General features: G+C 37.8%; 53 protein-coding genes, 1 tRNA gene, 3 pseudogenes and 4 riboswitches (1 of these 61 running past the window's edge). Of the genes and pseudogenes, 25 read left to right on the forward strand and 32 right to left on the reverse strand.

Going from position 1 to position 57,671, the window contains the following annotated elements:
- Nucleotides 1-218 precede the first annotated feature (218 nt).
- Nucleotides 219-894 (forward strand): annotated as a pseudogene (locus H625_RS13445) (IS6 family transposase).
- Between the two features lie 206 nt (nt 895-1,100).
- A pseudogene (locus tag H625_RS13895) lies at nt 1,101-1,396 on the forward strand (poly(glycerol-phosphate) alpha-glucosyltransferase); the annotation flags it as partial.
- Nucleotides 1,397-1,525: 129 nt separating this feature from the next.
- Here the strand turns inward: H625_RS13895 and H625_RS0106970 are convergent.
- The gene (locus H625_RS0106970; RefSeq protein WP_026859287.1) at nt 1,526-1,873 is read right to left on the reverse strand and encodes a MerR family transcriptional regulator; all 348 of its coding nucleotides are present in this window, start codon (nt 1,871-1,873) and stop codon (nt 1,526-1,528) included.
- Nucleotides 1,874-1,950: 77 nt separating this feature from the next.
- On the opposite strand from H625_RS0106970, the gene H625_RS0106975 reads away from it, so the two are divergent.
- From H625_RS0106975 to H625_RS13455, 5 genes and pseudogenes are all read left to right on the forward strand, one after another.
- Nucleotides 1,951-2,634 (forward strand): type 1 glutamine amidotransferase domain-containing protein, encoded by a 684-nt coding sequence (locus H625_RS0106975; RefSeq protein ID WP_026859288.1) that lies wholly within the window; start codon nt 1,951-1,953, stop codon nt 2,632-2,634.
- Nucleotides 2,635-2,655: 21 nt separating this feature from the next.
- Entirely contained in the window at nt 2,656-3,321 is a 666-nt protein-coding gene (locus tag H625_RS0106980; protein WP_026859289.1) for an SDR family oxidoreductase, read from the forward strand.
- Between the two features lie 3 nt (nt 3,322-3,324).
- Nucleotides 3,325-4,329 (forward strand): NADP-dependent oxidoreductase, encoded by a 1,005-nt coding sequence (locus H625_RS0106985; protein WP_002483586.1) that lies wholly within the window; start codon nt 3,325-3,327, stop codon nt 4,327-4,329.
- Nucleotides 4,330-4,338: 9 nt separating this feature from the next.
- Nucleotides 4,339-4,704, forward strand: a complete 366-nt coding sequence (locus H625_RS0106990; RefSeq protein ID WP_026859290.1) for a DoxX family protein — start codon at nt 4,339-4,341, stop codon at nt 4,702-4,704.
- 333 nt (nt 4,705-5,037) lie between these two features.
- Nucleotides 5,038-5,348, forward strand: a pseudogene (locus H625_RS13455) (hypothetical protein).
- Between the two features lie 379 nt (nt 5,349-5,727).
- On the opposite strand, the gene H625_RS0106995 reads toward H625_RS13455, so the two are convergent.
- A complete protein-coding gene (locus H625_RS0106995; protein ID WP_026859291.1) occupies nt 5,728-7,533 on the reverse strand; it encodes a M3 family oligoendopeptidase in 1,806 nt (601 codons plus the stop codon).
- 174 nt (nt 7,534-7,707) lie between these two features.
- Between H625_RS0106995 and H625_RS14025 the strand changes: the two genes are divergently transcribed.
- Complete coding sequence (locus H625_RS14025) at nt 7,708-7,950, forward strand: NAD(P)-dependent oxidoreductase (RefSeq protein ID WP_371814672.1); 243 nt, start codon at nt 7,708-7,710, stop codon at nt 7,948-7,950.
- A gap of 291 nt (nt 7,951-8,241) precedes the next feature.
- Here H625_RS14025 and H625_RS0107005 read toward each other — a convergent pair whose 3' ends face one another.
- From H625_RS0107005 to H625_RS0107015, 3 genes are all read right to left on the reverse strand, one after another.
- Nucleotides 8,242-8,514, reverse strand: coding sequence for a hypothetical protein (locus tag H625_RS0107005; protein ID WP_026859293.1), 273 nt, complete (start codon nt 8,512-8,514; stop codon nt 8,242-8,244).
- Nucleotides 8,515-8,653: 139 nt separating this feature from the next.
- The gene (locus H625_RS0107010) at nt 8,654-9,961 is read right to left on the reverse strand and encodes an NtaA/DmoA family FMN-dependent monooxygenase (RefSeq protein ID WP_026859294.1); all 1,308 of its coding nucleotides are present in this window, start codon (nt 9,959-9,961) and stop codon (nt 8,654-8,656) included.
- Between the two features lie 12 nt (nt 9,962-9,973).
- The gene (locus H625_RS0107015; protein WP_026859295.1) at nt 9,974-10,723 is read right to left on the reverse strand and encodes a 3-oxoacyl-ACP reductase; all 750 of its coding nucleotides are present in this window, start codon (nt 10,721-10,723) and stop codon (nt 9,974-9,976) included.
- A 105-nt stretch (nt 10,724-10,828) separates the two neighbouring features.
- Nucleotides 10,829-10,931: riboswitch (TPP riboswitch) on the reverse strand.
- A 234-nt stretch (nt 10,932-11,165) separates the two neighbouring features.
- A riboswitch (TPP riboswitch) is annotated at nt 11,166-11,275 on the forward strand.
- 174 nt (nt 11,276-11,449) lie between these two features.
- Between H625_RS0107015 and H625_RS0107020 the strand changes: the two genes are divergently transcribed.
- From H625_RS0107020 to H625_RS0107040, 5 genes are all read left to right on the forward strand, one after another.
- Nucleotides 11,450-11,938, forward strand: coding sequence for a thiamine phosphate synthase (locus tag H625_RS0107020; protein WP_281170644.1), 489 nt, complete (start codon nt 11,450-11,452; stop codon nt 11,936-11,938).
- A gap of 95 nt (nt 11,939-12,033) precedes the next feature.
- Nucleotides 12,034-12,234 carry a sulfur carrier protein ThiS gene (gene thiS, locus H625_RS0107025; RefSeq protein WP_026859297.1) on the forward strand — a complete coding sequence of 67 codons (201 nt, stop codon included), beginning with the start codon at nt 12,034-12,036 and terminating at the stop codon, nt 12,232-12,234.
- A 1-nt stretch (nt 12,235) separates the two neighbouring features.
- The gene (locus H625_RS0107030; RefSeq protein WP_026859298.1) at nt 12,236-13,003 is read left to right on the forward strand and encodes a thiazole synthase; all 768 of its coding nucleotides are present in this window, start codon (nt 12,236-12,238) and stop codon (nt 13,001-13,003) included.
- Nucleotides 13,003-14,007, forward strand: coding sequence for a HesA/MoeB/ThiF family protein (locus H625_RS0107035; RefSeq protein ID WP_026859299.1), 1,005 nt, complete (start codon nt 13,003-13,005; stop codon nt 14,005-14,007). The genes H625_RS0107030 and H625_RS0107035 overlap by 1 nt, the downstream gene beginning before the upstream one ends.
- A gap of 941 nt (nt 14,008-14,948) precedes the next feature.
- Entirely contained in the window at nt 14,949-16,823 is a 1,875-nt protein-coding gene (locus H625_RS0107040; RefSeq protein ID WP_026859300.1) for a heavy metal translocating P-type ATPase, read from the forward strand.
- A gap of 87 nt (nt 16,824-16,910) precedes the next feature.
- Here H625_RS0107040 and H625_RS0107045 read toward each other — a convergent pair whose 3' ends face one another.
- A complete protein-coding gene (locus H625_RS0107045) occupies nt 16,911-17,591 on the reverse strand; it encodes a TVP38/TMEM64 family protein (protein WP_026859301.1) in 681 nt (226 codons plus the stop codon).
- 297 nt (nt 17,592-17,888) lie between these two features.
- On the opposite strand from H625_RS0107045, the gene H625_RS0107050 reads away from it, so the two are divergent.
- Entirely contained in the window at nt 17,889-18,113 is a 225-nt protein-coding gene (locus H625_RS0107050; RefSeq protein WP_026859302.1) for a hypothetical protein, read from the forward strand.
- Between the two features lie 215 nt (nt 18,114-18,328).
- The gene (locus H625_RS0107055) at nt 18,329-19,330 is read left to right on the forward strand and encodes an LLM class flavin-dependent oxidoreductase (RefSeq protein ID WP_026859303.1); all 1,002 of its coding nucleotides are present in this window, start codon (nt 18,329-18,331) and stop codon (nt 19,328-19,330) included.
- 294 nt (nt 19,331-19,624) lie between these two features.
- Here H625_RS0107055 and H625_RS0107060 read toward each other — a convergent pair whose 3' ends face one another.
- Together H625_RS0107060 and H625_RS0107065 are read right to left on the reverse strand one after the other, a co-directional pair.
- Nucleotides 19,625-20,836 (reverse strand): NADH:flavin oxidoreductase/NADH oxidase family protein, encoded by a 1,212-nt coding sequence (locus H625_RS0107060; RefSeq protein WP_026859304.1) that lies wholly within the window; start codon nt 20,834-20,836, stop codon nt 19,625-19,627.
- A 112-nt stretch (nt 20,837-20,948) separates the two neighbouring features.
- Nucleotides 20,949-21,032, reverse strand: a tRNA-Leu gene (locus H625_RS0107065).
- A 132-nt stretch (nt 21,033-21,164) separates the two neighbouring features.
- Between H625_RS0107065 and H625_RS0107070 the strand changes: the two genes are divergently transcribed.
- Nucleotides 21,165-21,812, forward strand: a complete 648-nt coding sequence (locus H625_RS0107070; RefSeq protein ID WP_026859305.1) for an HD domain-containing protein — start codon at nt 21,165-21,167, stop codon at nt 21,810-21,812.
- Entirely contained in the window at nt 21,809-22,429 is a 621-nt protein-coding gene (locus H625_RS0107075; protein WP_245573117.1) for an NAD(P)-dependent oxidoreductase, read from the forward strand. Before H625_RS0107070 ends, H625_RS0107075 begins: the two co-directional genes overlap by 4 nt.
- A 37-nt stretch (nt 22,430-22,466) precedes the next feature.
- Here H625_RS0107075 and H625_RS0107080 read toward each other — a convergent pair whose 3' ends face one another.
- From H625_RS0107080 to H625_RS0107155, 16 genes are all read right to left on the reverse strand, one after another.
- Nucleotides 22,467-23,957: a phytoene desaturase family protein gene (locus tag H625_RS0107080; protein ID WP_026859307.1), complete on the reverse strand. Its 1,491-nt coding sequence runs from the start codon at nt 23,955-23,957 to the stop codon at nt 22,467-22,469.
- Nucleotides 23,950-24,858: a phytoene/squalene synthase family protein gene (locus H625_RS0107085; protein ID WP_084135778.1), complete on the reverse strand. Its 909-nt coding sequence runs from the start codon at nt 24,856-24,858 to the stop codon at nt 23,950-23,952. Before H625_RS0107085 ends, H625_RS0107080 begins: the two co-directional genes overlap by 8 nt.
- The gene (locus H625_RS0107090) at nt 24,839-26,344 is read right to left on the reverse strand and encodes a phytoene desaturase family protein (RefSeq protein WP_026859309.1); all 1,506 of its coding nucleotides are present in this window, start codon (nt 26,342-26,344) and stop codon (nt 24,839-24,841) included. The genes H625_RS0107085 and H625_RS0107090 overlap by 20 nt, the downstream gene beginning before the upstream one ends.
- A complete protein-coding gene (fni, locus tag H625_RS0107095; protein WP_026859310.1) occupies nt 26,337-27,386 on the reverse strand; it encodes a type 2 isopentenyl-diphosphate Delta-isomerase in 1,050 nt (349 codons plus the stop codon). The genes H625_RS0107090 and fni overlap by 8 nt, the downstream gene beginning before the upstream one ends.
- 67 nt (nt 27,387-27,453) lie before the next feature.
- Nucleotides 27,454-28,068 (reverse strand): TetR/AcrR family transcriptional regulator, encoded by a 615-nt coding sequence (locus H625_RS0107100; protein ID WP_026859311.1) that lies wholly within the window; start codon nt 28,066-28,068, stop codon nt 27,454-27,456.
- Between the two features lie 117 nt (nt 28,069-28,185).
- The gene (locus tag H625_RS12755) at nt 28,186-29,307 is read right to left on the reverse strand and encodes a glycosyltransferase family 2 protein (RefSeq protein ID WP_035785408.1); all 1,122 of its coding nucleotides are present in this window, start codon (nt 29,305-29,307) and stop codon (nt 28,186-28,188) included.
- Nucleotides 29,308-29,317: 10 nt separating this feature from the next.
- A complete protein-coding gene (locus H625_RS12760; protein ID WP_051239013.1) occupies nt 29,318-29,818 on the reverse strand; it encodes a glycosyl-4,4'-diaponeurosporenoate acyltransferase CrtO family protein in 501 nt (166 codons plus the stop codon).
- A gap of 97 nt (nt 29,819-29,915) precedes the next feature.
- A complete protein-coding gene (locus tag H625_RS13750) occupies nt 29,916-30,092 on the reverse strand; it encodes a hypothetical protein (protein ID WP_169516119.1) in 177 nt (58 codons plus the stop codon).
- A 71-nt stretch (nt 30,093-30,163) separates the two neighbouring features.
- Nucleotides 30,164-30,267: riboswitch (SAM riboswitch) on the reverse strand.
- 50 nt (nt 30,268-30,317) lie between these two features.
- Nucleotides 30,318-31,274, reverse strand: coding sequence for a 2-hydroxyacid dehydrogenase (locus H625_RS0107120; RefSeq protein ID WP_026859312.1), 957 nt, complete (start codon nt 31,272-31,274; stop codon nt 30,318-30,320).
- Between the two features lie 182 nt (nt 31,275-31,456).
- Nucleotides 31,457-32,164: a transglycosylase family protein gene (locus H625_RS0107125; RefSeq protein WP_026859313.1), complete on the reverse strand. Its 708-nt coding sequence runs from the start codon at nt 32,162-32,164 to the stop codon at nt 31,457-31,459.
- Between the two features lie 339 nt (nt 32,165-32,503).
- Nucleotides 32,504-33,385: a hypothetical protein gene (locus H625_RS0107130; protein WP_026859314.1), complete on the reverse strand. Its 882-nt coding sequence runs from the start codon at nt 33,383-33,385 to the stop codon at nt 32,504-32,506.
- 112 nt (nt 33,386-33,497) lie between these two features.
- A complete protein-coding gene (locus tag H625_RS0107135) occupies nt 33,498-34,964 on the reverse strand; it encodes a carbon starvation CstA family protein (RefSeq protein ID WP_026859315.1) in 1,467 nt (488 codons plus the stop codon).
- A gap of 132 nt (nt 34,965-35,096) precedes the next feature.
- Nucleotides 35,097-35,816, reverse strand: coding sequence for a LytR/AlgR family response regulator transcription factor (locus H625_RS0107140; RefSeq protein ID WP_026859316.1), 720 nt, complete (start codon nt 35,814-35,816; stop codon nt 35,097-35,099).
- Between the two features lie 24 nt (nt 35,817-35,840).
- Nucleotides 35,841-37,451, reverse strand: a complete 1,611-nt coding sequence (locus H625_RS0107145) for a LytS/YhcK type 5TM receptor domain-containing protein (RefSeq protein WP_026859317.1) — start codon at nt 37,449-37,451, stop codon at nt 35,841-35,843.
- Between the two features lie 155 nt (nt 37,452-37,606).
- Entirely contained in the window at nt 37,607-39,220 is a 1,614-nt protein-coding gene (locus H625_RS0107150) for a BCCT family transporter (protein WP_026859318.1), read from the reverse strand.
- Between the two features lie 230 nt (nt 39,221-39,450).
- Nucleotides 39,451-41,103, reverse strand: coding sequence for a YhgE/Pip domain-containing protein (locus tag H625_RS0107155; protein ID WP_026859319.1), 1,653 nt, complete (start codon nt 41,101-41,103; stop codon nt 39,451-39,453).
- Between the two features lie 146 nt (nt 41,104-41,249).
- On the opposite strand from H625_RS0107155, the gene H625_RS0107160 reads away from it, so the two are divergent.
- The gene (locus H625_RS0107160; protein ID WP_026859320.1) at nt 41,250-41,840 is read left to right on the forward strand and encodes a TetR/AcrR family transcriptional regulator; all 591 of its coding nucleotides are present in this window, start codon (nt 41,250-41,252) and stop codon (nt 41,838-41,840) included.
- A 118-nt stretch (nt 41,841-41,958) separates the two neighbouring features.
- Nucleotides 41,959-42,381 carry a universal stress protein gene (locus tag H625_RS0107165; RefSeq protein ID WP_026859321.1) on the forward strand — a complete coding sequence of 141 codons (423 nt, stop codon included), beginning with the start codon at nt 41,959-41,961 and terminating at the stop codon, nt 42,379-42,381.
- Between the two features lie 39 nt (nt 42,382-42,420).
- Here the strand turns inward: H625_RS0107165 and H625_RS0107170 are convergent, their stop codons facing one another.
- Nucleotides 42,421-43,527: an ABC transporter ATP-binding protein gene (locus H625_RS0107170; RefSeq protein ID WP_026859322.1), complete on the reverse strand. Its 1,107-nt coding sequence runs from the start codon at nt 43,525-43,527 to the stop codon at nt 42,421-42,423.
- Nucleotides 43,528-43,713: 186 nt separating this feature from the next.
- Between H625_RS0107170 and H625_RS0107175 the strand changes: the two genes are divergently transcribed.
- The 3 genes from H625_RS0107175 to H625_RS0107185 all read left to right on the forward strand — a co-directional run bounded on the left by H625_RS0107175 (nt 43,714) and on the right by H625_RS0107185 (nt 47,509).
- Nucleotides 43,714-44,136, forward strand: coding sequence for a universal stress protein (locus H625_RS0107175; RefSeq protein ID WP_026859323.1), 423 nt, complete (start codon nt 43,714-43,716; stop codon nt 44,134-44,136).
- 32 nt (nt 44,137-44,168) lie between these two features.
- Nucleotides 44,169-45,650: a malate dehydrogenase (quinone) gene (gene mqo / locus H625_RS0107180; RefSeq protein WP_026859324.1), complete on the forward strand. Its 1,482-nt coding sequence runs from the start codon at nt 44,169-44,171 to the stop codon at nt 45,648-45,650.
- Between the two features lie 191 nt (nt 45,651-45,841).
- A complete protein-coding gene (locus tag H625_RS0107185) occupies nt 45,842-47,509 on the forward strand; it encodes an ABC transporter substrate-binding protein (RefSeq protein WP_026859325.1) in 1,668 nt (555 codons plus the stop codon).
- 45 nt (nt 47,510-47,554) lie between these two features.
- On the opposite strand, the gene H625_RS0107190 is transcribed toward H625_RS0107185, so the two are convergent.
- Both H625_RS0107190 and H625_RS0107195 read right to left on the reverse strand, forming a co-directional pair.
- The gene (locus H625_RS0107190) at nt 47,555-48,739 is read right to left on the reverse strand and encodes an NAD(P)/FAD-dependent oxidoreductase (protein ID WP_026859326.1); all 1,185 of its coding nucleotides are present in this window, start codon (nt 48,737-48,739) and stop codon (nt 47,555-47,557) included.
- 74 nt (nt 48,740-48,813) lie between these two features.
- The gene (locus H625_RS0107195; protein WP_026859327.1) at nt 48,814-49,947 is read right to left on the reverse strand and encodes a trans-sulfuration enzyme family protein; all 1,134 of its coding nucleotides are present in this window, start codon (nt 49,945-49,947) and stop codon (nt 48,814-48,816) included.
- Between the two features lie 148 nt (nt 49,948-50,095).
- Between H625_RS0107195 and H625_RS0107200 the strand changes: the two genes are divergently transcribed.
- Complete coding sequence (locus tag H625_RS0107200; protein WP_026859328.1) at nt 50,096-50,386, forward strand: hypothetical protein; 291 nt, start codon at nt 50,096-50,098, stop codon at nt 50,384-50,386.
- Between the two features lie 33 nt (nt 50,387-50,419).
- On the opposite strand, the gene H625_RS0107205 is transcribed toward H625_RS0107200, so the two are convergent.
- From H625_RS0107205 to H625_RS0107220, 4 genes are all read right to left on the reverse strand, one after another.
- Nucleotides 50,420-51,238 carry a MetQ/NlpA family ABC transporter substrate-binding protein gene (locus H625_RS0107205; protein WP_026859329.1) on the reverse strand — a complete coding sequence of 273 codons (819 nt, stop codon included), beginning with the start codon at nt 51,236-51,238 and terminating at the stop codon, nt 50,420-50,422.
- Nucleotides 51,239-51,258: 20 nt separating this feature from the next.
- Complete coding sequence (locus H625_RS0107210) at nt 51,259-51,909, reverse strand: methionine ABC transporter permease (protein WP_026859330.1); 651 nt, start codon at nt 51,907-51,909, stop codon at nt 51,259-51,261.
- A complete protein-coding gene (locus H625_RS0107215) occupies nt 51,899-52,930 on the reverse strand; it encodes a methionine ABC transporter ATP-binding protein (protein ID WP_026859331.1) in 1,032 nt (343 codons plus the stop codon). The genes H625_RS0107210 and H625_RS0107215 overlap by 11 nt, the downstream gene beginning before the upstream one ends.
- 163 nt (nt 52,931-53,093) lie before the next feature.
- A riboswitch (SAM riboswitch) is annotated at nt 53,094-53,192 on the reverse strand.
- Nucleotides 53,193-53,338: 146 nt separating this feature from the next.
- Nucleotides 53,339-54,073, reverse strand: a complete 735-nt coding sequence (locus tag H625_RS0107220; RefSeq protein WP_026859332.1) for a DUF554 domain-containing protein — start codon at nt 54,071-54,073, stop codon at nt 53,339-53,341.
- A gap of 205 nt (nt 54,074-54,278) precedes the next feature.
- Between H625_RS0107220 and H625_RS0107225 the strand changes: the two genes are divergently transcribed.
- Nucleotides 54,279-55,901 carry a MutS-related protein gene (locus tag H625_RS0107225; protein WP_026859333.1) on the forward strand — a complete coding sequence of 541 codons (1,623 nt, stop codon included), beginning with the start codon at nt 54,279-54,281 and terminating at the stop codon, nt 55,899-55,901.
- Between the two features lie 40 nt (nt 55,902-55,941).
- Nucleotides 55,942-56,862: a DMT family transporter gene (locus H625_RS0107230; protein WP_026859334.1), complete on the forward strand. Its 921-nt coding sequence runs from the start codon at nt 55,942-55,944 to the stop codon at nt 56,860-56,862.
- 39 nt (nt 56,863-56,901) lie between these two features.
- Here H625_RS0107230 and H625_RS0107235 read toward each other — a convergent pair whose 3' ends face one another.
- Nucleotides 56,902-57,671 carry the 3' portion of an NADH-dependent flavin oxidoreductase gene (locus tag H625_RS0107235; RefSeq protein WP_026859335.1) on the reverse strand. It continues 361 nt past the right edge of the window, so 770 of the gene's 1,131 nt are visible here — the last part of the coding sequence; its start codon lies beyond the right edge, outside the window; its stop codon occupies nt 56,902-56,904.

Consider the following 57,671-nt stretch of genomic DNA (forward strand, 5'->3'; position numbering starts at 1 on the left):
GAAGCTTATCACAAGTAGTGCGTGTTAAGACACAATACGCACATGTGGTAACCAGAGAGTTATCATAAGTGATGAGGTTTTTTCTTGAAAAAGTTAATCAGACATTAGAGTCCTTTAATTTATTTGGAAATCAGAAGTGATTAACAATGACAAGTGAAATAGGGTTCTGTTGCAAAGTTGAATTTATAGTAAAATTTTACTAAAAAGGAGTCTTCTGTATGAACTATTTCAGATATAAACAATTCAGTAAAGATGTTATCACTGTAGCCGTTGGCTACTATCTAAGATATGCATTTGAGTTATCGTGATATATCTGAATTATTAAGGGAACGTGATGTAAACGTTCATCATTCAACGGTCTACCGTTGGGTTCAAGAATATGCCCCAATTTTGTATCAGATTTGGAAGAAAAAGCATAAAAAAGCCTATTATAAGTGGCGTATTGATGAGACATACATCAAACTAAAAGGAAAATGGAGCTATTTATATCGTGCCATTGATGCAGAGTGACATACATTCGATATTTGATTGCGTAAGCAACGAGATAATCATGCAGCATATGCATTTATCAAACGTCTCATTAAACAGTTTAGTAAACCTCAAAAGGTGATTACAGATCAGGCACCTTCAACGAAGGTAGCAATGGTTAAAGTAATTAAAGCGTTTAAACTGAATCCAGACTGTCATTGTACACCGAAATATCTGAATAACCTCATTGAGCAAGATCACCGTCATATTAAAGTAAGAAAGACAAGATATCAAAGTATCAATACGGCAAAGAATACTTTAAAAGGTATTGAATATATTTACGGTCTATATAAAAAGAACCGCAGGTCTCTTCAGATCTACGGATTTTCGCCATGCCATGAAATTAGCATCATGCTAACAAGTTAACACAAAGTATTATTTTAAAATTGAGATTAGACATTTATTTTTCAACTTTGCAACAGAACCCTTTACGGTACGAATAGGACTGTTTTTATTAAGTATATTCCCTAATTTGTTAAAAGTTTCATTGTCAGAAGACTTTAATAGGGAAAAACAAAAATTTTATATATAAAAAAATGTTTGTGAGATAGCTAAGAATATAATTGTTTAATACTGTCAAAATGTTATTTGAAATGTTTATAGAGAAAAAATACTGGAAATATCATGATCACTGGTTAGGATATTGTACAAATGAATTGATACAAATTGCCCCACAAGAGAAATATTATAAATTTGGCATTCAGACCGTATCCAGTTATTTAGATTATATGCAACAAAGGGAAACGTCATTACCAACATTTTTAGAAATGTTAATGGCGACTTATTATTAGTAGAAAAAGCAAAAAAGACAGGCTATACTGAACTTATTGAAACTTATGTAGATGAAGAAAAATTCATTCCAGCTTTGCCTATCCACCTATCGCCCTTTATCTACGCACTCCACCTTTAAAATCTACAATTTCCTTATGCTTATTCATTCACTATCCCTCCGTATTCTTCTCATCGTTCTTTTAATGCACACATCCCTTTTCCTTCGTCACTCGGTCATAGCAGTTTGTAATTCTTGTTCAATTAAGTCGATATGTTTACTAATCAAATTCCGTTGTTCATTCAAGAATTCTAGGTGTGCGCGTAACACGCTTGGGACATCTATTTGGTTTTGATAAAGCATGTCTGTGTTTTTTCGGATTTCTTTTAATGGCATATTCAAATTGCTTAGGCACTGGATAAATTTAATCATTTCGATATCGTCGTCTGTGTATAAGCGCTTGTTATTGCTATCTCTGTCGATGTGTTTCAAGATACTCTTTTTCTCGTAATAACGCAGTTTGCTTTTAGGTATATTGCAATAATCAGAGACATATTCAATGTAATATTGTTTCATGTAAGCATATCCTTTCTCTTAAACCAAGGTTTAACTGATATTGTACTCTATATAAACATGAATGAGGAGGAAATACAATGAAAAAAGCTTTAATTGTTGTAACAAACATTGCGAAATACGATAATTTAGACAGACCTACAGGTGCGTGGTTCTCAGAGGTTACGCATTTTGCGAAAGACTTCTATGATGCAGGTTATGATGTTGATTTCGTAAGTCCGAACGGTGGATATGTACCTATTGATCCTGTCAGTCTTAGCCCTGAAATGATGAGTGTTGAGGACTGGAAATATTATACGGATCACGATTATATGAATCAATTTGGACAAACGTTATCTCCAAAAGAGGTTAATCCTAGCGACTATCAAGCCATTTACTTTGCAGGTGGACATGGTGCGATTTGGGATTTAAGAAATAACAAAGATCTTAACGACATTGCGTTAAGTATTTACAATAACCAAGGCGTTCTCTCTTCTGTATGTCATGGTGCGGCTGGTCTACTCGACATTAAAGAAAATGGCGATTACCTCGTTCGTCATAAAGACGTGACTGGTTTTACAAATAGTGAAGAACAAGCAAATGGTACAACTGAATACATGCCATATTTATTAGAAGACGAATTTATTAGTAACGGTGCACATTTTAGAAAAGAGGATGACTGGAGTAATTTCGCAGTCGTAGATGGTCGCATTGTCACTGGTCAAAATCCTCAATCAGGACATGCAGTTGCTGAACATGTTTTAAAAATCTTAGCTAATCAATAATTTTAAAGAGGAGCGATACACATGAAATCATTAATAATTGGCGCTCATGGTGGCGTTGGTCAACATCTCGTACGCAAACTCAAAGCACGAAACGTTGACTTCACTGCCGGTGTTAGAAAAGAAGAACAAGTTGAAGTTTTAAAAGCAGATGGTATTGATGCAACTTACATTGATGTTGCAAAACAATCTATTGATGAATTAATAGAATTATTTAAACCGTATGATCAAATCCTTTTTTCCGTCGGTTCTGGTGGAAGTACAGGTCACGATCAAACAATCATAGTAGATTTAGACGGTGCAGTGAAAGCAATTAAAGCAAGTGAACACGTCGGTCGTCAACATTTTGTTATGGTATCAACGTACGACTCACGTCGAGAAGCGTTTGATGCGTCAGGCGACTTGAAACCATATAACATTGCTAAGCATTATGCGGATGACTACTTAAGACATGCAAATTTAAAATATACCATTGTGCATCCAGGCGCTTTAACAAACGAACATGAAACGCAACAATTCAATATAAGTGCGCAATTTGAAAATATACAAAATCCGTCTATTACAAGAGAAGATGTAGCAGAAGTGCTTGTTTCTGTATTAACTGAGGAAGCATTACAAGGTCACGAATTCCAAATCATCAATGGTGATTTGTCATTATCAGACGCTACGACTAAATATCTGGAGGAATAATAAATGAATAATCAACAAGTTGTACTTGCAAAACGACCACAAAGTATCCCTCAAGACGATGTATTTAGATTTGAAACAATAGAAACTCGAGAACCACATGCAGGTGAGGTTCAAGTAGAATCCATTTATGTATCTGTAGATCCTTACATGAGAGGCAGAATGAATGATACAAAAAGTTATGTTCAACCTTTCCAAGTGAATGAGCCATTACAAGGTCATATTGTTGGAAAAGTCACACAATCGAACGATGAACGTCTATCTGTCGGCGATTATGTCACAGGCATATTACCATGGAAAAAGATAAATACAGTGAATGGAGACGATGTGACCCCTGTGCCATCAAAAGATGTACCATTACATTTATATTTGAGTGTTTTAGGCATGCCGGGAATGACGGCCTATACAGGATTGCTTCAAATTGGTCAACCACAATCTGGCGAGACGGTTGTCGTGTCAGCTGCATCAGGTGCAGTAGGCTCTGTCGTAGGACAAATTGCTAAGATTAAAGGTGCAAAAGTTGTCGGTATTGCTGGTGGTAAGCAGAAAACAACATATTTAACAGATGAATTAGGATTTGATGCGGCCATTGACTATAAACAAGATGATTTCGCACAACAACTTGAAGCGGCTGTACCAGATGGTATTGATGTGTATTTTGAAAATGTAGGCGGCGCAATTTCTGATGAAGTGTTTAAACACTTAAATCGATTTGCACGCGTTCCGGTATGTGGTGCAATTTCAGCATATAATAATGAAAAAGACGATATTGGACCACGTATCCAAGGAACGTTGATTAAAAATCAAGCATTGATGCAAGGTTTTGTAGTAGCACAATTCGCTGATCATTTTAAAGAAGCAAGCGAACAACTCGCACAATGGGTGTCTGAAGGTAAAATTAAATTTGAAGTGACGATAGATGAAGGTTTTGACAATTTACCTTCTGCATTTAGAAAGTTATTCACAGGAGAGAATTTTGGTAAACAAGTTGTCAAAGTCGCTGAAGAATAGGTGAAGACTATGAAACATATCATCGTAAAATTCATATTTAGTTTACTGTTTTATAAAAGTGGTGTTGCACACTTTAAAAATAAAGATATGTTTTTAAAAATCGTACCGTCCTATTTGCCTTTCAAACACGCAATAGTTAAGTATTCGGGCAAATTAGAATTTATAATTGCTTTTTATGTACTCGTTGCTAAAAATAGATCACGCGTAAGAAAAGTAGTACAAGGATTCCTTTGGCTCGTATTTCCTGCAAATATTTACGCTGCACGTAAGAACATCTCTTACAAAGATGAAAGAGATGAAACAGATAGTGTTAAGCAGCATGTCATTCGTTTACCATTACAATTTGTCATGGTCGCACTTGCGAAACTATTATAAGACTTATCATAGCCACGCCTGGAACATTACTTTTGTTCCAGGCGATTTTTTAATATTTATACTTAAAATCGACGTATATCAAATGATTCCCTTGACAACGCTTATGTGCTCTTTGTTTAAATATACTCATATCAGACATTTACTTTTAAATTTTTCTATAGTGATAAGCTTCTAAATTAAGAAAAGCATAAGTTAATTTGCGTGTATGATTGTAAGAAAACATAAAAAATGTATTTTATCATGTGATGCTATCGCAACATTGTGACATTAATGTAATAACGGGACCTATAAGACAAATATGAAGAGGGTTTTTATAAAAAAGTTTCTAACTTTATTTTAGCTAGTAGTTTAGTTTTGGGCTTTTTCGTAACGCCCGAATTATTTAATATCACTCAAGCACATGCGCAAGAATCTGTGAAACCTTATTATAGTTACAGTGGTTATACAGAAAATCAAAGTAATTTTCTTCTTATTAGATGGTAAGTCAGTGAGCAAAAAAATTATTGAATCATTAAGGTGAACCAAAGTATACATCTACATCAGCCTGAGTCAAAGAATATATGTATAAAATTGGAAATAAAGAGGTGAGATTTTATGTTAACCAAAAGGATTATGTCATCAAAGGACAAATCATTAGTGAATAAAATGGGATACTAAGCATGTATGAGAAGTGGGATAAAAATCATTTTGAATTCGTAGTCTCGCTACATAAATTAATTTATACTGCATTTAATTCAAAAGTTAATTTACATGATTAAGATTGACGATAAAACAATATAAAAAAGAAACCGCATCATTAAACGATACGTAGAAGCGTATCATCGTTAGTGCGTGTTTCCGAAAATTATTTATGATAATTTGAAAATTATCATAAATAGATAAAATATAACTATTTAATAATATTATCATGATATATATAAGGTTTGAGCTCGGTATTCTACCGAACTCAAACCTTAGAAGTCATCTAAAATTATTTTTTTAAATTCATGGTGTCAGCTTATAGATGGGCTTATCATTTATAAATTAAACATGTGATTCTGTTAGTTCTAAAAATTCTTCAATATCTTTATGCACTGAATCCAGTGCTTCTTGCCAGAAGTCTGGTTTTCTCAGGTCAACATTTAAGTGCTTTTCAGCAAGGTCTTCTGTAGTCATGCTCGCAGTATCGCGAAGAAGTGCAATATAGTCATCTTCAAGTAACGTTTCGTCTTCTAAGAAACGGTTGTATATACCTAAGCTGAAAAAGTATCCAAATGTATAGGGGAAGTTATAGAATGGTACACCTGTAATATGAAAATGTAACTTTGTTGCCCAGAACATTGGATGGTATGAACGAAGTGCATCTTGATAGGCTTCTTTTTGTGCTTCTTCCATCAGTTCTTGCAGTCTGTTGCTGTCTACAGTTCCCTGTTGGCGTTCATTATATAAATTGCGTTCAAAGATATAGCGTGCATGGATATTCATCATAAAAGTCGCACTTCTAGCAATTTTTTCATCTAGTAAGTTGATTTTTTCTGCATTGGATCTTGCATTTTCAATCGTTGCGTTTGAAACGACAAGTTCTGCAAATGTAGAAGCTGTTTCTGCAACGTTCATTGCGTAACGTTGGTTAAATAGTGGTAAATCACGCAGGACATAACTATGGAATGCGTGTCCGAGTTCATGTGCGAGTGTTGACACGTTGCTTGTGCTACCGGCAAACGTCATAAAAATACGTGACTGTTTAGATTCAGGAAGATTTGAACAGTATCCACCTGGACGTTTTCCTGGACGATCTTCCGCTTCAATCCACTGCTCTTCAAAAGCTCGATGTGCCATCTCTGCCATTTTTGGACTGAATGATTTAAAGTTATCGATAATAAACGTTGCTGCTTCATTGTAAGTATACCGCTTGTTAGTGTAATCACCTACGTCAACACTTGCTGTAACATCGAGCCATCCTAATTGATCAACACCAATTAGTTGCGCCTTTCGTTCAAAGTACTTTTTGAAAGGTGCTTTATTTTTTGTAATAGTATCCCACATCGTATCAAGTGTTTCTTCTTCCATACGGTTGTAGTCTAGTGGTACTTTCATATAATCTTTATAGTCGTGAAGTTCATAGTCGTTTAAACGGAATCCTGATAAATGATTTAGCGTTGTAGAGAATAAATCAGCTTTTTTCTTCCATGTTTCTTCCCAAGTTTTTAAAAGTTTTTCACGATGTTTTGGATTTTCTTCTGACTCCATCTTGTTTTCAAATTGACCGGCTGAATAATAAACGGTTTCATTATCTTCAGTTACTGGAATTTGAATAGAAGCGACGAGTTGATTGTACATATTATTCCAGCCCTGTAAGCCGTCTAGTGACAAATGATTGATGATTGTTTCTTCTTGAGTTGATAGTAAATCTTTTTCTTTTTGTCGTATTTCTTCTAACGGGAAATGCATCGGTTTAAAGAAATCTTCCTCTAACAGCTTGCTAAATTGAACTTCAGTCAGTGCACTGATCTTTTTATTTAAAATAATATTCTGTGATGAGAGGTCTTTACGTAAGTTCGCAATCGCATTTAAATTCTGCATTGCTTTTTGATCGGTAACATCTGCAGATACTAAACCATTCGCAAAACTCCCCATCTCACCAAGCGCGTTTGAAATTTTTTCATAGTGTTGTAAGATTCCTTTCAGTGACGTAAAATCATTTGAATGTTCGTCCAGCTCCCAATTATCGAGTTCGTGAGAAAAAGCTGTAATACTATTTCTTACTTCTGATAATCGTTTTTGGAAAGCTTCAGAGCCACTTCCACCAGGAAATATACTCTCCATATCCCATTTTTCTTTGTAGTTCATCAATTACCTTCCTCTCTAAATTAAAACTGTATTTATTTTTATCATACAGGAAATGAATGTAGAGAAACATTAATCACGCTGATATACATTAATAGTCCGAGCATGCACCTATGCTAACGATAAAAATAAGAGCAATATTTGTAGAATTTAAACTAATGAGAAAAAGCGATTTTAATTAACACAGCAAGAGTTAGGATTGTAGATGAGATGACTCTTGTTGAAGTGCTTAGAAAGAGGAAAATTAAAAGTTCTGCGATTGATGTCCATGAAGAGTCAAAGATGAATCGTAATTTAATTGGCATGGAGAATGTAGTCTTAACGCTATATATTGGAAAATGTTTTACGTCTATAGTCGAATATAATATAGACAAACTTACTTTATATAAATTCAACCTGTATAATTTGTTCATTCACTAGTTTGGAGGATAACTAGAAGTGTATCATAAGTGATTCAGGAACTAGATTTGATTATGACAAGAAAACTTGTTATAAACTCACCGCCCTAAATTGTTAGAACGGTGAGTTAAGTATCAAGATACAATGAAATTTCTCGAATTATAAGTCTTTAAATTTCATCTTATCACTTTCTCTATTTTTATTTATCAAATCCTCTATATATAATCCCATAAGTACTACAACTTGAAATAGGATTAAACTAGCACCAAAAGTGAGTGACACTAAATGGTATAGATAGAGCTGTAGAAGCTATCAAAATAATGCTTGGTAAATCCATTTATTCATCTGTTTGTTTTTAACAAAATAAACTTCTAAAAGGCCGAAAGCTATACCTATTAACAAATATACTATTATATAATTATTCACTTTCTGAACCCTGATTTCTTTTTTGACATTGGAATGAATAATTAAATTTTCTCTGTCTGCCGCAAAATGATTTATATAAGCGAAAACCTGAGTCTCAGCTGTTAATGTTTTTTTGTGAGTTTTGACTTCATCCTCTTTTACCGGGTTATCAATAAGCAATTCAGCCTTTATAACCTTCGCTCTTGGGGCTCGGGGACATACGTTCTCAAAAGTTATTATTTTTTCTGGAGATATTTATGTTCCAGCCACAATATAAAAACACAACGTAAAATTGAGGTGTACCTAGGAATCATGCAGCTTAATATTTATCGAGTTCCAGCATTTCTCTAAACGTTTCACCGTTATAATCTCTTCTAAAAATGCCGCGTTTTTGCATTTCCGGAATGACTAAGTCGACAAAGTCTTCAAGACTTCCTGGGAGTGTTGGAGGCATCAAGTTAAATCCATCTGCGACACCTTCATTCATCCATCTTTCTAATTCGTCGACAATTTCTTCAGGTGTGCCAATGAGGGTTAAATGTCCACCTCCAGCGTTAAGATAACCGAGTAATTCTCTGACTGTAGGATTTCTGTCTTCTATAATTTCTAAAACAGTTTGATAACGTCCAACAGGTCCTTTGAATTCTTCGACGGGTGGCAATTTTGGTACTTTTTCGTCGAGTTTCCATGATTTTGTATCTTGCTGAATAAAGAATTCGAGCTGATTAAGTGCAGTATCAATTGGAAGTAGATTGTCTAATTTTGCTTTCTTTTCTTGCGCTTCTTCTCTTGTTTTACCCACGTAAGTCACTAGTCCTGGAAATACTTTGATATAGTTGTTTGGACGAAGGCTTTCTTTTATGGCTTGATTTAATTTTTCACGATAAATATTTGCTTGTCTTAAGTTCCAAGAAACTGAATAGACGGCATCAGCATATTTCGCAGCAAGTGCAACACCTTCTTTTGAAGCCCCAGCTTGCATAGCAACTGGTTTACCCTCTTTTCTTAAAGGTAAAGTTAGCGGCCCTTTAACTTGGAAGTTTTCACCATTGTGATTGAATGGCTGAATATTTTTATTTTTAGTAATTGTGTTATTTTCTTTCTCTGGATTGTAGCTTTCAATTGACCACGATTCAAATAATTTATTCATGACTTCAGCAAATTCATCCGCTTTCTTATAACGAACGGCTCGCTCAGGTAATTTAGATATACTGTGGTTTTGTGCTTCGCGGTCGGTCATTGATGTCACTAGATTCCATCCCATGCGTCCTTTTGTTATGTGTTGCAGTGTGAGTAACTGTCTTGCTGTGGTAAATGGGTTATTAAATGTACCTGAAATAGTTGAAACAAGTCCAACGTTATCTGTGACCTTACTCATAGCAGTTAATGCAACAACTGGGTCAAAATAACTCGCTGGTAATTCTGTTGCACTATCTGCGGGGAAGGCTTGTGAATCTGCGAAAAATACGGCATCAAATTTTCCGCGTTCTGCAATTTTTGCCAGATTTTCATAATATTCAATTGTCGTGAATTCATTGACACTCGAATCATCTTCTAACCATGCTGCCTGATGATGACCCACACCATACATTAAAATTCCTATATTTAACTGTTTAGAATTATTCATAATATATACCGCCTAGTTCATAGTAAGTCCGCCGTCTACCGTGATGTTTTGCCCTGTAATCCCATCTGCTGCCTCAGAACAAAGATAAACAACCATATTAGCAACGTCTTGTGGTGTTGTTACTTTTCTCAATGGTGTGGACTGTGCGATTAAATCAAATACTTCTGGTGTTGTGACTGCACTTGCGTCTGTTGTTTTCAGTAAACCGCCAGAAACAACATTTGCACGGATACCATACTGTCCAAGTTCTGCTGCAACGTTTCTGGTGAACCCAATTAAAGCAGCTTTTGCAGTGGTGTACTCGTGATATGGTACTACAGGATTTTGATATAGATTCGTTCCAATACTAATAATTGCACCGTCTTTACGTTCTAAAAACTGTGGTATTACACTTTGTGATACGTTGAATGCAGCTTTTAGTGTCCCGTCTAACTGTTGCTCGTAATCTTTATAAGTCAAATCTTTAAATGCTTTTTGAGCGGTTGGATCAAATTTAAAGTTAACGAGTGCATTGTTTACAACAACATCAATCTGGCCGAAATGTTCAGTTCCTTTTTTTACTAATTGTTCAACTGCTTCACGGTCTGTAATGTCCGCTTGAATCGCAATCGCTTGTGCGCCAATTTCTTTTTGTAACTTCTCTGCTTCTTCCTTACTTTTGTTGTAGTTAATTATGACATTAAAGCCTTTTTCACTCAGTGCTTTTACGATATAGCTACCAAGTCCTCTTCCGCTTCCCGTTACTAAAACTGTTCTTGTCAAATAAATCACTCCTATAATTTTTTAAAATAAAAAAATACGCAACCTTCATAGGAAAGTTACGTATCGAGAGTAAATTATATGTCCACAAAGACATAGATATACAACTGTATCGATGTAACACTTTCCTACGCTAGTTTTAACTAGATCAGGTTCAAAGGGTCTGAGGTTTCCCTCATCTCAGTTTATATAAACACCCCTAGTGCGAATCTATTCTATTTAACATCATTGTAGTACTTTACAAAGATACGTCAAGTAAACCACAAATTATTTGAATTGGAACAAACGCAATTCAAATTCAATTCTGTAACTGTACTGCTTTCTAGTTTTTATATGATTGAGTGAATGTTAAAAGGTAGTTATCAGCATAATTAAAATCTAATTTTATTTGCAATATTTAACTTTTTAGAGTAACTTGAGGTTATTGATTGGAAAATTAAATAGTTAAGACCACTGGAAGTGTCTTTGAAAAAGGCTGAGATTAAAGTGTAGACTTTGGGATTCCGGGAACCTGATACAGTTCATACTGGCGTAGGAAAGTGGCGAAAGTAATATATGTTGATACATACTTGCGCTGTTTTTCTATATAGAAAAACAGCGCTTTTTTTTATGTTAAGGGGTGACATAATGCTTATTGCAATTACACATTTTAAGATATTAATTTCCAAGGATATTATTCATTTCAATACGATTTCATCCTGTATCGATTATCTTTTACTTCGTACACCCATGTCCGACAACGAGTTATCATCGTTCCTTTGTCAGCTTATTCATTCAGGTTTTCCCAAAGAAAAAATCATCATTCATACTTCGACTAAATTGCTGGAATCTTTTCGTTTAACTGCCATCCACTTTAGAGAAAACGATCCAACTGCATTAACGTATAAAAAAGAACATCCGGATATTTCAGTCAGCATGTCTGCTCATTTACCTGAATCTGTCAAGAAAGCACAGGACAATCATCTCGACTTTGTATTATACGGCCATATATTTGAATCGAGTTCAAAGAAATCTTTGCCGCCGCGTACACATCAAGAAGTACGTGATGCACTGTCTTATGATATTCCTGTCGTTGCACTTGGAGGTATCAATTCAACAACTATCAATCAATTACCGGCAGGTTTCAGTGGTATCTCGGCAATTTCTGCACTTATGGATGCATCACCCAATCAAATCACCAGATTAAAAGAAGAATGGCAAATATTAAATTTTATGTAAGCAAATGCTACATTGCTTAGACATTATAATGTGGTTAATACATTTCCCAGCTGTCGCAGTACTTAAAAATCTATCATTTGAAAGGATGAAACAATATGCAGTGCACCGTTAACGGAGAACTCCATTATTTTGAAAAGGATATTACCATAGCTACCCTGCTGGACCACCTGGATGTAGATGATAATCGTATTGTAGTGGAACACAATGGGGAATTGATTAAAAAAAGTGTATTTAAACAACAAGCAGTGAAAAATAATGATCGACTTGAATTATTAGAATTTGTAGGAGGCGGATAATATGTTAGAAATTGGGGATTTAAAATTTAACTCAAGACTATTTTTAGGTACTGGAAAGTTCTCAGATGAGAAAATACAGGCCGCAGCAATTGAAGCGTCAGGTACAGAAGTGCTGACTTTCGCTGTCAGACGTATGAACTTATTTGATAAAGACCTGCCCAACCCGCTGGCAAATATTGATTTAAGAAAATACACGACATTTCCGAATACAGCAGGGGCGAAAACAGTGGAAGAAACTATACGCATCGCAGAAATCGCAAAACATGCGGGTGTCTGTGACATGATTAAAGTTGAGATTATTGGTGATGATAAGACATTACTGCCTGACCCAATTGCGACATACGAAGCGTGTCAAATACTGCTGGACAAAGGTTATACAGTCTGTCCATATATTTCAAACGATGTCGTGCTTGCAAAAAGACTCGAAAGACTCGGTGTTCATGCGATTATGCCGCTCGCTTCTCCTATAGGTACGGGACGCGGTATTAATAATCCATTGAATTTAAGATATATTGTAGAACAATCCAGCATCCCTGTTATTGTGGATGCAGGAATCGGTTCACCCAAAGATGCGTGCTATGCTATGGAGCTAGGTGCAGATGCGGTATTATTAAACACCGCTGTATCGAATGCCAAAGACCCGGTTAAAATGGCAGAAGCGATGAAGCTTTCAATTGATGCAGGGGTACTGGGTTATGATGCAGGACGTATTCCGGTTAGGTATTCTGCACAGGCCTCAAGTCCCGCTGAAGGACTGGAGTTTCTTTAATGGAGAGATACGACAGACAAATGAAGTTTAATGAATTTGGAGAGAATAGTCAAAAAAATCTGATGTCAGCCACACTGATGGTGATGGGCGCCGGTGCACTTGGAACACACGTTTCTGAAATGCTTGTGCGTATGGGTGCAGGTAAACTCATCATCATCGATATGGATATTGTTGAAATGACCAACCTGCATCGTCAGGCTTTATATACTGAAAAAGATGCAGAAGATATGACGCTGAAAGTTAATGCTGCCAAAGAAAAATTGTGTCAGATAAACCGTAATGTTGAGATTGTACCGATCAATGCAGAATTGAATTCCAGTAACATCTCCGCAATCTTAAGAAAGTATCAGCCGGATATTGTAATTGACAGTATGGACCATTTTGAAATTCGCTTTCTGATTAATGAAGCCTGTCATAAGCTTGATATCCCCTGGGTATATGGTGCCGCTGTAGGCAGTAAGGGAAGTGTGTATGGGATTGATTTTAAAGGACCTTGTTTAAAGTGTTTGATGGAAACTCTGCCATCCACAGGGGAAAGCTGTGCAATCAACGGTGTACTTCCTCCTGTGATTTCCCTCATTGCCAGTATGGAAGTTTCTGAAGTCATTCGTTATTTATCAGGAAAAGGTTTTTCCAAGCAGCTCATTACTGTAGATACTTTTAAAATCGGCTTTCAAACGATAAATATAGATGAATTAAAGAATGAAGACTGTGTGGTCTGTAAGAATCGGGTATATGAACAGTTGAATAAAAATATGCTGGCCACTGTACAATCTAATTGCGGAAGTGTATATACACTCAGGTTCGACGAATCGGTTTTCAATCAGGAGCTGCCCGGTAAAACTATCAGGGCAAGTGCATTTGTTAAGTTATTGACTTATAAAAAATATAAGCTGACCTTATTTAAAGATGGCAGAATGAATGTTCATGGCATCTCTCGAAAAGAAGAAGCAAATGCTTTATATCATGAAATGATTGAGAAACTGAGTGAATATCCTGTATAAAAATATAGTGTGAACTATCTCAAATAGATGAGTTTTTTATGTTGCTTTATAAATACTAGACAAAGAATTAAAAAGGCATCAGTTATTTCTATAGGGTGTTGAATTAGGTGAAGATACGGTAATCAGAAGGAATTATTTATTACAAATTTCGGTGGAACGTTAAGAGAAAACCGCATCATAAAGTGATAAGCTGGGAGTTATCATAAATAGAATAAGTAAAAGAGAAGCAGGATAGCATGCAAAAGACTATGCTGCTTGAATGTGCTCACTTATCTTAGGATGTGTAGAAGAGCGTAGTTTACGTATACTTTAGATACTTCTGGTGGTAAATATTGTATTCCTTTTAACGTCATAATCTTACCACTATACTTAACTCAAATTATAACGATTTTTGAGTTATAAATTATATTTAAATCATATATGTAAAATAGAAAAACCCTATAAACATTGAAATACCAACGTTTATAAATTTTGTTCAAAGTTATCTATCTATTTATTATAATACAAAGACTTTGTGTTAAGACACAATACACATATGTGAAAACTTGAGAGTTATCGTAAGTAATAATCTTAGCGTTGTAAATACATATTTTCCTGATGGTACTCGTATAAAAGTTAAAAGCCATTCAATACAATATTCTCTCTTAAAATCTTATTCCATTATCTGTCCTTCGGAAGTCATCAATTTCTTGACCAATGAATCTACCGTCTCTTTGTTCACAGTTTGTCCCGGTGAATCTAACTCTTTTAGATATTGAGAATCAGTAATATAACGTTCGGATTCCTAAAAGCAATAATAACACCTATTAATCCTTCTTAATTATAATCATTATAATTAAGAAGTGTTTTTAAATTTATATTGTTGTATAATGGACTTACAAACAATAATAATTAGAGTGCTTGCTGGAAATATATTAAGTAATGTGAAAGAGGTCGTGTGTATGTTTAAATATCTGTTTAGCAATCGTGCCGGTCAATTTCTGGTATTAGGTATTCTGTTTATACTTATTGGTTTTTCGCTCAATTTATTTACAAATATCGACAACAGTATTTCATTCTATATCGCGATTTTCTTCTTGGGATTCTTTGCTGCAAAAAATGCAGTGACTGAAACGATCAAAGAAAAGTCTCCGAATGTTGACTTGTTAATGATATTAGCTGCGATTGGTGCTGTAATTATTAATTATGAGTCGGAAGGTGCATTACTCTTACTTATTTTTGCGGGTGCTGAAGTTCTGGAAAATTATGCGACGAAAAAATCTACAACAGCAATATCGGAATTAATGTCACATATTCCTTCAACGGCACGCTTGGTTAATAATGGTGAAGTTACAGAAATCCCTACTGAGGAATTGATTAAAGGTAATATCGTTTTAGTCTCGAAAGGAGAACAAATTCCTATCGATGGACATATTGATCGTAAGTCTTTTGTGAACGAATCTGCTCTAACCGGGGAATCGGTTCCTGTTGTGAAAGAAAGTAATTCAGAAGTTTTCGCAGGAACGATAAATGAAGGAAACTCTTTTAATCTAAAGGTAAGTAAAACAAGTGATGAAACTGTATTTTCAAATATTATACGTATGGTAGAAGAGGCTCAAAATAGACCTTCTAAAGTATCAAAAATTATCGATCGTATTGAATCAAAATATGTTATTTCTGTATTAATCGGTGTTCCAATTTTTATCGTAATACTCTATACATTTGTCGACTTATCATTTAGTGAATCATTTTATAGAGGAATGGTGATGCTGACAGTAGCTAGCCCATGTGCGCTCGTTGCATCTGCAACACCTGCGACTTTGAGTGCGATAAGCAATGGTGCTCGAAATGGCATTCTGTTTAAAGGCGGTGCTGCTATGGAGACTCTGAGTACAATGGATATTCTATTTAGTGATAAAACCGGGACCCTCACATATGGAGATTTTAAAGTCATTGACTATGTAGCTGATGAAGAAATTTTAAAAGAAGTCGTTTCGATTGAGCAACATTCAAGTCATCCGATTGCTGAAGCGATTGTTAAAAAATTTGCGTCTTTGAATCTTGAGAGTGTTGACCAGACAGAGCCAGTTGAAGAAATTGTCGGTTCAGGTATGAAAAAAGGCGACATTATCGTCGGGAAACCGGACGCATTTAAAGATTTCAAAGACCCTTTTGATTACACTGCTAAAATGATAGACGGCAATACAAATATTTTCGTTGGAAAAAACCAGAATATTATTGGATACTTTTCTCTTGCTGATCAGGTGCGCAGTGAATCTGTTCAAGCTGTCGATAGTTTTCAAAAAGCAGGAGTGGAAGTTATCCTTCTAACTGGTGATAATGAAACTGTCGGGAAGAAAGTTGCGGATGAAGTCGGAATTTCAACATTCTACGCTTCAAGTCTCCCAGAAGATAAAGTTAGACATGTGAATGAAAGTCAAAACAAAGAACATATTGTAGGAATGATTGGTGATGGAATTAACGATGCACCTGCCCTTGCAAATGCAAATATAGGCATAGCGATGGGGAGTGGTTCTTCAGTTGCAATGGAATCTTCCGATGTCGTAATTGTAAAAAATAATCTGCAAAAACTATTCTATAGTTTTAAATTAAGCCGCAGATTAAATAGGATTATTCTTGGAAATATTACGTTTTCAATCAGTGTTATTTTAATACTAGTCACTTTAAATATTTTTGGTTTACTCAATTTACCAACCGCCGTTTTATTTCATGAAGGCTCTACAATACTAGTCATACTAAATGGACTGCGTCTGCTTCGATCAGGTAAAGATAAAAATGTATCAAAGACTACAGAAATAGCATATGAAACAAACTAATTATATAAAATAGCAAAAACCCCTAAGTTACTGTCTCAGATAGGTAGTAACTTAGGGGTTTTTCACTACTACTGATTTCGACCTTAATTAATTATTTTCGCTGCGGGTATTTCGCCAATAACGGTAGGAGATGAAGGTGGATGCGAGTACCGTAATCCAAGCAACAACCAGGATGATTCCGTTAAAGAGCGACTGATTAACAGCGAAAGCGCCAAGTGCAACGAGTGAGATTTGTCCCGGTATGGAAGCGATAAAGGTTGCTGACAAAAAGGCGGACTGACTGACACCTAAGGCACCTGCACCGTAATTGACTGGCCAATATGGTAAGCCTGGCATTAGTCTCGCTGTACACATGGCTAAGAAGCCTGCGTTACTCAAATACTTTTCAACCGTTGGTCCATGACGGCCAAGGAGTTTAAATGTCAGGTCTTGACCGGTAAATCTGGCTAACCAGTACCCAATCCACGAGCCAATCAATATACCTGTGAAGGAGAACAAGCTGCCAGCTATAACACCGTATAGAGAACCTGCGACTAAAGCTGGTATGGTGACAGGAATCGGTGTAATGGCAATTAAGGCTGTAATACCGATAAAAATCAACCAGCCTGCCCAGCCGTAACCTTGAATAATCTCTCTTAAAACTTCAGGTTCTGGAACATTTACATTAAACCCTAACCATATCAATATGCCTATGAATACTACTAAAGCTAATAGGGAAATTATTGAACGGGGAGAAAAAGCATCTGCAGAATCTTTTTCTAAACTCATTGTATTTCCTCATTCCTGGCTACTTTATTAAAATTCCGTTGTTCGGGATTATAGGCTCTCCTTAACTTTAACTGTGTCATTAGTAAAAGGGAATAGATTTATTTCATAAATTTGGAAATGTAAATTTTCACTTACTAAGATTTATGATACAAACAATATTTAATGAGAGTATGTCATCCAAATTACCTATATTTGTCTAGAAATTTTATGAATAAATTTCGACAAATAACAATGGAGTCCCTCCGGGTGATTCACTGAGTGATATAATCAGGTCAAAGCAAACTAGGAGATATTTTTATGAAAGAAAACAACAAATCTAAAATGACTGTAATTATACTTTTCATTTTGATGCTGATCAGTATAGCCTTACTCATTGTATTTATTATTATGGCCGCAAATAATCTTGAAGAGAATCAGGGGGGAACTTCAGAAGTACAGCCTTTAATTGAAGAGCAAATAAGTTCTGATCGTTATCTCCCACCAGTAACTAAAGCGGAATTCAATAATGTTATATTAATCTAGTCAAATGAGACGCAGAAAGGCGTGTATTCCTTAAGGGATGCACGCCTTTTGTATTAAAAGAATAAATATCTTAATCAGGTTGAAATCTTCTCATTTATTTAAGCAATTGAAACAGTTAATTATCTTTATATCATATGATGTTTTATGATTAGAGTATCTCATTGTAATGGAATATATTACATTACAATGAGATACGTAAAGGAGAACTAATTTAAATGACAAAACATATACCATTAAATGTCCTTGAACTTGTGGGCATTTCGGAAAATCAGACAGTTAGGGAAGCAATCGAAGCGTCCCTAGACAATGCTGAACTTATTGATAAACTCGGATTCAAGAGGCTTTGGTTCGCTGAGCATCATAATACAAAAAGTCTTGCATCAGCTGCGACATCTCAGCTGATTGCGATGGCCGCAGCGCGGACAAAAAATATCCGCATCGGCTCAGGCGGTATCATGCTGCCGAACCATTCACCGCTGCAGGTCGCTGAAAATTTCGGCACGATTGCACAGCTCTATCCGGATAGAATTGATCTCGGACTGGGTCGCGCACCAGGTACCGACCAAAGAACATCTCAGCTGATTACACGTAACAGCAGTGATGCACAAAACTTTGCAAACTCTATTTATGATCTCATCGGCTGGTTCAGCGAAGAAGGACTCGGTCACAGTGTTCCAGTGACGTCTACAGTAGGCACAGGAACGAATATTCCAATCTGGGTATTGGGTTCAAGTATGAACGGTGCATCTATTGCCGGACAGCTGGGATTGCCTTATTCAATTGCGACGCACTTTACACCGGACGATTACAAACAAAAGATTGATATGTACCGTTCGGCATTTACGACAGATTCGCCGACTTCCCAGATTGATGAACCTTATGTCATGGCAGGGATTAATGTTGTTGTAGCACCGACAGATGAGGAAGCAGAAAAAATCTGGACAACAACGACACAAATGATGGCAGATATGCAGACCGGTCAGCAGCGTAAACTCCAGCCGCCTGTCGAGCCTGAAGAATTAGGTTCGGAAGAACAGAGAAAAATGATGGATTCAATGTTCAGTCTCAAAGCTGTTGGTTCACCTGAAACAGTCCGTAAGAAACTGGAAAAATTTGCGGAAGAAACCGGAGCAGATGAACTAATTATTGTGACTTACACTTATGATCCTGAAAATAGAAAACAATCGATGGAACTGCTCGCAGATCTGTGGTTCTGAATGAAGTAAAAGATTATTATAAGAATACAGTTGAAAATTAACAGCCTCAAAACTAATCGGTTTTGAGGCTGTTTTTATATTTTATTTCCCATACCGGAAAGGATAATCGGATTTTCTCTATCTGTCGTAAAGTGATATATAAGATAACATCTGGGCTTCTGCGGATGCAGTTTTTATAATCTCGCGTTAATTCTTATTGTTATTTTTTCTAACCGTGGTTCACAATCTAGACAGTGGACAATCAGTCGATTAAATTAGTATCTTATAAAAAGATTTACTATGGATGATTACAGATTATCTCCTTCTTTTTGTAAATGCATAAGGACCATGAATTTTCGCTATGTCAAATAATGGGCTCCAGGCATTCTGATGTACTTTAGGTGATTTATGATTGCCTAATCTCCTGATCTGCTGTTCGTAATAAGAAATTCCTATAAATCCTCCAAACATTTTATCTAATACTTTCACTCCTGTTGTAAGTCTTGGCAGCGTCATATCCTGATACGTATTTGCTTTCAGCTGATTGGGCAATTGCGGATTTAAGACAAGCGCTCTTGCGATACCAATCATTGAAACATCAGTATGAGTAATTGCATGAATCATACTGTCTTTTTTACGGAATCCGCCTATTACTGCAATGGGAGTATCAACTTCACTGCTGATTTTCTTTGCATAATCCAAAAAATATACTTCCCCCTCACCCATCATTTCAGGTTTTTCATAATCTCCGCCTGAAATTTCGATATGATTCATACCGAGTTCATCCATCTTTTTAATAACAGCAATCGAATCTTCGAACGAAAATCCTTTATCATCAAAATCAGTAGAATTAATTTTCAGGCTGATTGGGAATTTTTCTCCAAGGGCTGCACGCATACCGGTGTATATATCGATTAAAAATTGCATACGTTTTTCCAATGATCCCCCATATTCGTCGTGTCTGATATTATCACGGGATGATAAAAACTGACTGATTAAATATCCGTGAGCTCCATGAATCTGGACACCTGTGAACCCTGCTTTTTTAGCAACAATTGCTGTTTTTATAAAACGATTTATTGTATCTTGAATTTCATTTAATGTCATTTCTCTTGGCGGATTGAATGCACTGCCTGCACTGCCGCTGATTGGAATTGCGCTCGGAGCAACAGGTTGTTTTGATACGGATTTAGGACTTTGTTTTCCTGGATGATTAATCTGCATCCAGATATGGCTGTTATTCTGCTTGCCTGCTTCAGACCAGTCTTTTAAAATATCTAAATCTCTTTCATCCTCGATGACGACATTGCCAGGTTCGCCAAGGTATCTGCGGTCTATCATCACATTGCCGGTAATTGAAATACCTATTCCCCCATCTGCCCAGCGTTTATAAGCATTAATCAGTTCCATGGTTGGCCGGTGTGTTTTATCAGCCATCCCTTCACTCATCGCTCCCTTATAGAGTCTGTTTTTAATGATGACACCATTTTTAAAAGTTAACGGTTCAAATAATTTTTCCGCCGGCATATTAGTTTCTCCTCTATTACATTTATTTATACAGTTACTTATTCTTATGGATACCCGGTATATAAATTTGTAAATAAAAAAAGACCACTAAAATTTAGTGGTCTTTGGCTACTGCGGATAAAGGGAGTCGAACCCCCACGTCGATTAAGACACTAGAGCCTGATTCTAGCGCGTCTGCCAGTTCCGCCATATCCGCTTAATATAATATTAATTAACAATAATATAAAATCCCTCTTTATGTCAATAATTTTATATCATTTTTGTTAAATGTAGATAAATCAAAGTATAATGAAAGTATTATTATAATAACTGATGGAGGAACACTTTCATGACTGAAGATAAAGTACTACAAAATATTGAAGAATGGGTCAAAGGTGAGCTGCTAAATGAAAAGAGCGGCCATGACTGGTACCATATAAAAAGAGTCACAGATATTGCCAAAGAAATATTAAAGCATGAAAAGGCAGATGATTTTACTGTAATTTCTGCTGCATTGCTCCATGATATTGCGGATGATAAGGTAACCTCTGACGTTAACATGGCACTGGAACGTATTAGAAAACTGCTTGAAAGAAACGAGGTTGCTGATGAGACTATTGAGACAATTATAGATATCATTACAACAATGTCATTTAAAGGCGGGACAGGCAAGGAATTATCGTACATCGAAGCTCAAATCGTTCAGGATGCCGACAGACTGGATGCTCTCGGGGCAATCGGAATTGCGAGAACTTTCCAGTACGGCGGTGCTAAAGGACAGGCAATGTACGACCCTGAAATTTCTGTCCGAGATCAGATGAGTTTTGAAGAGTACCGTAACGGAGAGTCTACTTCGATTAATCATTTCTATGAAAAACTGCTGCTGTTAAAGGATAAGATGAATACTCCTACAGCAATTAAAATAGCTGAAGAGCGGGAAGAATTTATGAAGAATTTCCTTGATGCATTCTTTAAGGAATGGGAGGGAGGATTATGATGAAAATTATTGTCTTTGGAGCAACAGGCGGTGTGGGTAAATCGGTTGTCCAGCAAGGTATAGATGCTGGACTGGAAGTTACCGCCTTTGTACGAACTCCGGCCAGACTTGAAATTACTCATAAAAATTTAAATGTAATACAGGGAGATGCCTTCAATAAGGAAGAAGTCTCTGAAGCAATTTCAAATCATGACGTGGTTGTATCGTGTCTCGGTTCAAGTAAAGGTATGAAGAAATCTGCAGAACTTCAGAATATGACTAAGCATATTGTTGAAGGTATGAAAGAACATAATGTCGACCGTATTGTCTATACAGCATCAGCAGGTGTGCATAAGGAACTAACGGGCATCATGGGTAAAGTGATTATGCAGCTGCTTAAAAATCCATTAATCGATCATCGTGCTGCTGTCGAACACATCCAAAATGCAGGACTGAACTACACTATCGTCCGTCCGATGGGATTATCGGATAAAGAATTTACTGGCGAATACAGAGAAGCTGTTTCAGGTGTACCTGATAAATCAAGTTCAATACCGCGTGCAGATGTTGCAGATTGTATTATTAAAGTTTTAACAGATTCAAGTTATGAAAATACTTCAATTGGTCTTGCAACATGATAAAAATCCGGATACTGATAATCAGTATCCGGATTTTTTAAATTTTGGAATCTTTTTTTGCAATATATTTCGCTGCATTTTGACCGCTCAGTGTCACCATCGGCATACCGCCGCCGGGATTCACTGTGCCGCCGACAAAATACAGGTTATTTATAAACGCGGATTCTTTTGGATGTTTAAATCCCTGGTTCAGTTTTTTATCTGACAAAGTACCGTATATAGCTCCGCCGTCAGATAGATACATCGACTCAATATCGTGAGGTGTAAGCATGTATTCTGTGACTATATGCTTTCTTAAATCCGTGAGTCCCATATCTTCAAGCTTCTTAAGCACAAGCTCCCTGAAATCTATATAATCTTCTTTTGTGTAATCAAGATAATTCAGCGGTGGAATATGTGGTAAAATCTTTAAATTTTCATAGCCTGCCGGTGCTTGTGAGGAGTCTGTTTTATTTGAATTGACTAAATAAATTGTCGGGTCTTTTGGTAGCTTTTTTTTATCAAACACAATTTCATAATTCTTATCTGAGTCTTTGGAAAAGAAAAAGTTATGATGTCTAAGCTCGGGATACGATTTATTTACACCTAAGTGAATAACAAGTCCTGAGCTCGCGGGCGGGAATTTCTTTTTCATCTTATTAATATTTTTAGGCAGCGTATCTAAAACTTTCGTATAGAATGGAATAACTTCCATATTTGATACGTAAATATCTGCTTCGATCTTCGAGCCGTCGTCCAAAATCAGATGTTCAATAGTTCCTTCGTTAGTAATGGCTGTTTTCACTTCACTGCCTGTAATAATTTCTACACCAATTTCATGTGCTAATGTCTGGATCGCTCCGGCTAAATTATGCAATCCGCCTTTAACATACCACACACCTTTATCTTTTTGCATATAAGCCATCATATTTAAAATTGCCGGCGCATTTTTGGCGCTTGATCCGACATATTTTATGAAATATCCGAGCAGACTTCTTAAATGCGGATGACTGATCCTTTTATCGATAGCCTGCTGCATAGTTGCACTGATGTTAAATGAGCGCAGAGAAGTAAGAGGACCGTGATATTTAATAATTTGTTTTAAATTATCGAGACCCTGATTGAAGTAGCCTATCTGTGTAACAGCATCCAATTTTTCTGCGTATTTATAAAAATTATCCAGCTCTTTAAAATCCCTCGATGTAAGCTTAGGGTTTTCCTCTTTCATCACATTTAAATCACCGTATAAGTCTATAATGTCCCCATCGGTAAAAAATGTCCGCCATTGCAGAGGCAATTCTATGATATCAACATAATCTGTAATTGAAACATTACTTTTTTCAAACAAGCGTTCAAATATTTCCGGCATTGTGAGTAATGAAGGACCTAAATCAAATCCGAATCCGTCCTGTTCGAGGCGATTTAATTTACCGCCCAAATGGTTGTTCTTTTCAATGATTTTTACGTTATAGCCATATTGTCTTAGTGAAATAGCAGCTGATAAACCACCCAGACCTCCGCCTATAATAATAACTGATTTATTATCCATAGAAATTACCCACTCTCATTGATTCGAGCATCTTTTCAGCGTCCATCTTTATTCTGCTTTTTCTTAAAGCAGATACGGCCTGTCGTTTGGCTAGACAATCATATTTATTTCTGCGGACTTCATCCAGGATTTCTCTGTAAATAAGTACTGCCAGCAATAATCCAAGCTGTGCTTGTGGTTTATAGTGCACAATTTCATTTAAAAAGGCATCGTATTTTTTCTCTGCTTCGTGTGCGAGTTTTTCCCACAAGTTAATAAATGACGGTGTGATATTAGAATCAGCTAAATCAGCTTTTGTTATTTGATAATCAGCCATCCAGTCTTTCGGAAGATAAACTCTGTCGAGTTTTGCAATATCTTCGCCGATATCACGTAAAACATTTGTATACTGCATAGCAACACCCAAGTCTAGCGCGCTACTCACTCTCATATCAATTTTACCATCACAAATAATGGGTAATAGTAAAACACCGACTGAACCGGCAACATAACCGCTGTAATTTTCTAAATCTTTGAGTGTCTCCGGCTGTTTAAAATCAATATCCATTTTCTGGCCATCCAGCTGCTTAAACATCATATCAAAACTGATATCATACTTATTCTTCACATCTGCGAGGGCACGCCATACAGGATGATCCGGAATATTGTTATTTTGAAAGCTGTTTAAATTCTTATACAGCTGATCGAGATGCTGTACTTTTTCAGCATGTGTTTCAGCATTATCGACTGCATCATCTGCCATACGGCAAAATGCATAAATAGCGTAAACTGCATTACGGTCCTGTGTATTTAAATTAGAGAAAGCATAATGAAAACTTTTTGACTGCTTTTTTATTATACTTTCGCAAAATTTATAATCTGACTTTAATTGGTTCACTGCGTCACCCCTTTGACTGCTCATCACTAATTAAATCATTCACTGCTATTTTGGCCGATAGTAATACAATTGGTACACCAGCACCTGGATGCGTGCTGCTTCCTGTGAAATACAGATTGTCACAATTAGGTGAAGTACTTTGCGGACGTAAATGATTGCTTTGAGTTAACGTTGGTCTTAGACCGAAAGTAGCACCATTGTATGCATTAAATATATTGTCGAAATCATTTGGTGACATCTGTTTTTCAGTAATAATTTCTGATTCGAAGTTTTTCATACCAGGTAATTTTGAAATTTTATCAATTGCTTTTTGACGGTAGGATTGTGACGTTTCATCTGTCCACTCTGATTTTAGAGTTGATAAATCAGAGACCGGTATCAAGACGTAAACGCCGTCTTTTCCTTCAGGTGCAAGAGTCGGGTCAATTTTTGACGGGATATACATGTATATTGATGGATCTTCGATAGTATCACCGGTAAATATTTGATTGATGTTCGTATCCAAATCATTGGAGAATATAAAATTATGAATATCAATGACTTCGTCATACTTCTTGTCCATCCCGAAATACATTACAAAACAGGAGCATGAATAATCCATGTCATCTATGTATTTATCTGTATATTTACCTTTATATTTATCTTCTTTAATCAGGTTTTTCATAGCGTATGGGAAATCTGCATTACACATAACTAAATCCGAATAATGTAATTGCTGGTTCACTTCGACGCCTTTGGCAGCACCGTCTTCAATTATGATACGTTCAACTTCACTGTCCAGCATCAGTGTTCCGCCCATTTCTTCAAACAGCTTTGCCATTCCTTTTGCCATACTGTACATGCCGCCCCTTATAAACCATATGCCGTATATGTATTCAATCATCGGAATAATTGTATACAATGAGGGTCCTTTAAATGGTGAAATACCTATATAGAGTGTCTGAAATGCAATCATCTGTCTCATGCGATCATCTTTAATATACTTTCTCAATAAATTATCGGCAGAATTTAAAGTTTTTAATTTCAGACCCTGACTGAGGATAAATGGATTGTAAAATTCTTTTTTTGTACGGAATGAACGCTGCAGAAAATGGTCTTTGGCAATATTGAATCTGGAGTATAAATCACTCAGATATTTTAAAAAACCTTCGCCATCAGTATCATTGAACGATTCGAGCATTTTCATTGTTTCCACTAAATCGTTTGTTGCACGATAACGTGTACTGCCTTCATCAAAATAACTGCTGTACATTGGATCAATACGTTCTAATGGAATATAGTCATCAGCATTTCTTCCAGCAAGCTCAAAAACTTCTTTGTATAAATCCGGCATCATAACAATCGTCGGTCCAAGATCAAATTTATATCCATCAAATTCAAGCTGGCTCATTTTACCGCCGACTTTATGATGACGTTCGACTATAGTCACGTCGTAACCTTCGCTAAGTAAACGGATTCCGCTGGCAAGACCTGCGACGCCTGCGCCTATTACTGTTACTGATTTATTCATATATTTGCCCCATTCTTTGTATTTTCCAATTTTCCAACTCTGAGGAAAGAACCTTTGGAGAGTGCTTCAAGTCATTTAAATCACGGGAATTTGTTAATAATGCAATTTTTTTCATTTGATATATAAAGTCATTTAAGAATTTTATTGCTTCATCAGTACCATCATTCATCACTTTATCCAAAATTAATTTTGATATTCCTACTGCATTTGCACCCAGGCTTAAGCATTTAATTGCATCGAGCGGTGTAACCACACCACCACTTGCTAGAATATGTACTTCATTTTGAAATGGTTCTGACTCCAGTAATGAAACAACCGTAGATTGTCCCCATGAATACATGTAATCCATTTCCTGATTTATACGACGTTGATTTTCAATTTGAGCAAAGTTTGTACCGCCTCGACCGCTGATATCGATATAACTTACGCCGAGTTCTTTCAGCGTACTTATTGTTTCCCTGCTCATCCCGAAACCAACTTCCTTAACGATGACAGGCACATCTGTTTCATTAACGATGATTTCGATATTCTGTCGCCAATTTTTAAATTCCCGGTCACCTTCAGGCATTATTAATTCCTGAGCTGCATTCACATGAATTTGCAGCGCATCTGCATCAATTAACTGTACTGCTTTTTTAGCACGGGATGCAGAAACATCAGCACCAACATTAGCAATTAAAAATCCTTCAGGATTAATCTCCCGGGCAATTGTAAAGCTTGAGTTTAACGAAGTGTCTTTTAAGGCAGCATGCATGGAACCAAGAGACATCGCTAAGCCAGTCTCTCTAGCGACCACTGCTAGTTTCTCATTGATTTCTTTCGTCCAATCACTGCCGCCGGTCATAGCGTTAATATAGATCGGCACATCCCATTTAACAGCTCCAAAAGCTGATGATAAATCAATGTCTTCAAGATTAAATTCAGGCAGGGAACGATGAATCAAATGAACGCGGTTAAAATCAGTATCAATTTGTTTCGGCTGATTCAGTACATGTCTGACATGTTCATCTTTTCGTATGCTTCTTGCATTTGGCTGTGTCATAAAGAGGCTCTCCCTTAAAATTAGAGTTTAGTGAACAGACTCCGGATGTCCAGAAATTGACCGGTCCCTATTTGTAATATACTTTTTTTAACGTTTCAAAATAAATCTGTGAGTCTTCAAAGCATTGTTCGAGATTATCAAAGTTAAAACTGTTGCTGATTGCCTGCTGTTCAATGTCGCGTTCATATCCTTGGATGGTCCAGCTGATTAACTGCATTGCATGATCTACATTGATATCGTCTCGGAATAAACTGAAGTTGAGATTTTCTGCCAATGTGACTTTAAATTCAGAGTCCAGCTGTTTAAGCTCTTTTAATATTTTTTCCGGGAACAGCCCTTTGAAATACTGGTGAATAAAAAAATTAAGTACTTCAGGATGCCGGATTTGGAACTGCTGCTTAAAACTGTTGACGCGTATTAAGCGTTCAATAAAACCTTCGTAAGTCTGGGTATAGTTTTTAACATAATCTATGAATATATCGAAAGTGTAAGACTGGCATGAACTGTATAGATCGGATTTGTTACCGAAATAATAGTAAAGAGATCCTTTAGAGATTTCTGCTTTTTCCACGATGCGGTTAGTCGAAGCATCCTTAAAACCGTAGTTAAAAAACTCTTCAATTGCTGATAATAAAATAACCTTCTGTTTAGCCGGCTTTAATTTTTTAAATGCTGGTTTCATATTCCATTCCTCCGTGTGTAAATATTATTATATATATTGACCGACATGGTCAAATAATAAGACTTAAAAAACAGCATTTCCGAAAAATTAGGAAATGCTGTTTCTGATATTATAGTATTAATCATCCTTTTTAACTGAAATACGCTGACCTTTCCAGACGACCTGTTTTTTAATATTGATGTTGTACCAGGACAAGCTGTAAATCATAAAGAAGAACAGGATATATACAGGGTATAAAAAAATATCGAGCCACCCAAGCCTGATTACTTTATCAGCAAGCATATAGAAAGAAATACCGTAAATTACGTATGCTGTGAGTGCGGGTATGACAGGGATAATGGGAATCAGTAATGAAATCAGTAAAGCTGACAAGGCAGTCATACCGCCTCCGAGAAATAAAATAATCATCGTCATATGTACAGGATGAGTATTAGTTGAGCCGCGGGCGATATGTTTTGACCACCCGCCTGTGAGTTCCTTCAGCCCATTAGGGTACATTCTCATACCGACATTATCACCGCCGAGATACAGTTTCACAGGTAATGAATACTTCTGATAAGCTTTGAAAATACCTTCACCTTCGATGATTTTCTCCTTTGAAGCTCTATGGCCATCAGTCATTTTATAATCAAACTGATTGGTCATCATCACAGGGCCGAATACTGTAGACAGTGTATTTAATGATTTAAATGCGGAGAATACGTTTATTCCCATAACGGTAATCAGGTTAAAAATTGCTGACAATTTTTCATATAATTTCTTTGTTTTATGTCTAGGCTGGACGGACAGCACTCCGGAATTATGCTGTTCAGCATACAGAGTAATCATTTGTTCAAGTGCGTGACTATTTGTAAATTCGATATCTGCATCCATAAATATAATTAAATCATGAGATGCATAATCCACGCCCGTGTAGCAGACGAAGCTCTTCCCGTTCCACGGATTTTCTGCCAATTTAACTTCAATTACATCAAAACTTTTTAGTATTTCAGAAGTGTTATCATCTGAACCATCATTGACCACGATAACTTCAGCTTTAGCAGTTTGCTTAAAAATACTGTTGATAAGATGAGGAAGATTGCGGGCTTCATTTTTGGCTGGAATAATAATACTCACGGACGTATTCTGTGAAGAAATTGAAAAAGCTGGTGATTTTTTTAAAAATTTAGGACTGAAAAAGACCAGTCTGCCGCATATAATTGTTATGAGTATAAAAATAAATATTGCTGTTTGAATCATTACATCACCCTCAGTTCAAGTCATCGTTTTTAAGCTGCCGTGCATACAATCTTTCAAATCTGGGCCGGTTGTATCTTTGAATAATGATAAAAGGGGTATTGCTCGCGAGTGCATAAATTCCGTGAATAATATAAGTCCATCTGGGATTGAATAAAAGAATAAACGGCAGAGAGAATATAATCATCCAGTGAGTGACTTCAGCACGGTTAATTTCTATAATAAAGGATTTTAATACAGCCGGACTTTTATCTTTCAGCTCAGACTTATTGTAGCTTCCGGTAAAAATCTGACCGCCTTCTGGAACTATATCCTTCCATTTTCGGACTTGGAACAGTTTGTTCCATAGGCTGCCGCTTTTTTCAAAAGTATATGATTTTAATCTGAATGGCCCGCTGAAGTACTTGCGGTCATCGACATGTAAAAATATATAAGAAACAAAGTAATGAATGAATCCCCATAAGACCGCGTTGAGAAAAAGGAGTTTAAAGATTTTTTTTGATTTGCAGAACAATTAATCAGCCTCCTTCCGAGTATGTAAAAAATTGCTATTATTAAAATCAATAATAGCAATTTATATGATGTGTTAATAGTATTAGCAACTGAAGAAATCAGCCTTTCTCTTTAAATAAAATATAATCTCTGTACTCTTCGACATCGATGCGATTTGCGATTTCACGCTTTACTCTGCTGATGTGATTTATTTTAGCTATATTGCTCATCGTGCTGTTCGCTTCGTATGCTTTCCACTCGTCCAATTCTAAAAATAGTTCACGTACGGTTTTCATGAAATTACCACCTTTTTTTATTTTTTCAAATAAAATAGCTCTTCTCTGAATTAAGAAGAGCTTTACCCGACTTCTTATCATCCAGTTTAAGTAAACTGTTGGACTTAGCACATCGCTTTACAGCTGTTGCCGGAGTTTCACAGGGCCAAATCCCTCCACTCACTCTTAATAAGAGAACTATTTTATTTAATGGTTATTATATGATAAACATTGTATTATTTCATCTTATTTGTTTATCTGATAGTCTAATTGTTTATTTTTAAGAGCTTTAACTGCCTGATCTGCAGCTACTTCCGCCATTTTATTTCTCGCTTCATATGTGTCATTGCCAATATGAGGTGTCAGAATCACGTTATCCAATTGTGCCAGTTCTTTATTAATATGCGGTTCTTCTTCATGTACATCGAGTGCTGCTGCTTGAATCTGCTTATTTTTTAACGCGTCGACAAGTGCTGCTTCGTCAACAACACCGCCGCGTGCGGTATTAATAAAGTAGGCAGTATCTTTCATCTGTTCAAATTCTTTTTTACCGAATAAATGATGTGATGTTTTATTGTAGTTTACTTGTGTAATTACATAGTCCGCTTCTTTTAATGCTTCTTCAAGAGTTACTTTTTCAGCATTGATATCAGTATCTTTCTCTTCATGATCAACATATAAAATCTTCATATTAAACGTTTGAGCAATTTTACCGATATACTGTCCTATCTGGCCGAAGCCGACGATAGCTAATGTTTTATCGACAGCTTGATTACCACCGAGGTAACCCATTACCTGCCAGCCGTTAAATTCATTTTTAACAGCCATTTCGTGTCCTGGAAGTACACGGCGTGAGAGTGCCAGCATTAATGTTACTGCAAGTTCTGCCGTTGATGCCACAGATTCATGCACTGGAGTGTTCGTTACAGCAATATTATGCTTATTCGCTTCATCAACATCGATATTATTAAAACCTGAGCCGACGTTCGCAATGACCTTCAAATCAGTATTCGCCTGGATTACTTCAGCGGGTGTCTGTACGTTAACGCCGGTAATTAAACCATCTGCACCTTTAACTCTATCAATAATTACTTCTGTTTTTGGAGTAGTTAATTCATCGTGCATATCCAATTCGATATTTTGATCTTTAATGATTTTTACTGCAGTTTCGGGAAGTTTTACTGCGCTATAGATTTTTGGCATAGTTGAACCTGCTTTCTTATATATGTATTTCTAACTCATATAGCCTAAATAAAAAGATTTAAACTTTTATGGATAAGGAGAGTATAGAAGAAACAAAAAAACTCCGAATTGCCTGGGAAATACCGGGCAAACAAAAAAAGAACGAGATAACTTATCCCGTTCTTTGAAAATCAATTATTTTATTACAGGTTGGTACCACATACAGGCCAAGGCTGTGAACCTCTTTCGTCATATAGCATTTGTGCTCTTTGAGTTTGTTCAGCTGCTGAAGCATCTGAAGCTACTCCAGAACCGCCTACTGACTGCCAAGTTTGAGCGTCAAACTGGTAAAGACCGTGGTACATACCGTTTGAGCTTACTACGCTAGCATTGCCGCCTGATTCACATGAAGCTAATGAACCCCAGTTTAGGCCACTGTTAGTGTTTGAAGTGCTAACACTTTTTGATTGTGGAGCTGGTGCTGAAGGTTGTTCAACTTCTTGTGTTTCTTGTACTGAAGGAGCTGCAGTTTGCGTGTTTTGTACAGGCTGTTGTACTTCTTCAGTGTAAGTGTAATTGTTTTGTTCAACGTTTTGAGTTTCTTCTTTCACTGCTGGAGCAGCTGCTTGTTCTTGAGTTGGTACTTCAGCTTGTGCGTTACCATTGCTTTGGTATGCCCAAGCATAATTAGTGCCGTCAGAGTTGAAGTCGTAGTTGAATTCTTTATGATCGAAGTTGTAGTCATACTGACCTTCATGTAATGCTGATGCGTTTAACGCTTCAGGATTGTTTTGAGCTGTATAAGCAAGTTCTGCTTTATCTATTGATGAAGCTTCCGCGTCTTGTCCTGCTGTAATTCCTGTTACGCCTAAACCTAATGCTAATGTAGTAGCTAATATCGTTTTCTTCATAATTTGTAATTCCTCCAAAAAAATATTATGCAATGAATGCATTTCTTGTTTTTTTAAATTTGATTAAGGGTAAACATAAACTTAATTTAAGTCTCGTTTTCCTAAGACAAGAGTAAATATAACATAGAACTTTTTTACGTGTGTTACAGTCTAATAATAAGAACGTTACAATTAAAAGCAGAACTGTAACAATGACATCTGATTGTATTATTTCTAATTATTACGATGAAATAGACATATCTACGTAATATTAAGATGCTATTCGTAATATATAACAGATATTTGTCCATGGTAAAAGACCCGGCCAGCATTCAGCTGCCCGGGTCTTTCTATATAAACCTATTCTATGCGGGTGTTTTCTAATTCTTCATAATCTGTCAAATAGAATCTGCCGTCCTGTTCTATTACATTATAGCGGGCATATACTTCGAAAACACCATGGGTATTTATATGTGAGTAAGTTCTTGTCGCATAGACATTCATACTGCCGTCAAGATTCTCCACTTCAGAATCTATAAAAACAGAATAAGTCATGTGGTTACCGTAGTTTCCTGAGGCTTTATTTGCAAAAAGTGCATTGTAGCCTGGTGATTCCGGCAGATAGAAGCTGAGTGCTTCTTCATCATGATTATTAAAGTAGGCTGGCAGTGCAAATAGATACTGCTGAACAAATTCTGATGTATTGGTAATATCTACCGGCATTTGATCTGAACGTGGAAGGATTGAATAAGTAAGTGGCGCGGACTCACCGTACTTAGCTTCAAATGAATACTTTACTGCGCATGCGAGACAGCCGCTGCCCGGAGCCTGAAGTAGTGTACCGTCCGCTACAAGGTTATTGTAAGCTTGGAACTGCTCTGCTTCAGGGACGTTATCGCACTCCGTCAGTTGAGTCATAATACAATGTTCGGCAGCAGTATAGTTTATTTCATTCTCTGAACTGCCGTTTGTTTCATCTGTACTTTTTGTAGTTCCTTCATTATCTGCAGAGTTTTCTGTACTGTTCTCTTCTGGTGCTTCTGAATCTTCTTCTGATGATTCATTTTCCTCTTCAGATGTATCCTCAGCGGGTTCACTCTCATCTGGGCGGTCTTCTTCAGCAGGTTCGCGCTCAGTTTCTTCAGATGTATTATTTTTAGGTTCTTCTGCTTCTTCACTGTTTCCGCACGCGGCTAAAATGACCAGAATTGTCATCAATAACAGTATCATCCACTTCTTCATTATATTCGCCTCCCTTCATATAATAGGACGTTTCTGTTAAATCACTCTTTACTATAAAACATGCCCCAAACGGTGAGCTTGTAAACTCAACGCTTGAGGCACAGCTTACCTATTATTCTGCATAAGCGTATTGTTTTGCATCCCAATCTGAAACATCTGTTTCCAGTGGAATATTTTCACTGCGGCGTTTCTTGGCTGCATTAAAGAATAATATTGTAATTAATATAGTTACAATTGCACTGATAATTAATGAAATATTCATTGGCATATTTAAACCGATGGGTGCGTTAACAATATATGTTGATACTGTCATCGTCATGAATATCGCTGGGAATACTGCAATCCAGTAATTACGTCTGCCGATGAACAGATACATTGCACCGATCCACAATGCAATCATCGCTGTTGACTGGTTAGCCCAATTAAAGTAACGCCATAACAACGTAAAGTCCATATTTGTCAGGATAATCGACACGATAAATATCGGTGCAGCAATCCATATTCTGCTCATTATTTTCTTTTGAGGCACACGTATATAGTCTGCAATAATCATTCTGGCACTTCTAAAAGCAGTGTCTCCGGAAGTGATTGGAAGAACAATTACACCCAAAACTGCAAGTGTTCCAACAATTGGACCAAGCATCATCGTTGAGATTTCATTGACGATTCCGCCTGTACCTATAGTAGTAATTAACTCATTTAATGTGATTGGGCCATCGAAAAGACTCATTGCTGCTGCAGCCCAGATCATTGCAATAATACCTTCAGCGATCATCATGCCGTAAAAAATTCTGCGGCCTTGATTTTCATTCTGTGTTGTTCTTGAAATGATTGGTGACTGAGTCGCATGGAATCCTGATAATGCGCCGCACGAAATCGTTAAGAACAGCAGCGGGAATATCGCGGCACCTTCAGGGTGAGTATTTGTGAATGATAATTCTGGAACAGGTGCCTGATGCCACACGAGAGCAACTCCTATACCAATGGTGCTGAATAACAGTAAACCGCCTATGTAAGGGTAGATAGTCCCGATGATTTTATTGATTGGCAGTATTGTTGCCAGCAGATAATAGATAAAAATTAATACGACAAACACTATAACTGGAACTGCTCCACCTACGAGGTCGTACAGCAGATCTGCAGGTGAAGCGACAAACACCGTACCAACTAGAAGCAGTAATAATATTGAAAAAGCATTAACGACATGTTTCATTGCTTTTCCTAAAAATTTCCCTGCAAGTTCCGGCAGATGCGCACCATTATTACGGACGGAAATCATTCCAGTTAAGTAATGATGAACACCGCCGGCAAAAATACAGCCGAGTACAATCCAAATAAATGCAACAGGACCGTAAAGTGCTCCCATTATCGGTCCAAAAATCGGTCCGACACCGGCAATACTTATTAATTGAATCAATGCATTTTTATTTTTATGCATTGGTAAATAATCGACACCATCATGTTGTGTATAAGCCGGTGTTGCTCTGAGTTCTTTTGGCTGGAAAACTTTCTCGACAAATTTTCCATATGTAAAATACCCTATTATTAAGAGGGCGACTGCCCCTAAAAATGTAATCATATTGCTCCCCCTAAGTTTGAATACGCTTTCATCATTTTAGTTTACAAAATATACAAACAGTTTTGGGGAGATTTAGCTATCGTGTAGAAATAGCAGCTTCAAATGCAAAATAACGGCCTCAACAGGCCGTTATTATAATTCTATACGTGAACGAAGTGTCTTAACATAGTTGCGGCTGACCGGTATTTGAACATCTGTACCGTTCAGTGTAAGCTGATAGGCGCCGTTAAACCATGGAGTCATTTCTGTAATTGCTTTAGTATTAACGAGGTAACTTTTATGAACGCGGAAAAATGAATGCAGAATAAGACGTGATTCGAGTTCCTTTAATGTCATTCTGCTTTTAAATGTATCTTTAGCTGAGACAATTGTCGTTGTATTATTTTCTCTTGAAGCAAATAACACATCAGCAGGATCTAAGTAAGTAATTGATTCATCGACACCGACTGCAAGTTTACCTGCTGCCGGCTCACGTCTCGATTCAAGCAATTGAGTAACATGTGTGAGAGTTTCTGAGAGCTCCTCTTCGTCAATGGGCTTTAGTAAATATCCAACAGCCTGTACTTTAAATGCTTCAACAGCATATTCCGAATACGCAGTCGTAAATATAATCAGCGGCGGACTCTTCAATTTTTTCAATATTACAGCTAGCTCTGTGCCCGTCATTTCCGGCATATCGATATCGAGCAGCAGCAGTTCGGGTTCGTCAGCAATTATTTTTGATAATGCTTCACGCCCAGTCACAGCTTCCCCTGAGATCTTTATGGATGGATGTTCTTTAAGCAAATATATTAACTCTTCGCGGCTATACTTTTCATCATCTGCAACGAGTGTTTTTATCGTTTGATTCATTATTAACGATTCCTTTCAAATAGATTAGAGGACTTTAGGTATTTTAAAATATACCGACATACCAGAATCAGGCTGTGACTTAAACTGAAGACCGTAATCGCTGCCAAACGTCATCTCGAGTCTTTTATTGATGTTATATAGTGCAATTCCGTTCCCGTCGGTGCTCTCTTCTATGTTTGATGCTAATGTCTTCAGTCTCTCTTCGTTTATACCTGAACCATTATCTTCTATATATAAGAATACATTATCATTGCTGTCTTCGACTGTAATATGCAAACGGCACTGACTTATTTTTTCGCTGAATCCATGTTTCACAGCATTCTCAACAATAGGCTGAAGTGTCAAAGCCGGTAATTTACTATGCAGGCAGCTGTCATCTATATGGTATGAAACATTAATTCTGTCTTCGAAACGGATTTGTTCAATCGATAAATAAGATTTTATATGTTCAATTTCATCTGCCAGTGTATTAGTCGATACAGTTGTAGATTGCAGATTCTGCCGTATAAATTTGGACAAAGCGCGGAGTGCAGTTCTCGCTTTCTCAGGGTTAATACGAACCAGTGAAATTACAGTATTTAATGTATTAAAAAGAAAATGCGGATTTATTTGAGCCTGGAGAGCATTGATTTCAGCATCTTTTGCAAACTTATACAGTTTATCGGCCTCTCCCAATTCAAGCTGACTGCTCAGAAGATTTGCAAGACCGGTCAATGTTTCTTTTTCAAGAGATGTTATCTGAGAATGGAAATAAAAATTTACTGTGCCGATTACTTTGTCCCGGCTGTTTAATGATTCCGTTACGAGAAAATCGCTGTTCTCCCCGATGCGTGAAAGTGTAAGGTCTGCACTCTTGACTTCTGTTCCTTTGAGATTGAGTTCTTTATAAAGAATTGAACATACGTTTGTTGCAGACTGCGGCGTTAAACCTGACTTTAAATGTACGAGTGTCTGTTCTGCAATACGAAGCACTTTCTGTGCCTGCATCGCTGCGGCTTTTTCTTTTTCTTTCGCAACACTTTGAATAATTAAGAGGAATAACGCACAGCCGATGCCGTTTGCCAGTATCATCGGCAGGGCAATGTGCTGGACCAGTGCGAGTGCTTCTGTGAAAGGACGGGCTAACAGTACAATAAGTCCCATCTGCATCATTTCTGCTGCAGCTCCAATTGCAAATACATGGAGAGGCTTGGATATAACTCCCGGATTTCTTGAACGGAACCAGGCAGCAAAAATACCTGCAGCGATTGTCGCAATACCGCACGCAAAACCGGTAAAGCCACCCAGCATCATACGATGCCCGCCGGCAATCACCCCCGCTGCAGCGCCGACTCTATATCCGCCGAATAGTCCGGCAAGTACGACACCGATAACACGGAAGTTGGCAATTGCTTCGGTATTATAAACATCAGTTGTTAGACGCTGAAGCAGAAACGGTTCTGCCTGAAAAGTGATACCGGAATAGGTGCCGACGATACCAAAAGCACCAAAGAACAAAATTGCAGTATATTCCTGCTTCCTTGTCAGTTCAGACGGTGAAAGCATATCTCTAAAAAAACGCATACGTGTTGCGATAAAGGCCAGCATTACAATTAATCCAAGTCTTTCCAGCATAATCAGCAAAAGTTCGAACATCTGTATCTCCACATTTCCGTAATAGTGTTGATTAAGTATAGCAAATATAAAAAGAGCGTAAACTTAAAGATGTGAGACAACAATAAATAAATTAAGACAGTCAAAAAGACACCCTGGACGCTGAATTATTCAGTATCCAGGGCGTTCCTATTTAATTACAAGTCTCTTTCATCGACACCTGCATTTTTTTGTTCCTGATATTCTTTTTCCTCTTTTTGAATATACTCCTGCATACGTTTTGAGTTTGGAGTAATCGTAAGACCGAGATATTTTCTTTCTTCGTTTGCATCTTTATAAAATGAAATCATCATCATAATAATAACAAAGCTGAACGGCAGTGCAGCAATAATCGAGGCAGACTGGAGAGCTTCCAAACCTGTCTCTCCTCCTGAAAGCAGGAGTACAAAAGCGATTGCTGACAAACTGATACCCCACACGATTTTTATAGCAGCAGATGGACGGAGAGAACCGTGCGATGTCTGCATACCGAGTACAAATGTTGCTGAGTCTGCTGATGTAATAAAGAATGAAGATATCAGCAGTATTGCTAAAATAGACAGTGGTACGCTGAGCGGCATTTCATTAAATATAGCGAACAGCTGAGTTTCCGGAGCATGAGAGACAACTTCTGATACTTTGCTTGCAATCTCAATACCGGTAACACCAAATACGGTAAACCAGATAATCCCAATAGTTGTTGGTACTGTGAGCAGTGCCAGTACAAATTCACGAACTGTACGGCCTTTTGATACACGTGCGATGAAAATACCTACAAACGGACTCCAGCTGAGCCACCATGCCCAGTAAAAGATTGTCCATGATTGCAGCCAGCTGTTTTTATCGCTGTTTAATGGGGCTGCGTCAAGTGTTCTTGCTACAAATGTATTGATATACTCCCCGGCAGCAGTCGGAAGCATATTTAATATCAGCATTGTCGGACCAAGTATCAGTACGACTAACAGTAATATTGTTGCGAGTATCATATTCAGATTACTCAAATACCTTATTCCTTTGCTTAAACCACTCCATGCGCTGGCAAGGAAAAGGATAGTAACAACAGTAATAATAAGTCCCTGTACACCGACATTAATCGGTACTCCGAATAAGTAATTCAGACCGCCGTTAATTTGAGTTGTTCCAATACCGAGTGAAACGGCAACACCAATTACTGTTGCGAAAACAGTCAGAACATCGATGAGTATACCGATAGGACCGTCAACTTTATTTCCAAGTATAGGACGTAAAGTTTTTGACAGGAGGCCGGATTCACCTTTTCTGAATTGGAAATATGCGAGAGCTAAAGCGACAGCACCATACATTCCCCAAGCGTGTACACCCCAGTGGAAAATTGTTGCTCTAATCGCTTCGAGCATTGCTTCTTGCGATTCGGGTTCTGCGGTTGCGGGCATGAAGTAATGTGCGATCGGTTCAGAGGTACTGTAAAATACAACCCCGATTCCCATACCTGCACTAAACAGCATCGTCAGCCATGAACGTGTACTGAATTCAGGTTCGTGATGCGGTTTACCTAACTTTAATTTACCAATTGGACTGAAAATGAGAAATATACAAAAGAATAACGTGGCGGAAGTAATTATCATATAATACCAGCCAAAATAATTACTGACCCAGTTTGAAATCGAACCTGCAACGGAACCGAATTTTTCGGGGGCAATTACACCGATAATAACTAGTATTCCAACGATTAGTACCGAATATATAAATACTTTCGATAGTTTTTTAGTGCTTGGATTTGAAGAATCCTTCATTTAATATGCTCCTTATTATTTTATAAATACTGTCTTAAATTATGGGTTTTTAATATCTGCGAAATAAATAACCTATTGATAATACCAAACTTACACTTGGAGTGCAATTTGAATATGAAAAACCGCATCGTATGCGATGCGGTTTTTTAAAAAAGCGAAATCTTAATTTAAATTTTGATCTATTCTGTATGAAGCATAATATTTTTTGAAGACTTATGTTCCAGTCTCTTCTAGTTTTCAAAACCAGCCATTTTATTCGCTTTTTCTTCGTATTTAGGGAATTTATCTTTCAGCTGCAATACTAATAATATGAGCAGGTATGCAACTGCGGTTATTGCCAGCAGTATATATATTATTGTGTGGAATTCCATATTAAACGCCTGTCCGAATATCGCATCTTTAAATCCTGTAACGACGAATGCCATCGGCAGGAATTCATAAAGAGTCTGATAGAAGTTATTCGCGGTTTCAATCGGAAATGTTCCGCCGCTTGATGATAATTGTACAATAAGCAGTACGATACCGAGGAACTTGCCGAAGTTTCCGAATATCATCACTAGTAATCCTATCATAGTAATGGATATGAGCGACCAGGTCAGCATTGCACCATAGAATTTCCAATGGCTGGCTATATCAATTTGCATAATCCATACAATCGCAATGTACAGCAGGGTAGTAATTATTACAGAATGTGATAAAAATAACAATCCGCGACTGACCCATTGGCTGAACACGTGTTTCTTATCTTCAAATATTTTATTCATTGGATAAACAACATTAAATGTAATGCTGCCGATAAATAAACTGACCGCAATAATTAACGGTGCAAAACTTTGTGCATAGTTTTGTGTATTTACCATGGATTCAATTTCCAGATTAACAGGGCTTGCAATTGCTTCTGCCCCTTCATCACTGAATACAATATTCTGTTTTTCTATTTCCTCGAGCAATTCGTTAAATCTCGTATCTACTTCTGTCAGAGCTTCTGCCATTTCCTTGGAACCTGCTTTCAGCTCGCCAATGCCGTCGTTCATCTGCATAATACCGGCATTCAATTCAGAAGCGCCTCCTGCAAGCTGTGTGCTCGCTTCATTTAATTGACCTGCTCCGCTTTCAAGTTCTGACTGCGCGCCCTGGACAGGCTGGGCATAGTTTCCAAGCATTGGTGCCAGCTGAGCCATCTGGCCAGTAAACTGCTGTTCACCATTGTATAGTGTGCCTGCGCCTTCGTTAACCTGTGCAGCACCGCTTTCGAGACTGCCGGCACCTTCACTTAACTGCGTTGAGCTGTCCTGCAGCTGTCCGAGTCCATCATTCAGCTCGACTGCACCATCTTTCAGCTCGGCGATGGCAGATTGTGCCTCATCACTCTGATCGGAAAGGCTGCCGAGTTCGCTGATCAGCGTTTTGGTATAGGTTTCTGTAATTTCTTCTTGTACTGTTTCAACTAAAACTGAACCAACCTGTTCTGACATTATTGAGCCGATGAAATTATAACCGGGATTTGTTTTTAAAGTAAGATTTACATTTTCCGGTGAATCGGTTAAGAATGTCATAGCATTATCAGATGCATCTGCAGGAATTTCCAGATAGCCGTATGACTCTCCGCTCTTAATTGCTTCTTCGGCTTCATCCAGATTAGAAAATTGCCAATCCAGCTGGTCGTTATTTTTCAGCTCATCTTCGATTTCTTTACCCAGTTCAATATCCTCATTACCTGTGTCTTCATTAACTATATGGAATTGCATATCGCCTGTACGGTCGTACGGGTTCCACATTGCACCAAGAAAAGTAAGCGCATATATAACCGGCAGTAATGAAATAACCGCGAGAGAAACTAATAACAACGGTTTCTTAAATATAAATTTAAAATCCTGTAACATTTAATCATCCTTCATGTTTTTTTGTGTTAAAGTTATCGTACATAATGTACAATAACCCATTATAAGTTGTTTAAAGTATACATCAATGGTTGATATATCCATGTCTGTAGGATAAGCAACACATTGTATTGAAAGGTTGTTTATTCTTGAAAAAAGATTTAAGAGTACAAAAAACATTACATGCAATTGACAGTGCCATCATTACTCTGCTTGAGAGAAAACCGTTCGAGAGTATTACCATTCAGGATATCAGTTCAGAAGCTATGATTAACCGGGGAACATTTTATACTTATTATAAAGATAAATACGAACTGATAGAGAGTTATCAAAATTCGATGATGACGGATATTGAACAGCTGCTCTACAAAAATATTACCGGCACCAGCTTTAAAGATGTGGATGAGAACGATCTTAACAATACTATTTTGAAGATGTTCCAGTATCTTAAAGATAACCGCAGACGCGTGCTCGTTATTGCCAACAGTCTTGGCAGTGCAGAACTTGCAAAATATTTTTCACAGCACATGTTTGATTTTTATAAAGTGAAAAGCAGGGAATTTGGTGTTGAATTAGACTCTGAAATATTTACAGATTATCTGATTACGTACATTACAAATGCGCATATTGGAATTTTATTAAAATGGCTTAAAGATGGATGTGAAGAGTCGATAGAAGATATGGCGATGTTTATTGAAACATTTACAATCAAAGGTGTATTCAAAACTGTGGGAATCTGATAAGCTAATTTGAATACTTTTACAGAAGACAAAATGTGTAAATGTTTTTACAGAGGGAATATTATCATTAAAGCATTAACTTTATATAAGTATGATAAAAATTTAAGGATGTGTAAGTATGTATAAAAAGATATTGCTGCCATACGATTTTGGAAACTCATTCGATAACGTACCTGACCAGCTGGCTAAAATGACAGAGAACAGTGAAGGTGCTGTCATTACTATTTTTAATGTCATCACTGAAAATGAGATGTCGAGTGATGTGAAATTTAACGGGAAACGTTTCAATGCGATAACAGAAGACAAAACAAAAGAACTGAAACCATTTACAGATGCGCTTGAGAAACGCGGGCTAGAGTATGAACTGCGTTTTGAGGTAGGTCGTGTGATTAATGAGCTGTTAACAGAAATTAAGAACAACGATTACGAAATAGTGGTCATGAGTAACAGACGTTCTAAAATGGAAATCAAGCACGTGCTTGGGCATGTCACACATAAAATAGCAAAACGTGTGAATCTACCTGTAATGATTATAAAATAACACAGCATGCCTGCTTACTAAAGTGTAAGCAGGTACTTTTTAATTGTCTGTAATTCTTTTCCCGGTATCCGCATCAAAAAAATGAACTTTATCCATATCAAATGCAAAAGTCATTATATCGCCAGGTTTATTTGGATTGTGAGCGTCGACTCTTGCGACGATTTCTTCTCCTTCCAGTTCTGAGTAAATCATAAATTCTGAACCGAGCAATTCATTCACCTGGACTTTTAAATCGAAGGGTGTTAAATCTTCAGAAAGTGAAGCTTCTCCATATTCCAGAAGATTTTCCGGACGTACTCCAAATTTAATGTTCTTATTTGCATAGCCTAATTTTCTCAGCAGCTCTTGATCAGCAGCTGAAACTTTAATATTTATATTGCCTATAATTAATTCTTCTCCATCAAATACACACTCAAATATATTCATTGCGGGGGAGCCGATAAACTGAGCGACAAATAAATTGCCGGGTGTGTTATATACTTCCTGAGGCGAACCGACCTGCATGATTTCCCCGTTATTCATAACGACAATTCTACTTGCCATAGTAAGTGCCTCAGTCTGATCGTGGGTCACATACACAGTTGTCGTTTTCAAACGCTGGTGAAGTTTCATAATTTCGGCTCTCATCTGTACGCGTAATTTAGCATCGAGGTTCGACAGCGGTTCATCCATCAGGAATACATCTGTCTCTCTCACTATAGCCCGTCCGAGAGCGACGCGCTGTCTCTGGCCGCCGGATAATGCCTGCGGTTTTCTGTGAAGATAATCAGTCAGCCCAAGTATCTCTGCCGCCTCATCGACTTTTTGTTTAATTTCCTTTTTCGGCCTTTTTTTAATTTTCAGCCCGAATGCTATGTTATCAAATACTGTCATATGAGGGTACAGCGCATAATTTTGAAAAACCATGGCGATATCTCGATTTTTGGGCGGAATATTATTCATCAGCTTATCGCCAATAAAAAATTCACCCTCTGTGATTTCTTCCAGTCCGGCCATCATACGGAGAGTTGTTGATTTACCGCAGCCTGACGGTCCGACAAGGACTATAAACTCCCCCTCTTCTATATCCAGGCTGAAATCTTTAACGACGAGAGGACTTGAGCTGTTATATTGTTTTTTTATATTTTTTAAAAATAAACGGGCCATAGAGTTTCTCCTTAATATTTCGCTGTAATTAAACATCTCTGTATTTAATAATTACTGTTTAATTATAACAGGGTATTAAACGGGTATATAAATTTCAAATTCAAAAGAGTATTACATTGCAAAAGTAGCAGGTTAAGATTTAAAATTAAACTAATGATTACTGAAAAATGAAAGGAAGTGTTCTGTATGTATAAAAATATTTTAGTGCCATTTGATTTTGGGAATTCATTTGAGAATGTACCTGAGCAGTTAGTGAAACTCACAGATAAAAATGGAGATTCGATGATTACGATTTTTAATGTAATAACGGAAAATGAAATGGCGGATAATGTGAAGTATCAGGGCAAGCATTTTGAGGACATAGCAAAAGAAAGAGTCGAAAATATGAAGTTCTTTACAGATCAGCTGGATGAGCATGGTCTTAATTACAAAATTTATTTTGAAACAGGCCGTGTAATTAATGAACTTAAAAAAGAAATTGAAAGTAATGAATATGAAGTTATCGTTATGAGCAACAAGCGATCTAAGCGCGATATCAAACATGTCCTTGGTCATGTGACACATAAAGTGGCAAAACGCGCGAACATCCCTGTAATGATTATAAAATAATTTTAGATTAAAAAACAGAAAGCTGGCTAAACATGGACAATAACTCTTCTAAAAACATCATATTAATCGGTGCAGGAATTATGAGTACAACTCTCGGCTCCTTTTTGAAGAATTTAGAACCCGGATGGAATATTAAACTGTTTGAACGGCTGGATGTTTCAGGAAATGAAAGTTCGCATGAAACAAATAATGCAGGAACGGGACATGCTGCGTTATGTGAATTGAACTATACTGTAGAGCAAAAAGACGGTTCGATAGATATTGAGAAAGCAAAATCAATCAATGAACAATTCGAAATTTCTAAACAGTTCTGGTCTTATTTAGTCAGAAACAATCATATAAAGAATCCGGAGGAGTTTATCCGTCCGCTTCCGCACATCAGTTTTGTTATGGGTACAGGCAATGTAGATTTCCTGAAGCGGCGTTATGAAGCGCTGGTGCCGCATCCTATGTTCCACGACATGGAATATACAGAAGATAACAATAGGATTAAAGAATGGATTCCTTTAATGATGAACGGACGAACGTCAAACGAACCAGTTGCTGCAAGTAAAATCGATGATGGTACCGACGTTAACTTCGGTGAATTAACACGTAAATTGGCAAGAAATATTGAAGGTCATAATAATGCTTCCGTTTATTACCGTCATGAAGTGTTAGATTTCAGACAGCTTGAAAATAATAAATGGGAAGTTAAAATCCTCAATATTGAAGATGATAAAATAGAGTATCATACTGCAGATTACATTTTCATTGGTGCCGGCGGACATGCAATTCCGCTGCTGCAGAAAACGAAAATCCCAGAAAGCAAACATCTTGGGGGCTTCCCGATCAGCGGTGCGTTTTTAGTATGCAACAACCTTGAAGTCGTCGGACGTCATAATGCTAAAGTTTACGGCAAAGAACCATACGGTACACCGCCGATGACGGTACCGCATCTGGACAGGCGCTACATTCAAGGACAGGAAAGTTTATTGTTTGGACCATTTGCTGCAATCGGGCCGAAATTTTTAAAATACGGTTCGAATATGGATTTGTTCAAATCAATCAAGACAGACAATCTCTTAACGCTTGTTTCAGCAGGAATTAAAAATTTACCGCTGGTGAAATATTCAATCCAGCAAGTTATGATGCGTAAAGCTGACAGAATGAAAGAGCTCAGAAAATTTGTGCCTGATGCAAAAGATGAAGACTGGAATATTCATCTCGCAGGTAAACGGGTACAGGTCATTAAAGATACAGAGGTACACGGCAAAGGCTTTATTCAGTTTGGAACGGAAGTCGTAAGCTCTGAAGATAACTCTGTAATTGCACTGCTCGGTGAATCACCAGGTGCTTCCGTATCGGTTTCAGTAGCGCTTGAAGTATTCAAACAAAGCTTCCCTGAATATAGAGACAAATGGGATACGAAATTAAAAGAAATGATACCTTCATACGGTCAGTCGTTAATTGAAAATAGCGATTTGCTGTATGATATTAGAAAAATGACTGCAGACAATCTGGAGCTTAAATAAAATCGGAGCCGGGACAATTTTGTCCCGGTTTTTTTAATGAGATGAGTTAGTGAGCCAAAGAATATCGTTCATTCTCCTTATTTAATCTCTCGAAAATATACATAGCTATTATAACTTTTTCATTATATAATTGTAAATATTCTAACTATTTTAAAAGAGATATAACACTAAATAATATTGGGGGTACTGCTATGCTTAGAAAGTTATTTTTATTGTTTGCGATTGCCTTGCTGTCGGTTACGGCGGCATGTTCGAATGATGAAGCTGCTGATATCAGCGAGGATAAAAATGCGGAGAATGCGAATACAGGTGATGTTGTTGTCGGCTTTGACCAGGATTTATCGACTATTGATCCTCATGGAACAAATGATGTCAACGCAATTCAAATCAGGCGTCATCTCTATCAGACACTTGTTGCACGTGAAATTGATATGTCTCATAAACCCGGTCTCGCCTCGGAGTGGGAGCAGGTGGATGACACAACATGGAACTTTAAATTAGCTGAAGGGGTGACCTTTCATAATGGCTCTGAGTTTAGCGCGCAAGATGTAAAGGCATCACTTGAACGTGTGCTGGATCCAAGTGTCAGTGCCCCTACTGTCTTCCTTTTTGACATGATTGAAGACATTGAAGTGGTTAATGACTATGAACTAAATATTACTACATCCTACCCGTTCGCTCCGCTGCCGGATAATTTAGCGCACACAGCTGGGAGTATTATGAGTAAAGAAAGCATTGATGCTGATTATCAAAATGCTATTGATCAGGCTGAGCTCGATATGACTGCAGAAGATTATTATGAACTGAGAGATGCCGGCGGTGAGGAGTTTACAAAGATATCAGAACAGATTGCCGAGCATACAAGCACTTATCTTTCAGAGAATCCTGATGGTACAAACTACGTTAAATTTAAAGCGCGAGCTCCTGGACAGAATATAGAGTTTGAACGCTTTGAAGATTTCGCGGGAGAAAGCAATATTGATAATCTGACATTTGTTATTATTCCTGAATCCGGTTCGATGATGGCGGAACTTGAATCCGGCGGGATAAACATTACTACGCCAGTCGATATGGCGATGATGGACAGAGTTCAAAACAGTGACAGTACTGAATTTGTTGAAGCGGAATCATTAAGAACGAATTACCTTGGCTTCAATACGGAACAGGAACCTTTTGATGATGTTAAAGTGCGTCAGGCTATCGATTTTGCACTCGACAGAGAAGAGTTAAAGGAAGGTATCTATAACGGACAGGCTGCGATTCCGAACAGCCTGGTGTCTGCCAGCGTATTTGGACACGATGAAGAATTACCAGAAGTCGCCCAGGATATGGAGCAAGCACAGGCGACTCTTGCTGAATCCACTTATGCTGATGGATTTGATGCCACGATCTGGGTAAATGACAGTCAGGATTTAGTCGATTCTGCAGTGTATATCCAGGAGCAGCTTAAAGAGTTAAATATCAATATCACAATCGAACAATTTGAAATGGCAACATTTATGGAACGTTTAGGCGAAGGACAGCATGATATGTTCCTGCTCAGTTTTACAGCATCTACCGGTGATGCGGATTACCTGCTGTCAGCGCTGACTCTAAGTTCTAACAGAGGTTTTGGAGGTAACAGAGCGTTCTACACGAATGAGGATGTTGATGCGGCACTCGAAAGTGCGAGAAGTGCAACAGAAGATACGGATAGACTTTCAGAGTATACAAATATTCATAATATGCTCCGTGAAGATGTACCGTATGCACCTCTGGTTCATCCCAATATGAGCCTTGCTTATAATACTGCTCAGCTTGAAGGTGTTGAACTCGATGCGGCAGGCTATATCAGGCTTGAAAACCTTAGTTTTAAATAGTAAAAAGACGTTATCGTTTAAATGATAACGTCTTTTTCTATGGTGCTATGATTTACCATTCAGCAGTGCATACCAGTACATAATCGGCAGCATATTCTTTTTAAACTGATAAAAAATCTTCTTATCATCAGCCTGATTCAGAAAAGTTGTTTCTGTCGGCACTCTGTCATAGCCGAATTCAGCGAGAATAAGTTCCCCGTATTCAGTTGCGATGGGACAGGCTGTTCTGCCATCATACTTATGACTGGGTTCCTGATCATTCATACGTTCAATTAGATTATCGACCAGCACCGGCAGCTGTTTTCGGACAGCAGCGCCCATTTTTACTGTCGGCAGACTGGAAGAATCACCGAGAGAAAATACCGTTGTATATTGTTTGTGCATCATCGTGTGTTTATCGACGTCCACCCAGCCTTCTTCATCGAGCAGGCCTGAGCTTTTTAAAACTGACGGGCCATGCATTAGCGGTGTGATGACAAGCGTTTCAAACGGCAGAGTATGTGTGTCGCCGGTATGGGTATTTTTAAATACTGCCTGTTTCTGTTCGCCCCTAACTTCGATCAGTTCTTCATTCAGCTTGTAATCGATATGCTTCTCTTCCATCTGACTGATTAAACTGTCGTTATATTTCTTTACTTCAAACAGTTCTTCACGTCCGCTTCTGAATATTATATCGACGTTACGGTCATGCTGTTTTACAAAATCATCCATCGTAAACAGCGAGTTCTCTGCAGAAACGCCGCCTTTAATTTTTGACTGCGGCTTCGTTACGATGATGTTGCCGGATTTTGTATTTTTCAGAGACTCATAAGTGTATTCGACAAAATCATATAAATAGTTTGTACACACACCGTTTTTGCCAATAGCTTCTTTAGCGCCTTTAATCGCATCATAATTAAGTTCAATACCAAGTGCAACGATTAGAAAGTCATAGCTGATGACTGTATCGTCAGCTGTCACTTCCCGTTTTACGGGATCAATATGTTTAACAGATGACTTAAGCCATCTGGCTCCTTTTGGTATCACTTTTTTCATCGGTTTTCTTGTGGAATCCAGTTTTTCGTCACCGCTTCCGACTAACGGCCATGCAGGCTGGAAATAATGATAATCATAGGGTTCTATAATTAAGACATCATCTTTTAAATCTTTCTTTTTGGAAAGTATTCGGCTTGCGGTCGATATACCGCCGGTCCCTCCGCCAAGAATAACTAATTTATAATGCTGTTTCATAAGAACACCTCCGTGTTTCTGGGAATATTCCCGTTTACACAGAGGTTAGTCATATTATAATTTATTCTTATGATTTATATTTGAGCGAGTGCCTGTTCAAGATCTTCCTGCAGGTCCTGAACGTTTTCGAGACCGACAGATAAGCGGAGCAGTGTATCCGGCGCTTTAGTTAATTCTTTTTCCACTGAAGCGCGATGCTCGATATAGCTGTGGGTGCCGCCGAGACTCGTTGCTTGTGTAAAGATTTTAACCGTATTGGCTACTTTTAGTGCAGCTTCAGCCTTTCCTTTAACTTTAAACGACATTAGTCCGCCAAAATCACTCATTTGTGATGCTGCAATATCGTGTCCGGGGTGCTCAAGGAGACCTGGATAGTATACGGCTTCTACTTTATCATGTTGATTTAAAAAGTCAGCGATAATTTTAGCGCTGGAGCAGTGGACTGACATTCTTGCCGATAGAGTCTGAACACCGCGGAGGGCCAGCCAGCAGTCGAACGATGACGGCACGGCACCTTTCGCATGCTGCCATGTTCTTAAGTTTTGAAGCATTGGACTGTCTTCTTTCGCAACTACCGCACCGAGCAGCAAATCGCTGTGACCCCCGATATATTTAGTGACCGAATGCAGTGAAAAATCAGCGCCGAGCGCCAGCGGGTTTTGCAGCACAGGTGTAGCTGTTGTATTATCGACAACAGTTACTGCACCTGCCTCTTTTGCAATACTAACAACCGCAGCAATATCGATGATTTTAATCTGAGGATTTGACGGTGTCTCAATCCAGATTAAGCCAGTCGGTTCACTTTTAACTGCTGCTTTTAAATCCTCTAAATTACTCATGTCTGCAGTGACGATATCAAACCGTCTGCCGATATCTGTTTCGTTAAGTAAAGTCAGCACACCAAAATACATATCATTCGGTAAAATAATACGCTGAGGCATATCGGGAGGCAGTGATTCAATCACCGATGTGATAGCGGCCATGCCGGATGCAAAAGTCACAGTGTCATACCCTTCTTCAAGAGCTGTAAGACATTCCTCAAGAGAACGGCGATTTGGATTGTCTCCGCGGCTGTACATAAAGCCGTCGGTATAAGAACCATCTGCAGACCGTTCGTAAGTAGTAGACAAATGAAGCGGTGTTGTAACCGCACCAGTGACCGGATCAACCTGTCTGCCAGCATGAATTGCTTTCGTTTCAAAACGCATATATATCCCTCTTTTTTAAAGTTTATATAAACAGTATACAGATGACTTTTGTAATTATCTATAAATTCAGATAAATTTACTATGAAAACAGACGATTGTTTCTCGTGAAAAAGGGTAATTGATTAAAAACACCGGAAGGAGTTTTTTGATGGAAATTAAAAATATCGAACCGGCAGCAATTCCTGATTTTGAACAGCAGCTGCAGCTTGAAAATGTTAAGTATTTAACACTGTGCACAGAAGAAGGAATTATTGCTTATCTTGCAGGTATAGATAGTGCGATGGATAATGAAATCGATGTGCATTTTGATTTTAAAGAAGACTTCAATGAGCCTGTAGCTAAGCAGATGTATACGTCTTTTATGAAACATAATATTAGCGGAGATATAACTTTTAATCCGCAGAGTGAAAAGGAAGAGCAGTTTATCGAATCGTTATAAAAGTAAAAGCTCCCGCTAAGGGAGCTTTATTATTTACCAGCCAATTTCGCTTAATTCAAGTACTGTCGGAATTAATGCACCGTCGTATTCTTCTTCGATGAACTCTGCAGTATCTGCTTCCTGGTAAAGGTCAGCAATTCTGTTGTACGTTTCATTATTTGCATCCTCAGCATTTGAAGCGATAATATTCACATAATCAACTGCTGTGTCGTCTTCACGGAAAATGGAATCCTTAATCGGATGAAGGTTTGCATCTTTTGCAATACCATTATTAATCACGCCGAGATCCACATCACCTAAGGCACGTGGAATTTGTGCCGGTGCCACTTCTTCAAATTGATAATCATTCGGATTCTCAACGACTGCATTTTCGATTGAGCCTAACCCGTTATAATCTTCAACAAGTGTAATCAGACCGGCATCTTCCAGCAGCATTAATGCACGTCCCTGATTAGACACGTCATTCGGCAGTGCGATTGTGCCGCCGTCAGGAATGTCTGTCGCAGCTGTCAGTGAGTCCGAGTAAATCCCCATCGGTGCAAGGTTTGTCGTTGCAATCGGTACTAAATCCAAATTTCTTTCTTCGATAAACTCATCGAAATACGCGACAGTCTGGAATGAGTTTAAGTCGATTTCACCGTCGGCAAGCGCCGTATTCGGCTGAACATAATCATTAAATGTAACAATTTCTATTTCAATATCTTCTTCTGCAGCTTTTTCTGCAACGTAATCCCAAACGACCGTGTCAGTCCCGCTGATGCCGATAGAGACTTCTTCTTTCCCGCTGTCACCGCATCCTGAAAGAACGATGCCGATTAACAGGAAACTGGTAAATAAAATAACTTTCTTCATAATGTATTTCCTCCTAGTTATTATCTTCTTCTTACAACTCTTGCAAATTTATTACCTGCTGACTGAAGCCCCTGAACCATAATTATCAGGATGACGACTGTTATCAGCATTGTGACTGTGTCGAATCTCTGATAGCCGTATGTTATCGCTAAATCACCTATACCGCCGCCCCCGACCGTGCCGGCCATCGCAGATGCACCGACTAAGCCGATAATCGAAATTGTGAAATTCACTATCAGAGAGCCGAATGCTTCCGGCAGAACGAATTTAATAATCGTCTGCATCGGTGTTGCGCCCATAGCGTCCGCTGCCTCCATCACACCTTCATCTACTTCAAGGAGTGAACTCTCTACGAGTCTTGCAATATACGGTCCTGCAAAGAATACCATGGGTACAATAGCAGCTTCCGTTCCGATTGATGTCCCGACGATTAGTTTTGTGACCGGTATTATCGCAACAAGCAGGATGATAAACGGCAGTGATCTAAAGATATTGATTACAGCATTCAGTATTGGAAAAATAATTTTGTTCTCCAATATTTGCCCAGGTCTCGTCACGTATAATAGAATACCGAGGGGCAGTCCAAGTATGATAGAAAAAATAAATGAAATGCTCACCATTTGAACAGTTTCTAAAAATGCTTCTAATATAGTGCTCCAGCTAACCAGCATGTGTGTTCACCTCGCTGTAATGTACGTTGTTTTCTTTTAAATAAAGTAATGCTTTTTTGAGCTCTTCATCTGAGCCGTCGAACTGAACGATTAAATTGCCAAACGGCACGCCCTGCAGTTCAGTAATATTACCGAACAGTACATTGACATCCAGATCGTACAGCTTGCTGATTTGTGATAAGTAGGGTTTTACTGCGAGCTTGCTGATAAAGTTTATTCTGTAAATGAACTGGCTGTTGTCCTGCTCCTGAATAAGTTCCCGGACGTAAGCCGGCAGTTCAGTCTGCATAACTGTGTTAACGAACCGTCTGCCTGTTTCTGTTTTAGGATTCGAGAATACGTCGAAGACCGAACCGCGTTCAATAATTTTGCCGTCTTCCATCACTGCGACTTTATGGCAGACATCGCGGATAACGGACATCTCATGTGTAATCAGTAAAATTGTAATGTTATATTCCTTATTAATTTTTCTTAAAAGTTCAAGTATGGATTCAGTCGTCTGTGGATCGAGAGCAGATGTTGCCTCGTCACAGAGCAGAATTGACGGGTTGGTTGCAAGTGCACGGGCAATGCCGACACGCTGCTTCTGTCCGCCCGACAGCTGGTCGGGGTACTGTGAAGCTTTATCAGACAAACCGACGAATTCGAGTAACTCGGCGACACGTTTTTTAATGTCATTTTTAGGTGTCTTATTCAAAATTAGCGGCATCGCTACGTTCGTATATATTGTTTTTGAATTTAACAGATTAAAATGCTGGAAAATCATGCCGATACTCTTTTTTGTTACTCTCAGTTCCGACGGAGCAAGTGCTGTTAAATCTTTGCCGTCAACAATAACCTGTCCAGCCGACACGCTCTCCAGCTGATTGACGCAGCGAATCAGCGTACTTTTTCCTGCCCCGCTGTATCCGACCACACCGTAAATTTCTCCAGTGCCGACTTTGAAATTAATATCATCCAATGCATGAATCGGTGCATCGGTGCCGTCATACGTTTTGTCCACATCGATAAACTCAATCATTAAAAAACGCTCCTTAAACATAGTTGAATAGTAGGAATTAAAAAATGTAATAAAAATACACCAGTATATGACCGGTGTTTTTTTAAAAACCAGATATACATTCTTTGTAAAAAGAAAATAACCTCTCCTTAAAATATAAGAAGAGGCCAATGTATATTCGCTCTTCTCATCTTTTAGCGTGCTGCTACAGGATTTGGCACAGTACATAATGTCTGTTGCCGAGATTTCATAGGGCCAGTCCCTCCATCTCTCTTGATAAGAAAGTAAGTTATTTGATTATTTAATTTAAACTAACTATATTGCAGAGTGGTATTAAAGTCAATAAGGAAATTGAAATTAATTTCACGAGAGCTAGAAATACATTGCTTAATACTGTTTATCTCCCATAAGTACTTATTTCTTTTGAAACTAGAACATTTGTACAAAGAATAAGCTGATTGTATCCCAGTAATATTGAATCGTTACAAACAGCACTGCAAACAGTATCGCAGGCAGCATATTGGCTACCCTTATATTCATCAAACCGAGCAGTCTGATACCGATCGCAATAATCATAATACCGCCTGTGCCTGTGATAGCAACAATAATCTCTTCCATCAAATCAGGTTGTACAAAGCGGATAATTTGAGATGCTGACAATGCAATAATTCCCTGGAACAGAAATACGGAAATGGCCGAGAACATAATTCCGATGCCCATAGTGGACGTCAGGAAAATAGCGAGTACCCCATCAATTAACGCTTTTGTTAGGAGTACGGTATGATCATTGCGGAGTCCGCTGTCCAAGGCACCGATGATGCTGACTGCGCCGACGACATAGACTAATGTTGCAGTGACAAAAGCCGCTGCAGCACCGCCTTCAGTAGCGCCTGTTTTTGTTTCGAGCCAGATACCGAAGTGATTCATTTTATCTTCAATATCCCATTTTTCACCGAGCATGGAACCGAGAGCGAGACTGGCAACGACTACAATAAGTATACTGTTGGCTTCCAGTGCCATATCTATACCGATAACCAGTATGGTAATTGATAATGCCTGGAGTATAGTAACTTTCATATTTTCATTTATATTTTTCCAAAAAAGACCGATGATGCTGCCTAAAATAATAGCTAAAGCATCTACAATAGTACCAAACAGCGCCATGCAAAATCCCCTCGTCTCTATAAATATCTAAACTAATATATCATAACGGTGACGGGGGTGATATATTAAATCAACTATCCGGAATAGTTGGATAGTTTATAAATATTGTATTTAATTAATAACATTACATAAAGCTTTACTTTTGTAGTATATTTTCGTATTAATGATAAAATTATCAGTAAAGAATTGCACATCTAAGAGGAAGGTGATTATCATACAGACGCTGTATATTTTTATCGTTGTTATGATTTTAATTGTGATTGTTTCACTGATTATAAAATTATTTGAGTACTTTAAACTGAAAAAAGATACTAAAACATTATGGGACAGACGTGTCAGGTTAAAAACAAAGCCTGAATACTACGTTCATTACTATAACTACTTCGTTAATATTATGGAACAGGAGCACACGGATGACAGGAACGTGGTGGATGATGAAACGTGGAATGACCTGGATCTCAGCAAGCTGATGGACAAAATAAACTATACATTTACAACGATAGGCACTGAAAATTTATATGCAGTGCTCAGAAACTCATCAGAAAATCATGTTATAGCTGAAGATTTATTACATAAAATCAAAAATAATCGGGGTTTCCGGGAAGAGATATCATACCGGCTGGCTAAACTCGGGAGGTCCGTAAACTCAAACACGAGTAAGTTCATGTATGAATTTATGCCGGTGAAGAAGTATAATCCGTTGTTTATACTATTTTCATTGATGCCGATTATCGGTGTGTTTCTATTTTTAATTAATCCGTTTTTATCATTATTAACTATACTGGCGGGCTTTGGCATAAATGCATATTTATCACAGAAGCATAAAGGTTCAACGGGTTTGGACTACGCGGATATTTTTTATGCGATTAATATTATTGTCACTGCCGGAAAACTGAATTCAAAATTCAACAGCAAAGGTCTGAAAAGACTGGCCTTAATGGGTCCTTTGTTTGTTACTGATGACAGTGCAGGAGAGTTGAATGCTGGTGTTCAGATGTTTAATGCTTTTAAATTAATGTTTTTAATAGACTATCATCTTTATCACACTGCTAACCGGACACTGAATAAGAACCATGAGTTATATAAAGAAGGATGGCGTTACACTGCTTCGCTCGATCTGCACTACAGCCTCGCCATGTGGAGAGAAACGCTGCCCTATTATACAGTGCCCGTAACAGAAATATCTTCATATATACAAACCGAGGGACTGTATCATCCGCTCGTTGCAGATGCTGTTGATAATGAACTTAATTTTAATAATGATATTTTATTATCTGGTTCCAATGCAGCAGGCAAATCAACATTTATGAAAGCACTGGGTATCAATGTAATTATCAGTAATGCATTAAACACATCCACCAGCACACTATTTAAATATACTCCCGGGAAAGTCATATCGTCGATGGAAATTACCGACAGTGTAATCGAAGGCGACAGTTACTTTATCAGCGAAGTAAAATCACTGAAGCGGATTGTCGACGAAATTGAAGATTTTGACGGTACTGTTTACTGTATTATTGATGAGATATTCAAAGGCACAAATACGATTGAACGGCTGGCTGCAGGAGAGTCATTTTTAAGATATCTGCATGAAAAAGAAAATGTCTGCTTAATCGCAGCAACACACGATATGGAGCTGACAGAGTTACTGGATGGAGAATTTGATTTTTACCATTTCAGCGAAGAGCTGGCTGGTGATGATATTAATTTTGATTATAAAATTAAAGACGGAATTGCAACCAGTTCAAATGCGATTGAGTTATTGAGATTATATGAATTTCCTGAAGCGGTATATCAGGAAGCGAGAGGAAAAGTGAGTAATAACTGATTCAGCAGAATGGGTACTATAAATAGAACGGGGATGTAAAATGAAGAAAAACAAAAATATGCTCATTTATTTATTAGTGTTTACCATTATGGTTTTGTGGGGTTTAAATATTGTTATTCTTAAACTTCTGGTTACGGAATTACCTCCCGCGACGATGACGGCTTTCCGTGTAATGATTGCTGGTGTAACGACGTTATGTATTTTAATGCTCACGCGTTCTTTCCGCCGAATGACTAAACAGGAGTGGATTTATACTCTGTTAGGAACATTATTTGGCGTTGTGCTTCACCATTCTCTGCTGGCGATATCGCTGACAATGATTGATGCATCCAGTGCAGCATTAATACTGGCACTTGTGCCTCTCACGACCGTTATACTGGCGATATTTTTTCTCGGTGAGAAGCTGACAGGTGCACGTCTCCTCGGTATTTTTCTGGCATTGATCGGTGTATTTTTCATTCAAGGAGAATCTTTTACAAGTTTTCATTTTTCGTTAGGCGAAGTATTAATATTTACATCAATGCTTGTGCAGGCAATCAGTTTTATCTTTATAAAAAAAGCGACCGCAACTATCGATTCAAAACAAATTACGACAATGATGTTTTTAACCGGTTCTATTGGTCTGGTTATTCTCAGCTTTATTATTGAGCCGGGAAGTTTCAGCCAGATGTTTACGGCCAGTCCTTTTATTTATGTGTTATTTATATTTTCCGGTATGGTCGTAACAGGGTTCGGCTATATAATATACAACTCGGCAATACAGCAGATCGGTGCCGGACAAACTGTTATATTCAATAACTTTGTCCCATTCTTCGGCGTTGTTTTTTCAGTGATTTTCTTAAATGAAATGATTACTGCTTCGCAGGTAATCGGTTTTATATTTGTAGTGATTGGCGTGCTGTTTGGGACAGGATATATTGAATTTATATTTAGTCAGAGAAATAGACGGAAAAATTTATAAAAATGCTCCGGACATTATATTGTCCAGAGCATTTTTTCTCTATTTCTCTTTTTTTGGCATTGAGTAAGCACCGTTATCAAGCTGTTTCCATAACAGTTCCGGCAGTTCGTATTTATCTTCTCTTTCAGCATCAAAGTATTTGAAAATCTCATCTTCTCTGCCTTCTTCGATTTTGCTGATGAAGTTATAATCCAGCAACAGTACTCTGCCTAGAGCAATTATTTCCATATTGTCCTCTTCAATAGCGCGGAGTGCCTGATCTGCAGTAAATACAGAACCGATACCGATGAGCGGCATGCGTCCATCTATCCATTTGTGAAGCAGCTCGATACGCTCTGAACCGGCATATTTTCCTTCACGTGTTTTAGAGTGAACTTGGCTTAATGAAGCGTGCAGGTAATCGATCGGCTTTTCAACAAGCATGCTGAGCAGTTCCTCTGTAGTTTCCATACGAATCCCGGGAGTCTCTGCTTCTTCCGGGGAGAAACGGTAGCCGATAATAAAATCATCTTCAGCATACTGCTCTTTTGCCTTCGTAACTGCATCGACGACTTCCATAGCGAAGAGGAAACGGTCTTCGCCCCATTTGTCAATACGTCTGTTGAAATACGGTGAAACGAACTGATGAATAATATAATGGTTGGCACCGTGAATTTCAATGCCGTCAAATCCTGCTTCAGCAGCGCGGCGTGTTGCTTCCCCAAATGCTTCAATCGTTTCAAGAATTTCTTCTTCTGTAATTTCACGTGCATCATGCGGTTCTGTTTCATCAAAGCTCTGCATCGTAATGGGGCTTGGTCCTGCAGAAT

The organism is Jeotgalicoccus psychrophilus DSM 19085 (assembly GCF_000425845.1).
Taxonomy (GTDB): Bacteria; Bacillota; Bacilli; order Staphylococcales; family Salinicoccaceae; genus Jeotgalicoccus; species Jeotgalicoccus psychrophilus.

Coding starts and splice junctions, on each gene's coding strand:
- H625_RS0106970 (WP_026859287.1), bottom strand. CDS start 1,873: ATGAAACAATATTACATTGAATATGTCTCTGATTATTGCAATATACCT.
- H625_RS0106975 (WP_026859288.1), top strand. CDS start 1,951: ATGAAAAAAGCTTTAATTGTTGTAACAAACATTGCGAAATACGATAAT.
- H625_RS0106980 (WP_026859289.1), top strand. CDS start 2,656: ATGAAATCATTAATAATTGGCGCTCATGGTGGCGTTGGTCAACATCTC.
- H625_RS0106985 (WP_002483586.1), top strand. CDS start 3,325: ATGAATAATCAACAAGTTGTACTTGCAAAACGACCACAAAGTATCCCT.
- H625_RS0106990 (WP_026859290.1), top strand. CDS start 4,339: ATGAAACATATCATCGTAAAATTCATATTTAGTTTACTGTTTTATAAA.
- H625_RS0106995 (WP_026859291.1), bottom strand. CDS start 7,533: ATGAACTACAAAGAAAAATGGGATATGGAGAGTATATTTCCTGGTGGA.
- H625_RS0107010 (WP_026859294.1), bottom strand. CDS start 9,961: ATGAATAATTCTAAACAGTTAAATATAGGAATTTTAATGTATGGTGTG.
- H625_RS0107020 (WP_281170644.1), top strand. CDS start 11,450: ATGTCCGACAACGAGTTATCATCGTTCCTTTGTCAGCTTATTCATTCA.
- thiS (WP_026859297.1), top strand. CDS start 12,034: ATGCAGTGCACCGTTAACGGAGAACTCCATTATTTTGAAAAGGATATT.
- H625_RS0107030 (WP_026859298.1), top strand. CDS start 12,236: ATGTTAGAAATTGGGGATTTAAAATTTAACTCAAGACTATTTTTAGGT.
- H625_RS0107035 (WP_026859299.1), top strand. CDS start 13,003: ATGGAGAGATACGACAGACAAATGAAGTTTAATGAATTTGGAGAGAAT.
- H625_RS0107040 (WP_026859300.1), top strand. CDS start 14,949: ATGTTTAAATATCTGTTTAGCAATCGTGCCGGTCAATTTCTGGTATTA.
- H625_RS0107045 (WP_026859301.1), bottom strand. CDS start 17,591: ATGAGTTTAGAAAAAGATTCTGCAGATGCTTTTTCTCCCCGTTCAATA.
- H625_RS0107050 (WP_026859302.1), top strand. CDS start 17,889: ATGAAAGAAAACAACAAATCTAAAATGACTGTAATTATACTTTTCATT.
- H625_RS0107055 (WP_026859303.1), top strand. CDS start 18,329: ATGACAAAACATATACCATTAAATGTCCTTGAACTTGTGGGCATTTCG.
- H625_RS0107060 (WP_026859304.1), bottom strand. CDS start 20,836: ATGCCGGCGGAAAAATTATTTGAACCGTTAACTTTTAAAAATGGTGTC.
- H625_RS0107070 (WP_026859305.1), top strand. CDS start 21,165: ATGACTGAAGATAAAGTACTACAAAATATTGAAGAATGGGTCAAAGGT.
- H625_RS0107075 (WP_245573117.1), top strand. CDS start 21,809: ATGATGAAAATTATTGTCTTTGGAGCAACAGGCGGTGTGGGTAAATCG.
- H625_RS0107080 (WP_026859307.1), bottom strand. CDS start 23,957: ATGGATAATAAATCAGTTATTATTATAGGCGGAGGTCTGGGTGGTTTA.
- H625_RS0107085 (WP_084135778.1), bottom strand. CDS start 24,858: ATGAGCAGTCAAAGGGGTGACGCAGTGAACCAATTAAAGTCAGATTAT.
- H625_RS0107090 (WP_026859309.1), bottom strand. CDS start 26,344: ATGAATAAATCAGTAACAGTAATAGGCGCAGGCGTCGCAGGTCTTGCC.
- fni (WP_026859310.1), bottom strand. CDS start 27,386: ATGACACAGCCAAATGCAAGAAGCATACGAAAAGATGAACATGTCAGA.
- H625_RS0107100 (WP_026859311.1), bottom strand. CDS start 28,068: ATGAAACCAGCATTTAAAAAATTAAAGCCGGCTAAACAGAAGGTTATT.
- H625_RS12755 (WP_035785408.1), bottom strand. CDS start 29,307: ATGATTCAAACAGCAATATTTATTTTTATACTCATAACAATTATATGC.
- H625_RS13750 (WP_169516119.1), bottom strand. CDS start 30,092: ATGAAAACCGTACGTGAACTATTTTTAGAATTGGACGAGTGGAAAGCA.
- H625_RS0107120 (WP_026859312.1), bottom strand. CDS start 31,274: ATGCCAAAAATCTATAGCGCAGTAAAACTTCCCGAAACTGCAGTAAAA.
- H625_RS0107125 (WP_026859313.1), bottom strand. CDS start 32,164: ATGAAGAAAACGATATTAGCTACTACATTAGCATTAGGTTTAGGCGTA.
- H625_RS0107130 (WP_026859314.1), bottom strand. CDS start 33,385: ATGAAGAAGTGGATGATACTGTTATTGATGACAATTCTGGTCATTTTA.
- H625_RS0107135 (WP_026859315.1), bottom strand. CDS start 34,964: ATGATTACATTTTTAGGGGCAGTCGCCCTCTTAATAATAGGGTATTTT.
- H625_RS0107140 (WP_026859316.1), bottom strand. CDS start 35,816: ATGAATCAAACGATAAAAACACTCGTTGCAGATGATGAAAAGTATAGC.
- H625_RS0107145 (WP_026859317.1), bottom strand. CDS start 37,451: ATGTTCGAACTTTTGCTGATTATGCTGGAAAGACTTGGATTAATTGTA.
- H625_RS0107150 (WP_026859318.1), bottom strand. CDS start 39,220: ATGAAGGATTCTTCAAATCCAAGCACTAAAAAACTATCGAAAGTATTT.
- H625_RS0107155 (WP_026859319.1), bottom strand. CDS start 41,103: ATGTTACAGGATTTTAAATTTATATTTAAGAAACCGTTGTTATTAGTT.
- H625_RS0107165 (WP_026859321.1), top strand. CDS start 41,959: ATGTATAAAAAGATATTGCTGCCATACGATTTTGGAAACTCATTCGAT.
- H625_RS0107170 (WP_026859322.1), bottom strand. CDS start 43,527: ATGGCCCGTTTATTTTTAAAAAATATAAAAAAACAATATAACAGCTCA.
- H625_RS0107175 (WP_026859323.1), top strand. CDS start 43,714: ATGTATAAAAATATTTTAGTGCCATTTGATTTTGGGAATTCATTTGAG.
- mqo (WP_026859324.1), top strand. CDS start 44,169: ATGGACAATAACTCTTCTAAAAACATCATATTAATCGGTGCAGGAATT.
- H625_RS0107185 (WP_026859325.1), top strand. CDS start 45,842: ATGCTTAGAAAGTTATTTTTATTGTTTGCGATTGCCTTGCTGTCGGTT.
- H625_RS0107190 (WP_026859326.1), bottom strand. CDS start 48,739: ATGAAACAGCATTATAAATTAGTTATTCTTGGCGGAGGGACCGGCGGT.
- H625_RS0107195 (WP_026859327.1), bottom strand. CDS start 49,947: ATGCGTTTTGAAACGAAAGCAATTCATGCTGGCAGACAGGTTGATCCG.
- H625_RS0107200 (WP_026859328.1), top strand. CDS start 50,096: ATGGAAATTAAAAATATCGAACCGGCAGCAATTCCTGATTTTGAACAG.
- H625_RS0107205 (WP_026859329.1), bottom strand. CDS start 51,238: ATGAAGAAAGTTATTTTATTTACCAGTTTCCTGTTAATCGGCATCGTT.
- H625_RS0107210 (WP_026859330.1), bottom strand. CDS start 51,909: ATGCTGGTTAGCTGGAGCACTATATTAGAAGCATTTTTAGAAACTGTT.
- H625_RS0107215 (WP_026859331.1), bottom strand. CDS start 52,930: ATGATTGAGTTTATCGATGTGGACAAAACGTATGACGGCACCGATGCA.
- H625_RS0107220 (WP_026859332.1), bottom strand. CDS start 54,073: ATGGCGCTGTTTGGTACTATTGTAGATGCTTTAGCTATTATTTTAGGC.
- H625_RS0107230 (WP_026859334.1), top strand. CDS start 55,942: ATGAAGAAAAACAAAAATATGCTCATTTATTTATTAGTGTTTACCATT.